The sequence below is a fragment of the Desulfomicrobium salsuginis genome (assembly GCF_054657795.1).
Genome location: NZ_BAAHYA010000001.1, coordinates 767,501 through 824,594, shown reverse-complemented (window position 1 = coordinate 824,594; position 57,094 = coordinate 767,501). Strand labels below are relative to the sequence as shown.

The following is a 57,094-nucleotide window of genomic DNA, read 5'->3' as shown; positions in this document are numbered from 1 at the left end:
TCATCGGCGTGCCGGCGGGTTTTTTGATCGGTATCGCCAGTTTCAGGGGCAAGCAGGCGGTCATCACCTTTTTCAACACCATGCTGGCCCTGCCGACCGTGGTCATCGGCCTGCTGGTCTACTCGCTGCTGTCCCGGCGCGGCGTGCTCGGTCAGCTTGGCTGGCTCTATTCCCAGAAGGCCATGATCGTCGGCCAGATCATTCTCATCACGCCCATTATCGTGGCCTTCACCATCGCGGCCGTCGGTCGAATCGACGACCGCTACCGGCGCACGGCCCTGACTCTGGGCGCGTCCTCGTGGCAGGTGGCCCTGGTGGTCCTGCGCGAGGCGCGATTCAGCATCATGGCCGCCATCGTGGCCGCGTTCGGCAGGGTCATCTCCGAGATCGGCATCTCCATGATGCTCGGCGGCAACGCCAGGGGCTTCACCCGGACCATGACCACGGCCATGGCCCTGGAATACGACAAGGGCGAATTCGTGCTGGCCCTGGGGCTGGGCATCGTGCTTTTGACCATCAGCCTTGTGGTCAACGTGCTGCTCGGGTACGTGCAGGGGAGGACGCAGCGATGAGCCTTTTCGAACTCCACGGCGTGCGCATGGCCTACGACGGACGGGTCGTGCTCGATCTGCCGCGGCTCGGGATCGAGCATGGACTCGCCTATTCCCTGCAAGGGCCAAACGGGGCCGGCAAGTCGACGCTCCTGGGGATACTGTCCTTTCTGACCGCGCCTCACGAGGGGCGGGTCCTTTTTCAGGGCGAGCCAGTGCTCTGGAAAGAATCCAGCTTGCGTCCACTGCGGCGCCAGGTCGCTCTTGTTGAACAGCACCCGGTCATGTTCAGCCGCAGCGTGCGCGAGAATGTGGGATACGGCCTGGCCATCCGGGGAGTGGCCAGGGCGGAGCGCAACAGGCTGGTGGACGGGGCGCTGGAACTGGTGGGGTTGTCCCACTTGTCCGAGGTCTATGCCCCACGCCTATCCGGGGGCGAAACCCAGCGCGTGGCCATCGCCAGGGCCCTGGCCAACAACCCGAAAGTGCTCCTGCTGGACGAACCCACGGCCAGCGTGGACACGCAGAACCGAATCGTCATCGAGCAGGTTGTGGCCGAGCTGCGCGACAGAGGGGACACGACCATCGTGCTCTGCACCCACAACCGCTCACAGGCTTGGGCCCTGTGCCCGCACGTCATCTTCCTGGAGGACGGGAAGCTGGTGCACCGTTCTCGCGCCAATTCTTACGCCGGGATCACGAACGTGACGGACGGACAGGCATGGTGCCGGATCGCAGAGAATTTTCGCGTGCCCGTCAACGGCTGTGAGCCGGGGAGGGTCAGGATATCCATCGACCCCGAAGGGGTGCGCCTGCAGCGGACCCTGGAGACGGGGCTCAACTGCGGCCCTTTGGCCAAGATTCGTCTGGAAGGGGACACAGTGGCCTTGAGCGTCAATCTGGGGCGCCCCCTGGATGTGCAGATGCCACTTGTTGATTTCAGGGCGGCGGGTCTGACCGTCGGGGATATGGTCCTGGCCGAGATTCGACCCGAGGCAGTCGAATGCCATGCCGGGCACTGATCCCGCCGCCACCAGGAAGACAGACCACGATGATGCCCCACGACCTTATCCCCGCGTCCGGTGCGGCCACCCGTCCCCACGTCCGCCCTGGCGAATCCGCCTGGCGGGAACTGTGCTCGACCCTCAACCGTCTCCGCCGCGACGAGGGCGGCTGGTGGTCGAAGATCGAGGCTGATGCCGAGGCCGTCCCCAGGATCGACGCATCAGGGGTCGTGGTGCGGCTGCGCGGGAACGTTTTCGCCGAGATCGGGCTGCGCGGCGGCGAGCCGCAATGCCGTATCGAGCCAGGGCACCTTCTGCTGACCCATCCGGGAGGGCGGACCGTGCTCGGGGACGGCGTGGCCTGCGCCCGCTCGGTCCAGACCCTGTCCGAACTGGCCGAACACTACGATCATGTCCGCCGCCATGCCTGCCGTCATGTGGACCGCCGCCAGGCCATCCTGGATCGCCTCTTCCTCCGCCACGCCTGCGTCCTGGCCCTTGACGCCCCGCTTGAAGCCCCCCTTGACGTGGGCAGGGTCGATCTCGTGGCCCTGTCGCCGCAGGGCGTGGCCGTTTTGTTTCTGCTGCGGCGCTACGCCGACGGGGACCTGCGCCTGAAGGGGCGCGGGGGCATCGTCTGGCGGATGCGGGAAATGGACCGCCGGCTCGCGGGCCAGGCGGCCGCCTCAGCCTGGGTCAGCGGTCTCCTGGAGCGCGGCGCCACCCTCGACACCCGCCATTCCCGGCGCTACCGCCTGCCACCATCCCTGCACGTCCACCCGCATGTCCGCCTGCTCATCGTCGACTTCGACCACGCCCAGCGTCAGGCCGGGCTGCCGTCTCTGCGAGCCGACCTCGAACGCGGGCTTGACCGCAGCGGCGCCCGGAGTGATATTCATTGCCTTGGCGACGCCGGAAACATCTCCTTCGGGACCTTTTTTTCCGGCCTCTGACAGTTTCCACGTTTTGCGGCGGAGGCGATATGTCCGATCTGCATTTGTGGCACCGCACGGAACTCGGAAAGCTCCGGCAGGACATGGAGGAGCTCTTCGACTCCCTCGTGCGGGATTTCTGCAGCCCCCTGGATCTTCGGCTGCTGCGTTGCGAGCCGGACGTGCGCGTGGTCAACGAAGGCGACGCCATCGTTGTCACGGCCCTTGTTCCCAACCTCGACCCGCGTTCCATCAAGGTCTCGGTGTCCGGGAGCAGGCTGTCCATTTCCGGCGAAAGGGTGGAGGAGGACCGGGACGCGGGGAGTCTGTACATTTCCCGGCAGGGGTTCGCCAGTTCCGTGCGGCTCTCCTCGGCCGTGGACGCGGACCAGGTGACCGCCAGCTACGCGGGCGGGATGCTCAGGATCGTCCTGCCCAGGCTCGCGGGCCGCACGCCGGTGCGGACGCGGGCGAACGAGCACAACAACGAGCGAGGTAGGCATGAGTGAATCGTTACGACTGACTCCCGAGGAATTGCGGTGGACCCTCGACACCTCCACCCTGCCTTTCGCCACCACGGACGAACTCGAGCCCCTGGACGAGATCCTCGGCCAGGACCGGGGCGTGGAAGCCCTGCGTTTCGGTATCGGGGTGCGCCGTCCAGGCTACAACATTCTGGTCACGGGTGCTCCGGGCTCCGGCCGCATGGACGCCGTGAAGAAGGTCCTGGCCATGGCCGTGGAGGGCGGGAAGGTGCCCGGCGACCTGTGCTACCTGAACAATTTCAAGGACCCCGAAGCCCCCATTCTGGTGCGCCTGGGCCAGGGGCAGGGCGCGCGTCTGAAGAAGAGCATGCAGGGACTGGTGGACGAACTGAGGAAGGAGGTCCCGAAGCTCTTCGAAAGCCCTGAATATCTTGCCCGCAAGAACGAAATCAACGAGGCCTACGAGAAGAAGACCGCGAGCTTCTTCATGAATCTCGAAAAGCAGGTCAAGGAGGCCGGCTTCGCCCTGGTCACCTTCCAGGGGCGCCAGGGCCAGCCGCCCGAGGTCATGCCCGTCGTCGACGGCGAACCCACCCCGATCCTCAAGCTCGAACAGATGGTCGACAAGGGCCGCTTCCCCCGCGACGAGTTCGAGCGCATCAAGGCCAAGCATTCCGAGATCAAGAGCGAGATCGACTCCATCTTCCTGCAGGTCCGCCAGCTCCAGAAGGAAATTCAGGAGAAGAACCGGCAGGCCGACAAGGCCATGTTCTCGAACCTGGCCGACGACCTCATCGCCCCCTTGCGCGAGGATTTCGCCTGCGAGGAGCTGAACGAGTACTTTCAGCACATGGTCGACAACATGGTCGAGAACATCGCCATCTTCTTCGCCCAGGAACAGCCGCCGCACATGCCCGTGGGCGACCCCTTCGAGCAGTACACGGTCAACGTGATGGTGGACAACTCCGAGCAGCAGGGGCCGCCGGTCATCATCGAGGAATACCCGACCTACCGCAACCTGTTCGGCAGCATCGAGCGCATCGTGGACCGCAGCGGCGTCTGGCGCACGGACTTCTCGCGCATCAAGGCCGGCTCCTTCGTGCGCGCCAACGGCGGCTATCTGGTCCTGAACCTCCTGGACGCCATCATGGAACCGGGCGTCTGGCAGTCCCTCAAGCGGGCCCTGAAGAGCCGCAAGATGGAGATCCAGACCTACGACCCCTTCTATCTGTTCACCACCTCTTCCATGAAGCCCGAGCCCATCGAGATGGACATCAAGGTCATCGTCCTGGCCGACACGTACATGTACCATCTGCTGCAGCACTACGACGATGACGTGCCCAAGATATTCAAGGTCCGGGCGGACTTCGACACGACCATGGACAACACCGGCGAGGCTGTGAGCCAGTTCGCCCGCTTCGTCCGCGCCCGCTGCACCGAACACGACCTGCGCCCCTTCGACCGCACGGCCGTGGCGGCCCTGGTGGAGGAGGCCGTGCGCATGGGCGGGCGGCAGGAGAAGATGGCCGCCACCTTCCCCAAGCTGACGGACCTGCTCATGGAGGCCGAGTATTTCGCCCAACAGGACGGCCGGGACACGGTCATGGGTGACGACGTGGCCCGCGCCGTCGAGGCCCGCATCCATCGTTCCAGCCTTATCGAGGAAAAGATCCAGGACATGATCGACCGCGGGTCCATCATGATCGACACGGACGACGTCAAGGTCGGCCAGATCAACGGCCTGGCCGTGTACAGCATGGGTGACATCATGTTCGGCAAGCCCAGCCGCATCACCGTGGCCACGTCCATGGGCAAGGCCGGCATCATCAACATCGAGCGCGAGGCCGACCTGTCGGGCAGCACCCACAACAAGGGCGTGCTCATCCTCGGCGGCTACCTGCGCAAGATGTTCGCCCAGGACAAGCCCCTGGCCATGAGCGCGTCCATCGCCTTCGAGCAGAGCTATTCCGGGGTCGACGGCGACAGCGCCTCGTCCACGGAGATGTACGCCCTGCTGTCGAGCCTCTCGGGCGTGCCCATCAAGCAGGGCGTCGCAGTGACGGGCTCCGTCAACCAGAACGGCGAGGTGCAGGCCATCGGCGGAGTCAACCACAAGATCGAGGGGTTCTTCGCCTGCTGCAAGGCGCGCGGACTGACCGGCGAGCAGGGCGTCATCATCCCCAGGGCCAACGTCAAGGACCTCATGCTCAAGCCCGAGGTCGTGGACGCCGTGCGCGGGGGTACGTTCCACATCTGGTCCGTGGACACCATTGAGCAGGGCATCGAGATTCTGACCGGCAAGAAGGCCGGTGCGCGCAGGAAGGACGGCACGTACCCCAAGGGCAGCATCTACGCCCTGGCGGACGAGCGCTTGAAGAGCCTGGCCGAAGGCATGGTCCGGTTCGGCAAGGACGAGAACAACACGAAGGACAAGGATTGAACGGGCGACTGCCCATAAGGAGCATATCTTGGAAAAGAACATGTACGATCTGGTCATTGTGGGCGGAGGGCCTGCTGGTCTCTCGGCGGGCATTTACGCCATGCGCGCGGCCATGAACGCCGTGCTGGTCGAGAAGGGCATGCCCGGCGGGCAGGTCGCCCTGACCAAGGACGTGGAGAACTACCCCGGCATCGAGGAGGTCGGGGGCTTCGAGCTGTGCGAGAAGTTCCTGAACCACGCCAAGCGCTATAATCTGGAGATTCGGGAGAATGAGGTGGCCCGAGTGGAGCCCGGCGTTGACTTCCACGAGGTGGTGCTGGCCGACGGCACCCGGCTGGACACCCATGCCGTGATTCTGGCCGCCGGCGGCTCGGCTCGCAAGCTGGGCGTGCCTGGCGAGATGGAGCAGTACGGTAAGGGCGTGTCTTATTGCGCGACGTGCGACGGGTTCTTCTTCCGCGGCAAGACCGTCGTCGTGGTCGGCGGCGGCGACACGGCCCTGGAGGATGCCCTGTATCTCTCCAAGATCTGCAACAAGGTCTATCTCGTGCACCGGCGGGAAGAGTTCCGCGGCAGCCGCATCCTTCAGCAGCGCGTCTTCGCCGAGCCTCGCATCACCCTGGTCCTGAGCTCCGTGCTGACGAACATCGCCGGCAACGACCAGGGCGTGACCGGCGTGACCGTCCAGCACGTCGAGAGCGGCGAAACCCGCGACATCGACACCGACGGCGTGTTCATCTTCGTCGGGTTCAGGCCGAACAACATGCTCGTGCCGGCCGGAGTGAAGATGAACGCCGCGGGATACGTCGTCACCGACGAAAAGTGCGAAACGAGTCTGCCCGGCATCTTCGCCGTGGGCGACCTGCGGCAGAAATACGCCAACCAGATCGTCCTGGCTGCGGCCGACGGCTGTGTCGCGGCCCTGGCCGCGGCGCACTTCGTGGAGGCCCGCAAGGCCCAGGCCGGCCGCAAGTAGGGCGGCTGGCGGACGCATGGCGCCGGACGCGGTCCGCGCCATGCGCCGGTTTCGCGCGGTGGTCGTGAAAACAAAAAACCCCTTGAATTTCAAGGGGTTTTTTGTCGCCTGTGGCGGGAAATCTGCTGGCTCCCCGGGACAGATTTGAACTGCCGACAGGGTGGTTAACAGCCACCTGCTCTGCCAACTGAGCTACCGGGGAACGTCGGCCAGAAGGCGCTTTTAGGGAAAGGGGGCTCGGCTGTCAACCGGGAAAGCCCCCTTCTTTTCGGCCTGCTCAGCTGATTTCCGGCCGGCTTAGCGGAAATCGCGAAAGAGCGGATCGAGACGCTCCTGAGGATAAAGTTTCCCGTAGGGCGGCAAGGACGATGTGATCGTGCCCGGAGTCAGTTCCATGGCGCGTATCATGACCGTGTCCACCGGCAGCCTGTCCAAAACCTTCACCTGATAGATCGGCGCCAGCTCGACTCCCGCGGCGGCAGCCTTTGCAAGATAGCGGCGATATTCGGGGTCCGTTGTTTCCGAGGGGAGCCCGTACAGGCTTTCGCGGAATGTTCGCCCGTTCACTTCGGTCTTGTACCCGCCGAGAAAGACGAAGACCTCCAGATCGCCCGTTTTGACGACCCGCGACAGCAGCAGGATCGAGGCCGGCCCCTCTCCCTCCCGCACAAAAACCAGAGTCTGGATCAGATCGATGGGCGGCAGGGACGTGTCCCTGGTTTCGCCCCTGACGTTGAACTGTTCCGCACCGATATAGCGCCAACCGGGTTCGACGGGGATGGTTTCGGAGCCCCACAGGGCAACCTCCGCGTCGCCGGGCTGGTAAAGGTCCGCAAAACGGTTGCCCGCGCATCCGGCCAACACGGCCACGATGGCCAGCGCTACCAAATTAAGAACGCCTATTCCTGGAATTCGCTTGCACATGTCGTCCTCCTCGGCTGAATTCGACAGCATCATACGCCATCGGGGCCCGAAGTCCATGCCGCGGCAGGTGCGCGCCTGTCCGTATGCGGACCGAAGATTCTAGTCGACGCGCAGGATGGTGGAATACGCGCCGAACACGGCCCAGGCCGCCGCTCCTTCGCACAGCCCGAGCCGGTCCAGGCTCCGGTTCGTCGCGATGGAGCACAGTTCCGTTTCCGGATCGATGCTCAGCACGCACTCGGTGTTGATCCGTCCGCGGGTCATGCGGACGATGCGGCCGAGGAATCGGTTTTCGGCCGAGCAGAGGGGCTCCGCTTCGGATCGGTACAGATGCACCCAGGGCGCCTTGACCTCGATGGTCGCCAGACGGCCCGCCTTGAGGCCCATGCGCTTCAGGCTGTCCAGGGTGATGATGGACGAAAGCGTGTGTCCGCCGGGGGTGACCAGCTCCACCACGGCCTGCAGGTCGGCCGGCAGGATGCGGTCGACCCGGCCGAAGAAGGCGTTGCGGGCGCTGGTCTTGCGCGCGCTTTCGCGCTGCAGGAATGTGGAGGTCACGGCCCGGATGTCCTCTTCGGAGAACGATACGTAGGAAGACGTCAGATTGGGGGTGGAGTGCCCCAAGTACTTCTGTACCGCCGGCAGAGGCATGTTGGACTGCATCAGCTCAACCCCGCGGGACTTGCGGATGGCCTCCGGGCTGCCCATTTGCTTGGGGAAACCGCAGGCCTGGGCGCGTTCGTAGAATTTGCGGCGCACGAAGGCAGGGTCCACGCTGAGGGTCTGCCCCGCGCTGCGAAGGAAGGCCTCGTCGTCCAGCAGCGCCCTGATTTCCCGCGACACGTTTTCGGCCAGCGGCACCGTCCGCGCCTCGGCGTCCTGGGCGTCGCGGCCGAAGGCAACGGTCAGGGCCCCGTGATCGACGTCGCGGACTGGGTTCAGCGTCAGCACCTCGTGCAGTTTGGCCCCGGTATGGCGGATGAGCAGGAAGATGAGCAGGATGCGCCTGCGGGACAGGGCCACGTCTGCGCGCGGCGTTCCGTCGGCCCATGTCCTGAACTCCCGTTCCAGGCGTTCGAGCTGCAGCGTGTCCAGACACGAGGACGGCTCGGCCACGATGCGGCCGTGGTCGGACGGGCGGGAGGCTGGTCGGGGCTTCTTGCTGGTGGGAGGGTTCATAAAATTTATTTTGGACTGGTCGGAGGGGAAAAGGCAAGAGGAGAATGCAGATTGGGGGGAGGCGGCTCGGAGGGGTCTTCGGCCGGGTGCCGTCCGTGCGGCGTCGGAACTCCTTTGCCGGCCTCGTAGGGGATAACCGTTGCGTGCACGACCGGAAACCGCGCTTCGGGCGAGGGCAACGGTTCTCCCGACGATGCCTGGCGCAGTCGGACAGCCGACGCCGCACGGACGGCACCCGGCCGAAGACCTGCGCCTTGGCGTCGAGAGGTGTCGAAGATTGGGGATACCGCAGGCCGTCGGGAAAAAGAAAAGGCCCTTCGATGTGAAGGGCCTTGGAAATTCTGGCTCCCCGGGACAGATTTGAACTGCCGACAGGGTGGTTAACAGCCACCTGCTCTGCCAACTGAGCTACCGGGGATCGCTCGTGAGAAGCCCCTTTAGGGCAAAGAGGGATGCGCTGTCAACCGGTTTGGGCCGCGGCGCGAATTTTTGTCTGTCCGGCTTCCTCGGCCTTGCCCTGCTGCTCCAGGGCCGAGATGAGGACTTCCCAGAAGGCCGGCGCGTCGGGCTTGAGGTGTACGCTCTGGCGGGCCAGGGATTCGGCGATCTCCGGGTCGTCCCCGCGCTCCAGGTAAATCTTGGCCAGCAGGTGGAAGGAGTGGGCGTCCTGGGGGTTGGAAGTGATGGCCTGGTGGAGCAGTTCGCGAGCCGTGTCGCGGTCGTCGCGGCGGAAGGCCAGACGGGCCAGGTAGCGGTGGGCCAGGCTGCTCGCCGGCGTTTGCCCGTCGCCTGCGGGTGCGGCCCCGACCTGCTCGTAGAGGGCCCAGGCCCGTTCGAAATCCCCTTCCTCCTCGGCCATGAGGCCCAGGCGGATGAGGGCGTAGATGTGGTCGGGCTTCACGGCCAGAACCTGTTCGAAGGCCTGCCGCGCCGCTTCGGGGTCGCCGTCCTTGAGGCAGGCGCAGCCGAAATTGTAGAGGGGCATGATCTGGTCCGGGTGGCTCGCCGCGAGATCCTGGAAGATGGCCCTGGCCGAGTTGTACTTGTTCAGGCGGGCGTAGCAGACGCCGAGGGAGTTGCGGGCCAGGAGGTTGCCTTCGTCGGCCGTGAGGGCCTTCTTGTACTCGGCGATGGCGTCGTAGACTTCGCCCTGGGCGAAGAGCCGGTCGGCGCTGATGTTCAGGGAGATGGAATCGAAGCAGGCGATTTTTTCGTCCTGCAGCAGCGCGGCGTGGTCCATGGCCTTGCGGGCGTTGTCCAGGATGTCCGAGCGGGTGAAGTCCAGGAAGGGGTAGCCCGCGATGCCTACGGACTTGTCCAGCCCGGCGAAGCGGTCGTCCTCGAAGAGTTCGCGCACCGCCCGCGCGCATTCGGACGGCTCCATGTCCGGCACGTGGTAGACGACGCAGTTCATGCTGTAGCGGCCGCCCAGGGCCGACGGGCCGAACAGGGTTTCGGCGCGGTTGGTCAGTGCCTGAAAGAACTGTTCCTCCTTCATCTGGTCCATGGGCGTGCGTTCGGAGTGGGGCGACTCCAGGCGCATGAGCAGCACGGAGAAGGTCTTGGACTGGCTGCGCGCGGTCTGCCACGTCTGCAGGAAATCGCGGTAGGGGTAGAGGCCGGTCAGCAGGTCCTTTTGCGGCGAGCGGGCGCCGGGCTGGGCTTCGCGCTGCTCCATCAGACCCGAATGCTCGTCCAGGAGCGTCAGCTTGTCCCCTTTCTCCACCACCCAGTCCGGGTCATTCTGGACCAGGATCTCGGCGATGGCCATCTCGTCCTGGACCTCCACCAGGGAGACCTCGGCCTTGTACATGGGCGGGTAGTGCCCGAAGACCACGTCCCCACTGGCGCCGACGATGGTCTCGCGGCCGTTGAACTTGCGCGACCAGACCAGGAAGCGCTGGCCCTCGTGGGCGTCCACGCTGCGGCCGAGGTTGATGATCAGCCGGTTCATGGGCATGACCTCGAGCACGACGCCGCCCTGGGCCAGGATCTGGTTGAAGGAGTAGACCTGCCCACGGCCGCAGGCCTTGGCCGTGTTCAGGGCCTTTTCGGCTTTCTCCAGCACCAGCCAGGCCTGTTCGGCCGGGGCCTTCTGGAACTGCGCGCCCTGAAGGTCCTGGGGATAGTTGACGAAGCCGATGCTGGCCGACACGGACACGTCCTCGCGCAAGGGGGCGAAGCGGGCCGTGACCTTGGACATCTCGATGCCGAGGTTCGACGCCAGATCGCGCAGCTTGGACCTTGATGCCTGGGGCCAGAGCACGCCGAAGGAGTCGCCGTCCAGGCGGCAGACCAGTGCCTGCTTGGGGCAGGCGTCGCGCAGCACCTCGGCCGCGAGGTTCAGGATGCGGTCGCCGAAGAGGTGCCCATAGCTCTCGTTGACCTGGCGGAAGCGGTCCAGGTCGATCATGATCAGCCCGAAGCAGGCGCTGTGCCCCTGCAGGGAATCGTCGGCCACGGCCTCGGGGCCGGGCATGATGGAGCCGAGGATGCCCGAGATCTCACGCATCAGCGCCCCGTGCAGGCAGTGGCGGTTGGCGAGGCTCGTCAGGGGGTCGGTGATGGCCAGTTTCCTGAGCCCGATCTGCTCCAGGCACAGGGAGGCCATGACTGGCAGGTAGGGCAGGGCCTGGGCCGTCTTGGCGGCGTCCACCCCGCGGGCCTCGAAGATTGCCAGCAGCCTGTCGCCGCGGATGAGGGGCAGCTGAAGACGGTCGTCCTCCAGTACGGCCCTGCCGTAGGGGTGCTCGGCGTCGGGCTCGAGTTCCTCCGGACTGACGGCCGGGAACATGAGGCTGTAGGAGGAAAAGGACAGGAGTTCCTTGAAGGAGCTTTTGAGCAGAGGCTCGTATTCGACGATGTCCTGCCGGCGCAGGGGAGAGATGGGACTGGCCGTGTTCATGATTGACCCCAGGGTGTTTCCGAAGCCTTTGCCTCATGCCGCACCCCTTGTCCAGAAAGGAGAATTGTGTTTTGGGTCGAAGGTGGCTACAGCCCGGGAAGACACCATTTCCGAGGGAGGAATCGATGCTTCACGTGACCGCCATGCCCCTGGGGCCTCTGGATACCAACTGCTATGTCCTGCACTCCGACCACGAGGCCGTGGTCATCGACCCCGGCGGGGACGCCGACGAGATCCTGTCCTTTCTTTCCTCCAGAAAGCTCGTTCTTCACAGCGTGCTCAACACGCACCTGCACTTCGATCACATCCAGGGCAACGCCGACCTGGTGGCGGCCGCTGGCGTGACGGTCATGGCCAATCCAAAGGACGCCTACCTCATGCAGACGGAGCTCGGCGGGGGCGGCATGATGGGGTTTCCCCGCACGCCTGCCTTCGAGATCACCCCCCTGGAGGAGGGCGAACTGCCCCTCCTGGGCACGACGTGCCGCGTTTTGGCCACCCCCGGCCACAGCCCGGGCAGCCTGTCCTTCTACTTCGAGACGATCAGGGCCGTCTTCGTCGGCGACCTGATCTTCTATCGCTCCGTGGGGCGCACCGATTTTCCCGGCAGCTCCGAGCGGGAACTCATGCGCTCCGTGCGCACCAAGATATTCACCCTGCCCGAGGACACCGTCATCTATCCCGGCCACGGGCCCGAGACCACGGTGCGGCAGGAACGGCTCAACAACCCCTTTTTCACCGAGTTCACCCGCTAGGGAGGACCGCATGATTCCCGAAGGTGAACACGATTTCCGGGACAAGTGCTGACACGTGGGTTCCGATGCCAGTTGGTATCTGCGTTTCAGCCGGACGGACCGGCAGGTTTTCTGGGTCAGCCCGGGCGTCGTTCCCCAGCTTGAGAACGCGCTCTACGTCGAAACCGACTGGACCCTGACCATGCAGCCGGTCGGGGAATACGTGCGGGCGGAATTCGTCCGCAAGCGCCGCCCATGAGACAGCCCGTCGTCATGTCCCTGAGCCCCCGTGGGGGCGGCAACAGCGATCAGGCCGCGGACCTTTTCGCGCGCTGCCTGCATGGCGAAAGCCATGCCCTGCGCCTGCGGGACCACCATGTGGAGCCCTGCACGGGCTGCGGCGCCTGCGCCGCCGCAGGCGTCTGCCGCATGAGCGGCGAGGACGCGGCGGATGACCTCTTCACGCGGCTTGATCAGGCTTCAGGGCTCGTCCTGACCGCGCCCGTCTATTTCTATCATCTCCCGAGCCAGGCCAAGGCCTGGATCGACCGCGCCCAATCCCGGTACCTGGCCAGGCAGGCCGGGCTGGCCGCGGCGGGAGCCGTGCGTCCGGCCTATGCCGTGCTCGTCGCCGGTCGCCCGCGCGGCGAGAAGCTTTTCGACGGCATTCTGCCGACCCTGCGCTATTTTCTGGATGTCCTGGATTTCCGCCTGGAAGGAACCGCCCTGTTGCGCGGCATCGACGAGGCCGGCGAGTTCTCGAGATGCCACGAGGCCATGCAGGCGGTGCGCGCCCTGGCCGGGAGGAGCGGATGGTAGGCGGCCTTGCGGTCACGGCCGGGCGCTGCCTGGACGCCCTGGTCTGCCTTGCGGGCCGACGTTGCCAGCTCTGCGCGGCGGTGCTGGACGACCCGCGCGACTATCCCCTGTGCCCGGAATGCGCATCGGAACTGGCGCCGCGCCGGGGCGGGCACTGCCCGCTGTGCGGCACCTGCTTTGCCGATGCCGGTTCGCCGGTCTACCGCTGCCTGGACTGCCGCATGTCCCCGCCGCCCTGGTCCGGGCTGGCCTTTCACGGTCCCTACGACGGCCATCTCAAGGAACTGGTGCACCGCCACAAGTTCGGCCACGAGCTCGGCCTGGGCCGCCTGCTGTCCTTTCTGACCCGCCAGGCCTGGGAGTTGCGGGGGCTGGGCCGGCCGGACGTGATCGTCCCCGTGCCCATGCTGCCGGGTCATGTGCTGCGCCGCGGATTCAACCAGAGCGCGGAGCTGGCCCGGATGCTGGGCCGGGTCATGGCCCTGCGGCCGCTGACGCACGCCCTGGTCAAGACCCGTGAGACGCGCACCCAGTCGAGCCTGGGGCGCGCCGCCCGCCGCGGCAACGTCGCCGGAGCCTTCGCCGCCTCTCCCGAAGTGCGGGGCCGGCATGTCCTCATCGTCGACGACGTCATGACCACCGGGGCCACAATGACGGCCTGCGCCCGCGCCTGTCTCGAGGCCGGCGCCGCGAAGGTGGATGTCTTCGTCCTGGCCAGGGCCCTATGAAGAGCGCTCTCGCCCTCCGCTGGAGGCATCCCGATCAGAAGCGCCTGCTGGTCATGCTGGTCTGCCTGGTGGCAGGGACCGTCGCGCTGATGAGCATCGAGGTGTACCGTTTTTTGAGCATCGACGAGCACCAGCAGCAGCTGCGTATTGACCAGCGCCATCTGGAGCTGGTGCAGAGTCTGCGTTTCGACCTCGGGGCCGCCCGCCTGGCCCTTTCCAGGCTGCCCGGGGAGAGTGACCCCTCCGTGACCAAGGGCCTTTCGGCCGAGGCGGACAGGCGGCTCTTGCGGGCCAAGGGACTGCTGGTCCTGATGCACCAGGGCGGGGAGCTGCGCGTGAAAGGGGAGACCGCCGGGGCCGTCCCCATTTCCCTGCCTGAACCCATGCCCCCCGAGTTCCTGGCAACGGCGGCGCCTCTCGTGCCCATGGTCCAGGGGATTCTGGACGCGAGCACGAATCTGACGGCGAGAACTGCAACGTCGGGAACGTTCGACCCGGCGACGGCGGTGCGGGTGGAGAGCCTTTTCATTCAGGCCGATGCGACGGCGCAGGCCGTTGCGCAGCGTATTGTCGAGAGCATCTCGGGACACATCGACGACCATCAGACGCGGGCCAACCGCGCGCTGGTGGGCCGCCTCGCGCTGGGGGCGCTGTTGCTGGCGGTCATGAGCGGACTGTGCCTGCGCAGCATGGCCGCAGTGGGCGGGCTTCTGGAGGAGCGGGTGCGGGACGCCGAGTCCGTGGTCGAGGCCAACGCCGGCATGGAGCGGATTCTGGAGGCCCTGCCCGTGGGCATCGCCATCCTTGGCCAGGACCGCACCATCCGCCGCGTGAACCTCGCCGCCACCAACCTCCTCGACATCGAGCCCGGCTGGTTCTTCGAGCGCCGCATCCCTTGGGACATGTTCTGTGAGGAGTCGGAGGCATCCGAACACGGGCCCAGGGTCGAGTTCGAGCACGAGGTGCGCATGCACGCCATGCAGGGCCGGACCCTCGATGTCATCAAGAGTTCCATCCCCGTCATCCTCAAGGGCGAGACGCTCATCCTCGAGGTCTTCATGGACGTGACCCAGCGCAAGCAGGCCGAAACCGCTCTGTTGCAGGAGAAGTCGCGCCTGGAATCCCTGCTGGCCGGCATCGACGAAGGCGTGGCCCTGAGCGACGAGGATGGGTCGGTGATCGAGGTCAACGCGAGCCTCAGCCGCATCCTCGGCCTGGACAGGCAGCGGCTGCTCGGGGCCAAGGTCTGGAACCTTTTCCCCGGAGGCGTTCTCGGGGACGAGATCGACGAAGGCCTGCGCAATCTCAGGCATGATCCGCGAACCCGCCTGCGCGAGATCCAGCTCGAATCCTTCCGCGACATGGCCCTGGTGGTGCGGATGCAGCCCGTGCTGGGCAAGGACGCCTTCGGCGGCATGATCGTCAGCGTCATCGAGGTCACGGAGATCGTCGACGCCCGGCGCAGGGCCGAGGCCGCCTCCCAGGCCAAGAGCATGTTCCTGGCCAACATGAGCCACGAGATCCGCACGCCCATGAACGCCATCGTCGGCCACGGCGAGTTGCTCTCCCACACCGCCCTGGACCCGGGGCAGGCCGAGTGCGTGCAGAGTATCCGGGTCTGCGCCGAAAGCCTGCTGGTCATCATCAACGACATCCTCGACTTCTCCAAGATCGAGGCCGGTATGATGCGCATCGTGCCCGAGGACGTGGACCTCGGGGCCATGCTCGAACGCCTGCGGACCATGTTCGGCGAACAGGCCCATCAGAAGGGCCTGGAGCTGCGGCTGACCACGACGGGGCTGCCCGCGACCGTGCGCACGGACCAGGGGCGGCTCGTGCAGGTCCTGGTCAACCTCGTCGGCAACGCCGTCAAGTTCACCGAGACGGGCAGCGTGGAGATCACGGTCAGCGCCGAATCGGTGCGCGGCGGCCGGGCCAGCGTGCACTTTTTCGTGCGCGACACGGGCATCGGCATTTCGGCCGACCGCCAGAAGGACATCTTCACGTCCTTCGAACAGGTCGACGGCTCCCTGACCCGGCAGTACGGCGGGACAGGGCTGGGGCTGACCATCGCCAACAATCTGGTTCGTCTGCTGGGCGGCGCCGGCATCTCCGTGCACAGCCTCCCCGGTCAGGGCAGCACCTTCTCCTTTGTCCTGCCTTTGGACGTGCCCGCCATCGTCATGCCGCGCGTGCAGGGCCTGCCACAGGATGCGGCCGGGGACGGGGCCTACGCCGAAGTCCGGGTGCTGGCCGTGGAGGACAACGCCTTCAACCGCGGGCTGCTCAAGAAGATGCTCGGCACCCTCGGCGTGACGCGTGTGACCATGGCCGAGAACGGGCAGGAGGCCGTGGACGCGCTGGCCGGGGGCCAGAGCTTCGACATCATTCTTATGGATATCCAGATGCCGGTCCTGGACGGGCTTGACGCCACGCGGACCATCCGGGCCATGGGCCTGGAGGTGCCCATCATCGCCCTTACGGCCCACGTCCTGGAGTCGGACCAGCAGAAAAGCCGGGAGGCGGGCATGGACGGGCATCTGCCCAAGCCCTACAGCCTGAAGGACCTGCGGGAAACGCTGGCGAAGTGGTGCGCGTGAGGCTTTTGGCAGATTTCGGTTGACGGCCTCTTTGGTTTCGTTTTATGTGCATCCTCCCTCTCGACGGCTGCTCTGCTCCGGGCGGCCTTGTAACGTGATGAAAGTCTTGACGGGGTTCCTCGGAAAAGGTAGCCACGTCGTTCAATATTTTGGAGGTCGCAAGATGTTTGCAATCGTAGAAACTGGCGGAAAGCAGTTCCGTGTAGAAGAAGGCCGCAGCCTGAAGGTCGCCAAGCTTGATGCGCAGGCCGGTTCGGAGATCACTCTGGACAAGATCCTGCTGGTCGGGACCGGCGCCGACGTGAAGATCGGCCAGCCCTTCGTCGACGGCGCTGCCGTGACGTGCGAGGTGGTTGAGCACGGTCGTGACAAGAAGATCATCATTTTCAAGAAGAAACGCCGCAAGGATTATCGTAGAACACAGGGCCACCGTCAGGATTTCACCACCCTGAAGGTGAAGTCCATTCAGGCCTAGTGTCGTCGGGAGGAAAACATGGCTCATAAAAAAGCAGGTGGTAGTTCACGCAACGGACGCGACAGTGCCGGTCAGCGGCTCGGCGTGAAAAAGTTCGGTGGCCAGGCTGTCCTGGCGGGCAACATCCTCGTGCGTCAGCACGGCACCAAGGTCCATCCCGGCGTCAACGTCGGTGTTGGCAAGGATTTTACGCTGTTCGCCCTGATTGACGGGGTCGTGAAATTTGAAAAATACACCCGCAAGAACAAGGTCCGGACCAGGGTCAATATCGTTCCCGCCGTCTAGACATTGTCGCTGCGACGATTTTTCAAGCCGCTTCAAGAGGGTGCTCTTGGGCGGCTTTTTTTGCTGTCCGGGTCGATCCCGGGCTTGGAGATCACATGAGATTCGTTGACGAGGCCAAGATCATCATCCGTTCCGGCAGCGGCGGCCAGGGCTGCGTGTCGTTCCGCCGCGAGAAGTACGTGCCCCGCGGGGGCCCCGACGGCGGGGACGGGGGCAAGGGCGGCGACGTCGTGTTCCGCGCCGTGGGCAACCTGCTGACCCTCTACGACTATCGCCACGCGCCCATCCAGGAGGCCGAAAGCGGCCGTCCCGGGTCCGGGCGGCTGTGCTATGGCCGGGCCGGGGTGGACAAGGTCATCGAGGTGCCCGTGGGCACCCAGGTTTACGAGGAGACGGATGACGGCGAAGTCCTCATCGCCGACTTGACCAGGGACGGCCAGGAGATCGTCGTGGCCGAAGGCGGGCGCGGCGGCAAGGGCAACGCCCACTTCAAGTCCTCGACCATGCAGGTGCCGCGCTTCGCGCAGCCCGGCGAGCCCGGGGTGGAGAAGTACATCCGCCTGGAGCTCAAGGTTTTCGCGGATGTCGGACTGCTGGGCCTGCCCAACGCGGGCAAGTCCACGTTCATCTCGCGCATTTCCGCGGCCCGGCCCAAGATCGCGGCCTACCCCTTCACCACCCTGTCGCCCAACCTGGGCGTGGTCATCGACGAGAACGACCGCAAGCTGGTCGTTGCCGACATCCCCGGCCTCATCGAGGGCGCGCACACGGGCCTGGGCCTGGGGCACACCTTCCTGCGGCACGTGGAGCGCTCGCGCTTCCTGGTGCACATCCTGAGCATCGAGGACGTGAACCCCGAAGACCCGTTGGCCGGCTTTCACATCCTCGACGACGAGTTGCGACAGTTCGACCCCGAGCTGGCCGAGAAGCCCCAGATGCGCGTCATCAACAAGATCGACCTGGCCGATGCCGAGCGTCTGGCCGAGGTGCGGGCGGCCTTTGACCGTCTGGGCCTTCGGGTGTACTTCATGTCGGCGTTGAATGAGATCGGCGTTGACGAGGTGCTTGCGGCCATGTGGGAGCTGCATCTCGCGACCGTGAAGGACGGGGGCGAAACCGAAGATGGAACAGTCGACTGATTGGCGCGCCCAGCGCCGCAGGATTCTGGAGAAGGCCAGGCGCGTGGTCGTCAAGGTGGGCAGCGCCGTGCTGACCACGGACAAGGGCCTGGACGAGCGGGTGGTCAACCGACTGGCCGACCAGATCGCGGGCCTGCATGACCGGGGCCTGGAGATCGTCCTCGTGACCTCCGGCGCCGTGGCCGCGGGCCGCTGCGTGCTCGGAGCGGACCGGGCCGCCGGGTGCATGGTGCACAAGCAGGCGGCCTCGGCCGTGGGCCAGAGCCGCCTCATGCACAGCTACGACGAGGCCTTTGCCCGCTACGAGAAGATCACGGCCCAGGTCCTCTTGACCAAGGACGACCTGCGCAGTCGCGAGCGCTTCCTGAACGCCCGCAACACCATGACGCGCCTGCTGGACTGGAAGGTCATCCCCATCGTCAACGAAAACGACACCGTGGCCGTGCAGGAGCTTAAGTTCGGCGACAACGACGCCCTGTCCTCCATGGTCGCCAACCTCGTCGGCGCTGACGTCATCGTCAACCTGACCTCGGCCGACGGCGTTTTCGATGACAACCCCCTGGAAAACCCCGAAGCGGCCTTCGTGCCCTGCGTCGAGAACATCGCCGAGCTGAACCTGCAGTCCATGTGCCGGGGCAAGACCGGGGCCGGGACGGGCGGGATGCTCAGCAAGCTCATGGCCGCCCGCCGCGCGGCCAGCATCGGCGTGCCGACCCTCATCGTCTCGGGAAAGGAGAAGTTCGTGCTGGAGCGCGTCTTCAACCTGGAGGAGCTCGGCACGTGGGTCGCGCCGACCCAGAAGATGCTCTCGGGCCGCAAGTTCTGGCTGGCCTACCATCTGGACCCGGCCGGGACCATCGTGGTGGACGACGGTGCCGCCCGCGCCCTGACGTCCAAGGGCAAAAGCCTGCTGGCCGCCGGGGTGAAGGATGTGGAGGGCAACTTCGGCATGGGCGCGCTGGTGCGCATCGCCGGCCTGGACGGCGCCACCGTCGGCGTGGGCCTGACGAACTTCAAGGCCGCGGAGCTGCGCAAGATCCAGGGTTTGAGCAGCGCGGAGATCGAGAAGGTCCTGGGCCCGTGCCCTCATCAGGAGGTCGTGCACCGGGACAATCTGGTGCTGGACAGTTCGCTCTGAAGAGTGCGGCGAGAGGCCGCACCCACTGTGAAATAGGCTTCTGCATTTTCATGCACGAAGCCTTTTTTTGCGCCCGCGCACGCCGAAATTCCCGCGGGCCGTGACGGTCCGTGTCCGCCCCAATGTTCCGGCTTCCTGCGCCGTTTTTTTGCATGCCGAAAGAGACTGCGCGGCAAGAACTGTCTTGATTCTCCCCCTGCCAAGGGGGAGTACCCGAAGGGGGAGGGGGTATTCCGCCTGGACCGACATGTCAGGTCAAAGCAAGAAGCAACCACCCCGCCCTTCGGGCACCCCTCCTTGGCAGGAGGGGAGTTGGAGCGGCAACTGTCGGATCTGTATGCTTTGTGTGTTCGCGACCTCGGATGAGTTTTGGCGGGCCGATTCTCGGTCGCAAACGGATTGAGCTGACCCATCATGCCGTGGAAAATTTGCTGAACGTGAGGCACAAACATTGAAGTGAATGCATGCCGAAAGCGAGTGCGCGGAAAGAACTGTCTTGATTCTCCCCCTGCCAAGGGGGGGTGCCCGAAGGGGGAGGGGGTATTCCGCCTGGACCGCCAGGTCAGGTCAGAGCAAGAAGCAACCACCCCGCCCTTCGGGCACCCCTCCTTGGCAGGAGGGGAGTTGGAGCAGCAGCTGTCGGATCTGCATGCTTTGTGCGTTCGCGACCTCGGATGAGTTTTGGCGGGCCGATTCTCGGTCGCAAACGGCTTGAGGTTACCCATCATGCCGTGGAAAATTTGCTGAACGTGACGCACACAACTGAAAATTTGCTGAACGTGAGGTGCAAACATTGAAATGAATGCCGAAAGCGAGTGCGCGGAAAGAACTGTCTTGATTCTCCCCCTGCCAAGGGGGAGTACCCGAAGGGGGAGGGGGTATTCCGCCTGAACCGCCAGGTCAGGTCAGAGCAAGAGGCAATCACCCCGCCCTTCGGGCACCCCTCCTTGGCAGGAGGGGAGTTGGAGCAGCAGCTGTCGGATCTGCATGCTTTGTGCGTTCGCGACCTCGGATGAGTTTTGGCGGGCCGATTCTCGGTCGCAAACGGCTTGAGGTTACCCATCATGCCGTGGAAAATTTGCTGAACGTGACGCACACAACTGAAAATTTGCTGAACGTGAGGTGCAAACATTGAAATGAATGCCGAAAGCGAGTGCGCGGAAAGAACTGTCTTGATTCTCCCCCTGCCAAGGGGGAGTACCCGAAGGGGGAGGGGGTATTCCGCCTGAACCGCCAGGTCAGGTCAGAGCAAGAGGCAACCACCCCGCCCTTCGGGCACCCCTCCTTGGCAGGAGGGGAGTTGGAGCGGCAACTGTCGGATCTGTATGCTTTGTGCGTTCGCGACCTCGGATGAGTTCTGGCGGGCCGATTCTCGGTCGCAAACGGCTTGAGCTAACCCCTCATGCCGTGAACATTTGCTGAACTTGACGCACACAACTTTTTGGGCGGCCTGTCAGGATCTGAAAAGGTGAAAAACGAAGAGCCGCCCCGAGCGCAGGGCCACGCTGGCGGTGGTTTCGGTGAAGACGTTGCTCATGCCCCAGCTGGTGCCGAAGGTCAGGGTGGCGTCGCGGAGCGGGTATTCCAGGCCGGAGAGCGTCACGCCGTGGACTTCGGCCGTAGCCGGGAGCAGGGACAGGGTGTCGCCGACGCTCCCGGTCAGGGTCAGGGGCTGGTCCGTGAGGTGCACGCACTGGCCCTCGTCCATGACGCAGGCCGGGACGCCTGCGGGCAGGCAGCGCGACAGCAGGAAGAGGTTGCCCAGGGTATGGTCCAGGCGCCCGCCGGTTCCGCCCAGGATGGAGATGCGCGTCGCGCCGCGCTCCAGGGCCAGTTCCAGGGCCAGCTCCAGGTCCGTGGCGTCCTTTTTCGGCGGGTGAAGGTCCATCTCGACCCCAGCGTCCCGGTAGCTGGCGAGGAGGTCCTCCGGAATGGAGTCCATGTCCCCTACGGCCAAGTGGGGGATGATGGACAGCGGCGCAAGGTGGCGGCTGCCCCCGTCCACACCGACGACGCGGTCGGCCGTGGCGATCAGGGTGCGGATGTTGTGGGAGAGGTCGAGGGGGCCGTTGGCCAGGAGAACCCAGTGCATGGAACGTCCTTGGTGTGAAGTGGGGAAATCTTGCTGTTTCGGGGGCATCCCGCTACGTTTCACAGAGTAATCACGCCGGTTGCCCAAGGCAAGGAGAACGGGCCTGGCCTTGGGCCGAACCGGCTTTTCCGGGCGGTCGGCGGACGCGGAAAAGGTCCGGCCCGGCGGCCATGATCCCATCACGGAGGCTTCAATGTTCGATGCGACGATATATGCGGCGAGGCGCGCGCAAGCGATGCGCTCCGTCGGGAAGGGCGTCATTGTGCTCCCCGGCAACGATCTGCTGGGCATGAATTACCGGGCCAATGAATATCCATTCCGCCAAGACGGCTCTTTTCTGTATTTCACCGGCCTGGATACGCCCGGCCTCTGCCTGTGGCTCGACTGCGAGAGCGGCGAGGAGGTGCTGTGCGGGCCCGAGCCGGACCTCATGCACACCATCTGGAGCGGCCCTGCGCCGTCACTGGGGGAATTGGCGGAAAGAACCGGTATCTCACGGCACGGAAGCGCGGCCGGTTTGAAGGAGCTTTGCCGGAAAGCGGTCGGGGACGGCCGCGAGGTGCACTATCTCCCGCCGTACCAGGGCGATGGAGTGCTGCGGCTGGCGGGATTTCTCGGCAGGACCCCCGATGAAATCGAGACGGGATTCTCGCAAAGGCTCATCAAGGCTGTGGTGGAGTTGCGCAGCCTGAAGGACGAGGCGGAGGTCAAGGAAATCCGCCAGGCCGTGGCCGTTTCGGCCGACATGTACGCCGAACTCATGGCCTGCTGCCGTCCCGGCGTGTCGGAAATGGAACTCTACGGACGCCTGCAGGGCCTGATCCTGTCGCGGGGGAGCCGGGAGGCCTTTCCCATGATCCTTTCCCGGCGGGGAGAAGTCCTGCACAACCACACCCATGATCAGATTTTGCGGCAGGGGGACCTGTTGCTTGTGGATTCCGGGGTCTGCTCGCCGCTTGGCTACGCCTCGGACATCACGCGCACCCTGCCCGTGGGCGGTGCGTTCACGCCGCGGCAGCGCGACATCTACGAGATCGTACTCCACGCCCAGGCCGTGGGCATCGCCTGCATGGCCCCCGGCATCCCCTTCCTGGACTGCCATCTGGCAGCGGCCAGGGTCATGGTCGAGGGCCTCTCGGTCCTGGGACTCATGCGCGGCAACCCGGACGTAGCCGTGGCCGCCGGAGCCCACGCGCTCTTCTGCCCGCACGGCCTGGGCCACATGCTCGGCCTCGACGTGCACGACATGGAGAGCCTGGGCGAGGACAACGTGGGCTACGATCAGGAGTTCAACCGCAGCGGCCAGTTCGGCCTGTCCGGCCTGCGCATGGCCCGCAGACTGCGTTCGGGCTTCGTTGTGACCGTAGAGCCTGGCATCTACTTTATCCCGGACCTGATCCGCCTGTGGCGCGAACAGGGCCGACATGCGCAGTTCATCAACTACGACGCTCTGGAACCATATCTGGACTTCGGCGGCATCCGCATCGAGGACGACGTGCTGATCACGGCAGAGGGTGCGGAGGTCCTGAGTTCCGCCATCACCAAAACCGCCGGAGAGCTGGCAGAGCGCACGGGACGGCCCGCATGAAACGCATCAGCCTCCACGGCGGCCACAGCGGCCAGTTCTGCGACCACGCCCGAGACAGCCTGGCGGAAATCGTCGCGGCCTACCACGCCGCGGGGTTTGAATGCGTGGGGCTTACGGAGCACATGTCACCGCTGAGCGATGCGTGGCTCTATCCCGACGAGGTTGAGTTGGGCAGGACGGCGGTGTGGATGCAGGAGCGGTTTGGGCAGTATGTGGCCGAGGCCAGACGGCTGGAGCGGGAATACGCCGGGCGGATGCGTATATTGGTGGGGATGGAGAGCGAGTGGTATCCGGGATGCGGTCCGTGGGTTGCGGAGCTGCGTGAACGGTTCGCGCTGGATTATGTGGTGGGCTCGGTTCACCATGTGGGTGGTGGATGTTTTGATTTTTCGAAAGCGGACTATGAGCGCATTGCGATGAAGTCAGGCGGGATAGTCTCTATGTATGCGGCCTATTTCGACGCGCAGCTCGCAATGATGCAGGAACTCGGACCCGAGTTGGTCGGCCATTTCGATCTGATCCGTCTTCACGACCCGAATTATCCCGAAACGTTGGCTGGACCGGATATTTGGCGGCGCGTGGAGCGCAATCTGGAATGCGTGCGGGATATGGGGGCGATACTGGATGTCAACGCGCGGGCGCTTATGAAGGGGCAGACCGAGCCGTACGTTTGCCGTCTCATTCTTGATGCGGCTGCCGCCATGGATATTGCTGCTGCGTATGGGGACGACGCCCATGGGGTGACTGATGTGGGCTGTCACGTGGACGAGATCGAAACGATGCTTGTGGCCCGCGGGATGAAGGGCGCCGAGCTGCCGAGAGGCTAGAGCGGAAAGGGGAGGGGCTTTTTCCAGGCTTTCCACATGAGAAGGCTGGAGAGCGCCAGGCCGCTGCCGACCATGACATAGATTCCGGTTTTCAACGATGTGTTCATCGAAATGGCACCCAGAGTCCGTCCAAAAAAAGACATGACGAGAATGAGCGCCCAGTTTCGGACGGAAAAGAGGCCGCCGAGACAGACCGGCCTGGGCTTTTTTTCGATGTTGAGGATGATTTTCCGCGCAACCTTGTCAAAGACAAGTCTGCTTTTGACCAATCCCATTCCCAAGCCGGCCGCAATGGCGACCAGGAACAGGTGGGCCGGCTCCTGGCGGGAAATCCACAGGCCTTTGGCGGTCAGCAAGAAACCAACCGCAGACCAGACCAGGGCTGCGGTCAGCAGGCGGGTGCGTGGATAGACGCGGGGCGTCAGACGGTCGAGGAATTTCGGCAGCATGGGAACTCCTTGGGTGACCGTCTGTTAGAGGGCGGTACGGGGAAAGTCAAACCGGCGAGGGCTAGGGATCCAGACGACAAAAAGGCCGCTTCCGGGGGCAAGCGGCCTTTTTGCTGCACTGGTGGTGCGTCATTGGGTTTCTATGGTGTGCCATCCGCCCCTGCCGGACTTGACGTTCGGGATGGGAAGGTTTGGTTGGTGGATTTCGATGATCGTCCCTGTGCTGGTCTGCACAAAGGCGCGGACGCCTTCCTCGCTTCCGAGGTGCAGGCTGGGCGAAACGCCCATGCCCTGGCCCAGGTCCACAACAAAAGGTACGTACTCGCCGGTACTGTCCCCAAAGACGTCCTCCTTCCAGGCAGTTCCTGTCAGATAATAGAGGGCATAGAGTTTGCTCGACCCCTCGGCCGTACAGTAGTCGCTGGAAGGGGTGAACGTGGTGAAGTTGGTCAGGCCGCCGAAGAGAGTCGGCTGGCCGATGACTCGTTCTCCGGTGTTGGTCATGGCCCGTTTCCAACCGTCGATGCTGTTTGAGTTCTTAATGTACTGGGCCAATTCCTCCACTGTCGTGACCCCCGACGGGAGGCAACTTGATCCGTCGGAGCAGACGAGGGTGCCAAGACCGTCGTTCTTGACCAGCATCTTGGTCACGTCGATGAGATTGCCCGCCGGGATCGTGCTGAAGTTGTAGGCGTTGCTGTTGGTGAATTTTGGCTCCTGAATGCCGTACATCCACTGCGTACGGAGATCAGTCTTGTCCGAAACATCCCAGAATTTGCCGGTGCCGAAGTAGACCCATATGTCCTTGTTCTTGAAGCCGACATTGGGGGCTCCGGTCATGGGGCCGGAAGTGTCGGTCATTTCCTTGCGTTCCCATTTGCTGGGGTCAGGTTCCCCTTCAACCTTGAGCCTGTGGATGCCACCGGTCAGCACTCCACTGTTGGGTGTGACGACGGTTCCGTAATACATCATGTCGACAAAGAAATCGAAATTGTAGTCCACGGAAACAAAACCCGTGCCCATGGCACTGTTCGAATCGGACAGGGACAGAACACCCATGGCGGTCGTCTTCGGCTTGGTCTTGTCGTCCGCGAGACGAAGAGGGAACGTCGACTTGGGTTTGTTGTTGGTGTCGATCACCTGATCGATCGGTACGACAATGACCTGCGCCTTTTGAGTGCTCGTTCCTGCAGCGGTCAGCGGGCCGGTGGCGAACAGCATGTACCAGTGCTTGACTTTGGAACTGTCCTTGACCACGACAAGAGTCGGCTGGTTGACGGTGTAGCCGAGGGTGTAGTTGCCGTCGAAGGTGAACTCGCCAAGCAGGACGGGTTCCTTTTCCGGGTTGGTGATGTCGAAGATGAAGAAGCTCGACCCGAAGTATCTCGAATCCTTGGCCAGATCCTGCTGTCCGTCGCCCCCGAAATTGAAGCCGCAGGCCATGAGGGTGCCCCATCCGTTGGGGTGGTCGCCATCGTCCGCAAACACCTGGGCGTCAAATACTCTCGGCTTGAGGTCGACATAGTACTGATGCTGGTATTTGGTGCTCGTCAGGCATGGGAGGTTGGGGAGGAGGTTGTAGGGCACGTATGCCCACATTTCCGTGCCGAGATCGAATCCCTGAGCATTGCTGTATGTGCCGTCCGTAGCCATGTGCTTGAAATACGCTCGGTCTTCCGGGCTGTAAAATCCGCTGTTGACGGCGTGAATCATGCCGTCGTTGCCGCCGAAATAGACCATGATCCTCCGGTTCTTGTACTTCCGGTAAAATTCACCGTACGAGGTGTCGTTCCAATACAGATCGTAGTTTTCAGCGGGCGCGGCTACAACGGTTGGCGAGGAGTTTATGATGTCGCCAAGGCGCCATATCGCGTTAGTGTCGTCAACGCCGTCATAATTCGTGTCTATGAATGTTGCCCGGGAACGCATGCCTGTTTGTTCCTGACCACGAATCCAATTTACCACGGTTGAATTGCAGTAGGAAAGATTAATGTTGGCAGAGTCGAAGGGGACGATTTCGCCCGATTCGATCTTGCCGTCGCCATCGTCTTTCCATGTCGTTATGTATCTGCGTACCAAGTCAACCGTGCTCGTTGAATTGTAACTGGACCGCTGTTCAGTCGGATTGAGCCCACTCTGGTTCAGCCATTTGGAAGCGGACCAGACATGCTTGACGGCTGTAAGTTCCTTTGTGGCACCGCCGACGCACGTCCCGTTGACGACGGTGCCTCCGGAGCAGGCTCGCGAGCGTTTGGGGGTGACGTTCTGGTCGTACCAGATGGTGATTTTGTTGTCGTCGTCGGCAAGTTTTTGTGGTGATGCCCCGCCGTTGTCCTCATGCATGATGCCTTCGTCATCGAGCCAATAGGCGTACACATCGCCGGTCCACGAGGTCTGGTTGCCGTTGGAATCTACACGTTCAGGCCAGAACACGGCCTGGTACAAGAGTCCTTCTCCCTTTCGGGACGTGGAAACGACGGATGCTGCGGAACCGGAGGAAACCCGGTTCAAGATGCTACTGAAGGCGACAATTAGGGCGTTTTCCAGTTCCGTCCCTGAAGACGCCTCGAAATAATTGTCCGGCACTCCGTCGCCGTTGGCGTCGTATTCGCTTGTTTCCGGCAGATTGTTGTTGTTCCTGTCGATGAATCCGCCCCATTTGGCCGCTTCCTGGAGAAGCTGGCTGCCCGAGCCGAAAGCGAACACGGTGTAAAGATTGACCGTCTGATTGCCCTGCAGGGCCGCGGCGCCGGAGGAACGCAGGTCTGTAGTGTGCGCCCAATAGGCGACATTCTCGAGATAGCCGCTGCCTCCGTCCGGATAAGTCAGGCCGTCGTTACCTGCTTTGTCGGCGGATATATCCGTTAAAAAAGATGGCAAGTTCGTGTCTTTTGTCGACTCACCGTCTGTAATGAGGATGACGTTTTGCTGCGTGCAGTGAACATTTTTTTTCAAGTCTGAGAAGTAAAATGGATCTTTTGCTGTGGCAATCCCTGTATCGTATGAATCGTTTTCGTATTTTGGTCCTGATGTTTTTTTTGTTCCGTCTTGCTGGATATACCCGCACACTGTGTAGAATGTTTCGGCTAGAGGCGTCCAACTGTCCATCTTGAGTTCATCGATGTTGTCAATTATCGTGTTAATTTGTGTCGGGTCTGATGTCATATGGTTTACAAGGTATCCACCGTTGTTCATCGTGTCGTCGTCGTCGTAGCGGAAAAGAGCCAGTCGCATACGATATCCAAAGCGATCGAGCATGCCATACTGTTTATCAGATTTTACTTTCAGTATGAATTTTCCAAGTTCAGATCCTCTGACCCATCTGTTTGGAGAGACGGATGTGTCTACTGATGAAATGCTATATACTGTCAAATAGTCATTGTCTTTTGATTGAGTAAGGGCGATGTTTTGCTTATACGGTGTCGAGTAAGCGCTGTTCCCGTTTTCAATTTCTTGTGTGTTAGCGTTGTATACGTGATACATTCCTCGATTTTCGCTGCCTTCGTCGGTGCGTGAAACCTTGTATGTCCCTGATGTGGTGTCATATGGTCCCCCAGTGAGAACCTTTCTGACAACGTCAGTCCTGTGCATGGATGTCCAATTCAGAAAATTGCCGCTCCATGATCCGCTCGCATCAGAATAGAAGTATCCGCCAGTGCTGTTGTAGGAGTAAAAAGATTTGGAGTCGAAAAATCCGTAATAGGCAAACGTTGAATTGTATCCTGTATACGCTCTCTTGTAGGACGATGGAGTCCATAAACGTACTTCGGTTTCTTGATACGCATGCTCATTCATGCTGCCAGAAGAATCAACGATTAAGGTCGTTGAAGGGGCGACGGCGTCTGCCAGAAAGGGGGGGGTGAGCGCGTAGTTGTCGCAGTTGAAAACTTCGACTTGCGGGGGTTTTGGGGCGGCGAAGGCTGGTGTCGCCAACACGGCAATCAATATGGAGCACATTATGGTTCTATGGAAAAAATGCATGTTGTCCTCCTTTATTCCGGCCGGCGCTTCTAGTTGCAAAAGATGAAAACGGACACCACGTCAGGGGTTCCGTTTGGAACTGCGGACGGGGCGCACTCAACTCTAACGGATGCTCCGGAGAGTTCTGGGTCGAGAGAAATGGGGTTCTTGTCGCAACCGTAGATTTTGGTCGAAGCGGAGAGGGGAAGGATGGTCCCTACTTCATTTTGCACGGTCCAGCCATAGGGATTGCCAATAACCCAGTTACCTGGGCATAATGCTTCCGTCGAGTTGGTTTCGCTGTCTGCAGCGAAGCCCGGGACGGCTGCCAGGAAAAGAAGTAGTATGGTTGAGAGAAGTGATTTCATGCGGTAACTCCTTATTTTCCCGAAGACAGCGATCTGTATATTTCGGCAGAGCGCTTTCGGGATTCACCATTGTCGGAAAGGCCGGTTGAGCGAAGGCTGTAAATGCGGGCCATGGCCCCCCCGGCGGCAAGTCCTTTCCCGACGCCTTCGTAGCCAGCGGCAAAGATTATGGATGTGCCGTCAGAGCTGAGCGTGCCGAGAAAGTTGATGTTGATGATCGAAGCGATTTCTCCATCGACGAGAAAATTGATCGTCGAAGTGTTGTTGTTGTTATAAATTGCGTCTCCAGGGTTCACTATTTCGTAAGTTGTTCCGTTGACATTGAGCGGGCCATCCTCTGGGAAGGATGAACTTGCGTCATCTCCGCGAGTGTACTCGGAAAAGCCGATAACTTCCTCTGCAACCTCAAGGCCGCTGTCGCTCCACAGAAAGGCCTGCTTCATTAGACGGACATTACGTCCTATCAAAAGGTCGATCTCCGTGTTTGAGCTCAGTGCGATGATGACCGCGGCAAGAAGGGCCATGACAATGAGCGCGAGAACCAGTGCGCTGCCTTTGTTGTTCTTCATAGTTAATTGCCTACGACTATGCGTTGATACTGGACAGACTTTTGGCCAAAATGGTCCCAAGTGACTTCGACGTTGATTTGCCAGAGGTCGAGTCCGTCGAGAATTTCGCCTTGAGTGATGGCCCAGGTTCGGTCGTACTGTACTCCTTGGGTTGCGACGCTGTCAGCATTCTCACTTTCGGTTGCGTTGCTCTGACATTGCAGGGCCAGTTCTTCGAGTTTGGCCATGCCCAATTCCGATGCCGTCGTGATTCCGTTGCTGATGGCCCTGTTTTTCGTGGTGCCCTGTTGTGCCTTGGCCCAGCCGAGAATGGCCACGGCGATGATGACTGTGGCTATCAGGAGTTCGGTGAGCGTGAAACCATGTTCGTTGTGTTTAGTCGGCATTGCGCAACCAGACCTGAGTTTGGAATTCTTGATAGTGAAAGCCCGCGGGAAGGTCTCCGCCGTTGAAAGTCTGGCCGATGTCCCACGGGAGGCGGAATATGCGTCCTTCCCGATGTCCGGGTTCGATTTGGCGTGTGCGAAGGATCATGTAGATCCATACGGCCTTGATATTTCCAGGGGAGGCCGGGTTGTCTTCCCATGCCGCAGCAGAGAGATTTTCTTCTTCCGTGGTGTATGCGATTTGAAAGTCCTGAACATCATAGGCGATGACCTCGTCTCGCACTCCGTCCGTTTCCTGCATCCGCAATTCGCCGTTGTTGATGTAAAATCTGATCGGGTTGACCCTGAATAAGCGAGAACCTGCCAAAAGTGACGATATACTCCGATTAATTGTGATGGTTGAGCCTGATACAGATGTTATTTCGTAAAACTCATTTGGAGCGAGTGATGGATAAAAGCATATATGCTTAAGATATTCTGTTGTCCCAATATTTGAGATGGTATTAATGTTGACTGTATTTTGTTCCGTTGAATTGATTGATGATGTCGAGTTGGCAACATTTTCATATCCGTAAACTATTGTTATGCTGTCTGGATTGAACCCTGTGAATGTTTTGTTTCCTGCGGTAATGAAATTATTCTCGCCTGCGACATCATTCCCAGCAGATATATTGTCGCTGCATCCAAATCCGGCATGACTGATGGCTTGAATGAGGATCTGCAATGTGGCTCTGCCGCTACTTTGAACTTCCAGTATGCCTTGCTGAGCTTGGTTTATCCTGTTTTGTTCGCGGTACAGATTGTATCCTGCCGTGGCTATAATCCCGGCCATGACGATGACAACGAGAAGTTCCGGCAGGGAAAAGCCTGCTTCAACTCGCGGGATGCGTGAGGAGAGTCTGTCAGTTAACACGAATCGCCCCTGTACGTAAGACTGTGGTCGTTAACATGGTACCCGCACTGTTTCGCAAGGTGACAGTTGCGTTTCCACTCCCCATGCCTTCCGCGCTGAACCGAACGCGGGCGCTCGTTCCTGATCCAAAGCGAATGCTGCCTCCGTATGCAAGGAGATTGACTGTCTTAAATGGGACGTCATCGCCAGTGTCCAGATTTCCATCGGCGCCAGAATCAATAATACTATAGGATTGCGCCCCCGTGTCGAAATCCATGGCCCATGGGCGGAATCTCTTCAGCGCATTCATCTGGGTGGTGCGCAAGTCTTGTGATAAGGTGTTTGCCGCCGCTCTCAGATTGTATTCTGGTAAATATTTGAGGAGGAAGAGGCCGGTCACGGCCCCCAATACTCCCAAGATGCCGACAACAACGAGCAGCTCAACCAAGGTTACGCCTTTTTGATGTTGAAGGTTTGAATCCAAGGTCAGCCTCTCTTGTGCGCTATCGATTTTGGTGGAACGGATTCCTTGCGTTGCGTACGTGGCCGATTGATGCGATGTGAGGCGCAAATTTCCAACTGCGGGAGCGGGAACAAAATTTGCCTCGGTCGAATAAATAATGTCATTGTGGAAGCCCAATCATTTCAGTCAGATCATTGTGTCGTGACAAGAGGCGGAGCCCATTGTCCTCAATTTCTTGTGTGAAGAATTCAATATGCCTGCGTAACAGTTTCAAGTTTATCACGTTTTTGTTAAAGGACGGAATTCGCACTCAGGGCGCAAATTTTGTCCATTTTCATCTGTACTGGTGGCTGTACTGAGTTTTTTTTGTTAATATAAACATGGATTTCTTTGGTGTCAAAAATTCTTGGCTCTTAATATCATGATCGGTTTATTAAGTATAGCATGAAGTATGCCGACGTTCGGGCAGGTGAGTGGAATTTTTCAGGATGTGCGCTCTGAGTAAGAACAAATGAGGACTGTGAGATGCAATCTGCGGGCTTGTGATTTTTCGAAGCGCAGATGGTTGGAACGCTGTGCAACGTTGAAAGAGGGTAAGTCTGGTCGCGCAGTCGAGTTGATTCGAGTTGGGCCGGGGGCCGACTAATTGCGAGGTTCTCAGTCGGGTATGTTGGATGGGTCGAGACGCTTATCCTGCGTACCGGCTCTTTTTTGCACTAGAAAAAATGCAGGCAGCATCGCATTTGTGCTGGAGTTGTACTTGCTCAATCGCCCCTATCTTCCATGGTGGCAAATGATCTGCGATAAGGCATGCAGGGAAGATGCCCTATTTTTTGCGCGGTTTGGGCTTGGGGAGACTTGGGAGAAGGGATTTGTCCACGTGCTGCGGCATGAGTGCCCGCATGTCTTCCGTGGTCTGCGCTGCGGGGAAGCGTTTGATGAGGAATTTCAGGTAGGCCTGGGGCTCGATCTCGTTGGCCTTGGCGGTTTCCACCAGGGGGAAGAGCATGGCGCTGGCGTCAGCGCCCTTGGGGGCGCCGGCAAAGAGCCAGTTCTTCCGGCCCAGGGCCACGGGGCGGATGGCGTTCTCCGCCGCGTTGTTGTCGGGCGTGAGCAGGCCGCAGTCCACGTAGCGCACGGCCCGGCTCCACTGGTTGCGTGCGTAGGTCATGGCCTGTCCGAGCAGGCTTTTGGGCGGGACGAGATCGATGCGCTCATCGAGGATGGCCCGTATCGCGTCGAGGACGGGAGACGTTTTTATTCCTATCCATGGGCATTCGTATTTTCATCCAAAGATGAAATTTTCTTTTCACTAAAAAATTGAGTTTTTTTGCCTTGACTTTGGATGGATATGTTTTTTCTGAAAATTTCCTTTTCAATACAGTCTACAATAAATGAATTTATACTTTTGCCTCGCATTGTCGCAGCGTTTGCGGCTAATTTGTGTAAATTTGTTTCCATGCGGACAGAAATTTTTCCAGAATATGGTTTTTCAGGCGTTTTTCCTATTTCTTTGCAGTGTTCAAGATAGTCATCAACGGCATCTTTCATGGCCTGTTTTAAATTTTCGACGCAGTTGGCATAAAAAGTTATGGTATCGTTAATGTCCAGTACTTCACCTCGGAATGAGTCGCACTCATTGTCAAATTCGATTATAGCCGAATACCCGTTGTAAATCATTGGCGTGTTCATGGTTTTACCCCTATCTTTTCAAAAAAATTGCGTAGGTCTTTAACTGCTGCCTTGCACAATACAGGACTTGGGTGCGGGTCATGCAAGTTTGCATAGTGCTCGCCGATGATAATCCGAATTCGTGACCCACTGGTCCGCCCCTTTGTCGAGATTGAGCCGCCAATGCTTTCGATCAGACTCTTCACATCATCACTTCTAATATTGCTTGATATCGGTTTTTTAAAAATTTCCTCAAGCGTTCGTCGCTGCTTCGAGTTCAGCTGTGGTATCATTTTTTGCCACCATTATTCTTGTTTCGCAATGAGTCAATAAGGATTTGAGCGCGAACCACTTTGGCCTGTTTTGTGAAATCGTTACAAGAACGGGCGCTTTCGATGACTGGCTCGGTCAACGACATTTTCCCGTGTTTATCCTGGCCTGCTGCGGGATCCGCCTGGATATGCGTGTAGATGTGATGGCGCATGCCTGGTCCAAATGGCTTGCTGCCCCAATCAATTCATATTCTTTCGCCAAAACAGGCCCCCGGACTTGAAGGGCTGGGGGCTGGTGACTTGGGTGGCTTTGAGATCGCCAGTGTTGGATTGGGTGATGGCCTTTATGTTGGGATTTTCCCCGATGTGCAGCGTGGGGTGGGCGGCCATGGTTGGGCCGAGGTCGATGAAGGCTGGGAAGTTGCCGCCGGAATGATCCAGCGAGGGCCAGAAGTACGGGGTGCCCGTCTTGTAGTACAGCGACCAGAGGCGGCTTGATCCTCCGGCGGCGCAGACCTCCTGCGCCGGGATGACGCTTGTGAACACCACTGTTCCACCCAGAACCGCCGCTTGGCCCAGAACCCGTTCGCCCGGCGTGCTGAAGGCGTGCTTCCAGCCGGGGGCCTGGTCCAGGGTGCTGGTCAGCCAGGCCCAGTCGCGGGTGGCGTTGGAACTTTCTTCCGCCTGGATGATTCCGACACAATTCTCAGAAAATTTTCCTTCCCCGCAGGTACCCCGTGTCACGGCTACTTTGCTGCTGTCGAAGAGGAATGCTGTGAAGACCGTGTCCCAGTTCCGTGTCCCGGCTGTTTGCGGTTCCCTGATCCCGTAGAAGCCCATGGAAGCGGGTTGGAGGATGTCGTCACGGTTGAAAAATCGCCCCGTGCCAAAATAAACCCAAAGACTGCCTTTTTCGTCGACGGCGACCGCGGGAGCGGCGCTGACCGGCTCCGCCACATCGACGAGAATGGACAGCTGCCAGTCTTCGGGCGGGCCGTTGCCGGTTCGTAGCCGGTAGACCTTGCCCGCCGGGCTGGCCGAATCTCCGGCTACGGTGCCGAAGTAGACGAGGTCGGTGCTGAATTTTTCGGCTTCGCTTTTGGATGGGATGTCCAGATCCACGCACACCGGTTCGGAGACGAACGATCCCGCCTCCGCAAAGGCGAAAGCGTCGCCTTCTGACGAGACCAGGCCCGTACTGTCTATGGTTTTGACGGTTTTTTCCACGTACAGGGCGCTGAGGTCCAGCACGAAGAGCTTGCCGGGCTGGTCGCTCTTTCCGCGCATGAGCGTGCTCCTGTCGGCGCGTCCGGCGGCGTCGGCCGGGCCGGAGCCGAAGACCAGATACCATTTGTTCTCGTTCGCATTTTGGGCATTGGGGCTGCTCATGGGCATGACCGCAGGGAGGCAGGTCGTGAAGCCCTGGCCCGGCAGGGATATTTCAGCCAGCACGTTGGGGGCAGATTCCGGATCGGTCACATCCATGATCACATAGGCCGAGGACACGGTGCGGTCGAGGCCCTTTTTGAAGGCGTCGCCGTCGGTCTTGTTTATGTCCACCTCCATGACCGCCCCGCCCATGCGCATGCCCGCGACCAGGATGGTGCCCCACCCGCCGGGGTATCTGGCTTCGTCAATGGACGTGACCCCGTCGGACATGACGAAAATCCGGGCATCGAAAACCCTGGGCGTCAGGTCCATGTAGGCGACATGCAGATCTTTTTCGTAATCCGGGTGCATGAGCCACCTCAGATGCGGGAGCAGGTTGTAGGGCACGTAGGCCCAGAGTTCCTGGCCGAGGGTGAATTTCGTCATCCCGTCTCGCTCATCTTCGAAAGTGCGGGTTGTGGCGTTCCAGAAGCCGCCATTGAAGGCATGCAGCATGCCATCATTGGCTCCGACGTAGACCACTTGGCGTCGGTCCAGGTATTTTGTCAGGAACCTCTCGTATGTCGTATCATTATATATGAGGTGATAGTTTTCGGCAGGCTTGCCGATCACCGTGGGGGACGAGAAGACAATGTCGCCCAGTCGCCAGGGAGTTCCCTCGTGCGTGCGGCTGCGGGTAACGTCGCCGATTCCTTCGATCGTGGCATTGCCGACTTCCGCGCCGCGGATGAAGTCAACCTGCCTCTTGGCCAGCGCGCTCTGGAAATTGGAGAACGCAGACGAATTGTCTTCCCGGAGTGCGTTGATAGCGCCCTGCATGGGATCGGCAAGATCGAGTCCTAACGTTCCGGAGCCGGATTCGAACAGGGTCAGAAAGTTGTAAAAGAAATCCGGAGAGTTGAGCGTATTTCCGGCAGGGTTGGCCGGAAGCGCAAAGTGCTGGATTTCTCCGTTGGAGGCGACCATGTCCTGGTTTTTGTCCACAAAGGTCAAGATGTAGCGGTTCGGGTCGGCAACCCCGTAACTCGAACGCTGCGTGACCGCCTGCTGGTCGGTCAGGCTGTTGAGCCAGGCGCTGGTGGACCACAGGAAGCGGATGTCGGCGATGCTGTTCAGCGCCGTGGCATTTTTCTCCTCTTCCTCGATGACTCCGCTCCCGTCGGCGTCAACGTGGACGTATATCTCTCCCTTTGCGAATTCGACGATTCTGTCAGCGATCAGGTCCAGGCGTTGGTTGGCGTTGGTGTCCTCGCGAAAGTTGCCCTTGGCGTCCAACAGGAAGGCGTGGACCTGGCCCGACCAGGGCGGCGCGAGGCGGTCTGTTCTGCCCGGTGGGAAGAAAAGCGCCTGATATGCGGCCCCTTCGCCGGTTCGCGAAAGGGTTGTGACGGTCATTGCCGTGCCAGAGGTGATTTTGGGCGCGTCGAGCAGGAGGACTCGGGTGATGGCTTGTTCCAGCCTTCGTCCTGCCTGGGCGGTGTAATAATTGTCCGGCAGACCGTCGCCGTCGGCATCGAACTCTTCGTGCATGTCGGGCAGATTGTTGCCGTTCATGTCCCTGAATTTTCCGTGCCGTGCCGCGTCCAGGAGGAGGTTGCTCGGGCCGTCGTTTACGGAAACGGCGTAGAAGTCCGCGTTCTGCGTCCCCTCCATTCCGTCCTCGGGCCGCAAGTCCGTGGTGTGGCCAAAATATGCCATATCGATCAGATAGGTGCTCCCGCTTGAGTGCAGGGAATACTCTGTTTCCGGCCGTTTTATCGTTGCCAGATTTTTGAATTTGCCAGGAACGCCGTTGTCGCCGGAACTTTCGCCGGCACTGACCAAAATGACGCTTTGTCGCGAGCAGGGCACGGTTTGGCCCTTGGACGGGAAATAAAAAGGATCGTCTGTCTGGGAGGCCTGCCTGCCGCCCTGCCCAAGATATTCATGGACTGCGTACAAGGTTGCCGCGAGGGGCGCCTCTCCCTGTGGGCGCACGGAGTTGACGGTGCTTACGATGCGCGCGAGTTCGACCTCGTCGTCGCTCATGGGGTGGCGGAGATTTCCCCCGTCTTCGATGGTGAAAAGAGCCATGCGAGCTTTTTGCCCTATGGCTTGAAGCAACCCGCTTTCGGCTTCGCCCTTGACACGCAGCACGTATTGTCGCCCGAAATCCTCCCCGGACACGATCATTGCGTTCTCGCCATCCACAAGCCTGCAGGTGACAAGCCCGCGCAGTGGCGTCATGAACGAAAGTTGTCCTCCCTGGTCGCGCTGTGGTGTCGAGTCATCATACTCGAAGCCGTCCGTTCCATGGCCATGTTCCATTTCATAGCAGTTGTCGGTGGGCACGAATTTTCCGCCGCTCAGCAGTTTGCGCGCGACGTCGATGCGCAGCATCGCCGCCCAGTTCAGGAAATTGCCGCTCCATTGTCCTGTGGCGTTGTCTGGGGAAAAGTGGGCGTTGTCGGCTTCGTCAATGTAGGCGTAATACGAGTCGGGATCGAAATATCCGTAGTATTGCCGCGCAGCGTTGAACGGGCCGGAGTATGCCCGTTGGAGCATGCTCGCGGACGTATCCAGAACAACGGTGACGGACGGTTTTTCCTCCATGGTCACAAAGGGCGGGAGACAATGGAAATCGGCGCCTCGGTAGGCGGTGGCACCGGAAACCGAGAGCATGAACACGCAAACGACAGCCACTGCTACAGTTTGGGTATAGTTTTTTTTCTTCATTGATTGATGTGCCTCCAGCCCAGATCCACTTCCGCTACGCTGTTATGGGCACCCTGCCTGTGCGAGCGGATGAGGTAGCTGCTGAAGGTTCCTCCCGAGGAGGCTCCCCGGCCTGCGCTTCCATACCCCGTCCCGCCCTGTATGGCGCTGCCCGAAACAAGCCCTGTTTCGATGAGGCCGGCCCGGACATACGTGCCTTCGGACCCGTGACTGTCCCATTTGATGGGAAAGTCATCGGGGTCGAAGCTGCTCTTGTTTTCCCACGCGGATGCGTTGGTGGCGGGGGTGCCGTCGTCATAGAACGACGAATTGTCCGATGCGATGGCCCTTTCCAGGTATTCGTGGCCTGCGTTTGCGCCCGAGTCCGCGAGAAAGAACGCGTTTTTTGCGTCGTTACCGTTGGCCGCCATGAGGATGTTCAGCAGCGCCGTGTCGTTTGCGGCCAGACCGATCACCCCGAGCAGGGCGAGGATGATGATGGCCACGACAAAGACCATGCCGGAATGGTTCCGGGAGAGTTCCGGGCAGGGTTCAGAATTTTGGCGAGAGAACATAGATGTACCGTGCGCTTGCTTGGAAGCCGCTGGTGTTCCATGAGAGGGTGCAGGTCATTTCCTTGCAGCGCTCCACGGGCATGTTGTCGGTCAGGGCGCAGTTCAGGGAAAATCGTACGCCATCGATGACGGCGGTTGCGTTCGAATCAGCCAGGGCGTTGAATTCCTTGGCGCAATACTGGGCGGGAATGGACTTTTCCAGGAATTCCTCGACCAGATGGCTCCCCTTGGCGATGTGGCCTGAGCGGAACTGCTGCGTCGAGGCCTGGGCGATGAGGGTGGCGACGCCCATCAGTCCGATGCTCAGAACGGCCGCCGCAACGAGGACTTCGATAAGCGTGAAGCCTCGACAGGTCTGTTTTTCGCTTGGCTGAAGGGGGCGGGTTTTGGAGGGTAAAACTGCTTTCAGGGCTTGGTTCAGACGCAAAGGGAGGGAATGGCGTGTCATCGGTCGATCTACTCCGAAACCACACTGCCCGACGACCGAACCGTTACCGTGCGGGACAAGCCGGTGTTGTTGCGGATGGTTATGGACCCGGCCACGGTGGCCCTGCCGAGGCCGTTGAAATGGGTGGTGAAGGATTTGGTGTGGGCTACGCTGTTCCTCAAGCCGTTGAGATCGAAGAGCCGCAACAGGGTATTGTCGTCGCGCACCCTGATTTCACACGTGTTGCGCTGCATGTCGCACTGCAGCCTGATGTGTTCGTTTCGCTTGATGGCTTCGAGTCTGGCGTGTCGGCACATGCTGACAATGGTCCTGGTCGCACGGTCCATTTCGGCCCCAGGCAGGGCGGAGATGAGGGACGTGCCGCAAAGGGTCGTCAGTATGGCCACGACGCCCAGGACCATGAGCGCCTCAAGGAGCGTGAACCCCTTGGTCACGGCATTTTGTCCATGTACGTATTTCGGCACCAGACCATAGTGGACATGGTGCTGTTGCCGATGCCCATCCCCGCGTGGGACGGAGAGGGGATCGCGGTGATTCGCACGCGTACGCCGCGGATGCTTTGCGTGTGCGTTTGCGGGTCTTCGATGATGTCGCCGCGGTCATCAAAATACGTGAAACACAGCTCGCCGATGTTGGTGTTGACCGGCTGCCAGCGAACGGATCCGGTGTCGTATTTGCGCAGCACATTGTCGGGCACCGTCTTTGCGGAACCGTCATTGGCGACGTTGATTCTGAAGCCCGCGTGTTCACGCAGACTGCCGCTGTCGCCTTCATTGACAACCCCGTCGGCGTTCATGTCCTGGGTGCAATAGACTGAGCTTTGCGTCGTGGTTCGTCCGTAATCCGGTGCGCCTGTTCCGGGTCTGTGGGAGAATCCGAAGTCAGGCGCCGCGTGTGCCGAGAATCCGCACATCCGCAGTTCGTCGGAAATGAGCGAGATGGCGGAAAGAAGCTCCTGCTGCATGAGGGAGGCTTGGCTCTGTCTGATGGCCATGCGTTGATGGACCTGGAAAAGGGCGAAGATCGCGCCGAGGATCAGGCCGGACATGGTCATGGCGACAAGCAGTTCGACGAGGGTCATGCCTGATTGACCGCGAAGTTTCTGAAATACGTTGGTCATGGTGCGTGTCTGTGGGTCTGGGGATGGCTTCCAAAATTCACAGAACGCTACGCTTCGCAGCCGAGGATTCCTATAATGGCTGGGTCTGAAATTGGCAGGTCGGATAGTTGGCAGAAGCGGTGGTAAAAAAAAGGCGGCCTGGGCATCCGCTGCCCAGGCCGCCTTTGGAATTGATCCGTGCAATCGTTACTTATCAATAACCTCGCAGTCGGGGTTGGGGCACCACCATTCGTCCTTGTCGCCGGTGATGGCCTTGACCTCGCCCTCTTCGAGCATCGCGGCCGTCTGGCCGTTCAGTTCCTTGCACTTGCGGCCGGAAAGCTTCTTCTTCGTGTCGCCTGATATGGACAGGGGCTTTTCCTGTTCGTTCGTCATGGTAGACCTCCTTGGTTTCTTCTGCCTGGAGTATAGCCGCGGGGGCGCACGCTGACAACATGGTCCGGGTGGGGCCGCCGGGTGCTTTCTTCGTATGAATGCGGATGATGTTCTGCGTGCTGTGGGTATGATACCCTGTTTGAGTCTTCACGGATTTTCATATATCCACGTCTCATGAGCGGAATGCGACTACATATTTTATCGCCCTGCATCCTCTGCGCGCGGACGTCCCTGGACCATGGACGGCGGCAAGGGCCGGGACACGCGTGCATCCCCTGCGCGCGGGCGCCCCTCGTGTTCCGCCGACGTGCTTTGGAGATGGCGTGAATCGCGAGCGGTCCATCCTGGTCGTCGATGACGACGAGGGCGTTCGCCAGGTCCTGCAGGATCTGCTGGCTTCTGTCGGGTACAGGACGGTCTTTGCGGGCGACGGCGAGGAGGCTCTGCTCAGGCTTGAGAATGGGGATGTGGACCTCGTCGTGTCCGACGACAAGATGCCCGGCATGAGCGGGCGCGAACTGCTCTGGGAGTGCGTCCGGCGCTGGCCCGGGCTGCCTGTCGTGCTGCTGACCGGGTACGGCACCGTGCCCGAGGCCGTGGAGGCCATCAAGGCCGGGGCCGTGGACTATCTGCTCAAGCCCTTTGATGGCCGGGAACTGCTCGGCAAGATAGCGGCCATCCTGGCGGTCAGGGACACCCGCGCCTGGACCGGCGGGCGTGGGCTGCTGGCCGAGGAGCTGTGGGGCGGGAAGAGTCCGGCCATGCAGCGCTTGTGCAAGCTCATCGAACGCGTCGCACCGACGGAAGCCACGATCCTCCTGCTTGGCGAATCCGGCACGGGCAAGGAGAAAATCGCGGGCCTCTTGCACCGTCTGAGCCAGCGCGCGTACGGGCCGTTCGTTGTGGTGGACTGCGGTTCCACGCCGTCCACCCTGCTCGAAAGCGAACTCTTCGGGCACGCCAAGGGCGCCTTCACCAACGCCTTCAAGGACAAGAAAGGCCTGGTGGCCGAGGCCCACGGCGGGACCCTTTTCTTGGACGAGATCGGCAACATCTCCTCGGAGATGCAGCTGCGGCTGCTGCGCTTCCTGCAGGAACGCCGCATCCGCCGCGTGGGCGACGTGACCGAGACCCCCGTCAACTGCCGGGTCATCGCCGCCACCAACGCGGACCTGGCTGAACTGGTCCGGCGCGGTGAATTCCGCGAGGACCTTTACTACCGACTGAAGGTCATTGCCATCCAGGTACCCCCCTTGCGCGAGCGCAAGACCGACATTCCCATCCTGGCCGAACGCTTCCTGCAGATGTTCGCCGAGGACGGGCATGTCCGCAGGCTCGACCCCGAGGTGGCCGAGGCCATGCTCGACTATGCCTGGCCCGGCAATGTCCGCGAACTGCGGAACATGCTGGAGGCGGCCGTCATCCTGTCCTCGGACGGCGTCATCCGCATGGAGGACATGCAGTTTGAGGAAACCGACCTGGACGTCCCGCTGCCGGGCACCGTGCTCTCCCTTGAGGACAGCGAGCGGCAGGTCATCGTCAGCGCCTTGGAGAAAAGCAACTGGGTGGTTAAGGATGCCGCCGACCTGCTCGGCATCAGCCGGCGCACCATGCACTACAAGATCAAAAAATTCCGCATCGAAACGGGCAAAAGGGTAGGCTAGCCTTGCCCGAACATCGCGGCACGTAGCCCCGAATGAGCCCGCACGTCATTCCCGCGAAGGCGGGAATCCACTCTCTTCAATGATTTAAAACAGTTCTTGGCCCACTCCTTCTTCAAGGGGGCGTCTTGCTGCCGTGACGTCGTGTTCGGCTTTTCCCGGTTCGCGTCTTTCCTTCTTTCGAATCGTCCGTCGTCGCCAATCATTGTCATCTTCTTCGGAATGATTACCAAATGACAACTCGATTGGAGGGATGATCATGAAAAACATGCAGACTCTGAAACATTTCATGCGCTATTTCGAACCTCATTGCGAGGAGCGGGACGGACGCAAGTATTGTTACGTTTCGGCCCTGGAATACCCCGAGGCCCAGGAAGCCCTGGACCTGTTCGGCGGTTACGGGTTTTTCGAAGGCGCGCCCAATTCCATCACCCTGAAGTACGCACACCTCGTGGAGGAGGGCGGCGATGAGCGGTGGCATCTCGGCGCGGACCAGAAACCCGGCGCGTATCCCGTGTGGGTGGCATGGTAGGAGAGGCCGTCTCCGAGGCGCCTGCCTCGATGGAGGAATCAATGCGAATACTGACCATCATGCTCATGCTCTGCCTGAGCGCTGGAGGAGTCATGGCTGCGGAATACAAGAGCGCTGTTTTTGCCGGCGGGTGTTTCTGGTGCCTCGAAGGCCCTTTTGACGGATTGCCTGGCGTCATTGAAACCGAGTCCGGTTATACGGGCGGGACCGTGCAGAACCCTACGTACGAGCAGGTGTCTGCGGGAACCACGGGGCATATGGAGGCCATGCGCGTGGTCTACGATCCCGCGAAAGTCACCTTTGAAAAGCTGCTGTCCGTGTTCTGGCGGAACATCGATCCCACTGACGGAGGCGGCCAGTTTTGCGACCGCGGCCCGCAGTACCGCTCGGCGATCTTTTTTGCCGACGCCGGGGAGGAGACCGAGGCGCGCAGGCAAAAGGCGCAGCTGGAAGAGGAAAAGGGGCTGCGCATCGCCACGGAGATTCTGCCCCGGGCAGAATTCTTCCCCGCCGAGGAATATCATCAGGACTATTACACCAAGAACCCCCTGCGGTACCATTTCTACCGGCAGGGCTGCGGCCGGGATCAGCGCCTCCGGCAGATCTGGGGCGCGGAGGCCGGGGGCAAGGGATGACGCTTCCGGTGCGAGAAAAAGAAAGGGCCCGGTTTCCGCAACGAGCGGAAGCCGGGTCGACCTATATATAATGATATGAGTTGGGGTTCTTGCCCCCCAATGCTTCGAGGAGGTCGCATTGTCCCTCGCGTGTCATCGCGAGGTGCCTTCGCCGTGGCGATCCATGCCTCGTAAGCCTTTACCCACCGGAATATCTGGATTGCTTCGTCGAAGACTCCTCGCGATGATGGGATAGACCCGCCCCCCATATGCCCATGGCATAACGGCATCGAATGTGCCATAAGTGAGTATCTCCAAACACTTAATCTGGGAGGCGGGTCATGAAACAAGTATGCCGTATTGGGCTTGATATCGCAAAGCATAAATTCCAGGTGCACGGCGTGGACAAGCACGGAAAAGACGTTTTCAACAAGCAGCTGAACAGAAAGGATGTTCTGGCGTTTTTTGCCAACCTTCCCGTTTGCACGGTGGGCTTGGAAGCCTGCGGAGGTGCGCATTACTGGGGGCGGGAGATACAGAAACTGGGACACACTGTAGGTTTGATTTCGCCTCGCCACGTGAAGCCGTTCGTTATCAACAATAAAACTGACGCTGCGGATGCCCGGGCCATCTGTGAAGTCGCAGGACGACCGTCAACACGTTTTGTGTCGGTCAAAACTGAAGAGCAGCAAGACATGTCTGCCTGGCATTGTGTCCGTGAGCGGTTGCTCAAAAGCCGAACCGCCCTTGCGAACCAGATACGCGGTCTTCTGTCCGAAAAAGGAATCATTTTGCCTCAAGGCATCACCCATGTACGCAAGCGCTTACCGGAAATTGTGGAAGATCCTCAGAACGGATTAAGCATCAAGGCTCGTGATTTATTCTCCGACCTCTACACAGAACTCCATGAGGCTGACGAACGTCTTGCCGAATTGGATCACAAGATGGAGGCAATCACAAAAGCCAACGAGCATTGCACTCGACTGATGAAGGTACCTGGTATTGGCCCAGTGACAGCCTCCGCGCTTGTTGCCCATGTGGGCGATGCCAAACAGTTCAAAAACGGCAGAGAGCTTGCTGCATACTTGGGGTTGACGCCCAGAGAGCATTCTTCCGGCGGAAAACAGAAACTTCTTGGCATCACCAAACGAGGCAACACATACATCCGCAAACTGTTGATACAGGGGGCTCGGAATGTTTGCCGGGCTTGGTCCGGCATTGTGGAAACAGCCAATGATAAACGCAAGGCGTGGCTTCAAGGAGTGGTTGCTCGACGAGGGCAATTTGTGGCCTCAGTGGCTCAGGCGAACAAAACCGCTCGAATTGCCTGGGCGGTATTGGCACGAGGCGAGGAATATCAGGCAGCAAAGGCAACGAACTGAGATATGCCGGGGCTGTCACGGCCCTTGCTATGCGACATTTTTTTGGATGTCCCACGCAAGGGCCGCGCCAGCCAACTGTGGATAAACGCGGAAAAACTCATCCTGTGGAGTGCCGCAAAACATGATGCACAAACGGTCGAACCGGCTTTGGGAAATTCCGGAAGCGTCATCGGCAGAAACATGCCGTCGCAATGTTTGGATTCCAAAGCGCGGATTTCATCAGGGCACGGTCTCAGTGACCAGATGCCGGATACATGACTGCATTCCTCTCGTTTGTTGCAAAATGTTTTGACACTGAGGGCGGGTCTATACATGACTGGCTTTCACAACGATCCATCCTGGTTGAGCGGGTCCAGGGTCGACCTTTCGCGACCCATAAGCCCGTGGAGGCGCAATCCGGATGAACCTTTTTTATGCAGGCCTCGTGGGTAAAAATTCCCTCCTTCGCATGAATGGCGTCTGTGCCCCCACCATTCACTCCTCTCTGAGTTCCGCCTCGCTCATGAAGTTGCGCTCATAGCGCTGCCAGATGTCCAGGGCCATGCTCAAGGGCTTGATCATGGGCACCGTGTAGGTATGGAAGCGCTTGGCGTAGAGGTATTCCCTGAATCTCGCGACATGGGTGGACAGGCCGCGCGGGGAGACGATGAAGGGCTTGCCGATGGTGCGCCTGAATTCCACCAGCCGTTCGGGCAGGTACTCGGACAGGTAGGGCACCTGCAGGTAGATGGCGGCCATGATGACGTCGGTGTTCGGGTCCTCGGCGATGATCTCCAGGGCGCGCATGAGCCGCCGGTCGTCGCAGTTGCCGAGGAGGTCCAGCGGGTTGTTGCCGACGTTGACGAGCATCTGTTCCAGATCGTCGGGACTGGCGGCCTTGATGTTCTCGCGCAGCAGGGCCTGCAGGCGCCGCCGGGTTTCGGGGGCGAACTGGGCCAGCTCCATGCCTTCGGCCGTGATCTGGTCCGCCAGGAGCACGGCCGCGCCGCCGCCGACGCTGACCACGGCCGTGCGCTTGCCCTTGGGCCGTGGCTGGGTGGTCAGGATGGAGAGCACGTTGACCATGATCTTCGGGTCCTCGGTCAGCTCCTCGATGAGGTAGAAACCCGCTTGCGAGCAGCAGGCCCGGAAGGCCTCGTGGCTGCCGGCCAGGGAGGCCGTGTGGGACATGGTCGCCTCCTTGCCGCCGCCGGAGCCGCCCTTGATGATGACCACGGGCTTTTCCGCCGCCACCTGCCGGCCGATCTCCATGAGCTTCAGGCCTTCGGACAGGCCTTCGAGGTAGATGGCGACGACATCGATGCGCGGGTCCTGGCCCATGTGCGCCAGGATCTCCGGCACGCCCACGCTGCTTGAATTGCCGCAGGAAACCCACTTGCCCACGCCCACCCGGTCGGCGTCGAGCATCTCCATGAGTTCCATGCCGATGCCGCCGCTCTGGGAGATGATGCCGATGCCGCCGGGTTCGTGGATGATGCCCGTGCGGTGCGGCGGGATGAACATGGTGTTGAGCCCGGAGAAATTGTCGATGACGCCCAGGCAGTTGGGACCGATGTAGCTGACCCCGAATTGCTGGCTCAGGTCCCGCAGGCGGTTTTCCAGCTCCCGTCGGCCGGACTCGGCGAAGCCGTCGCTGATGATGATGGCGCCCTTGCCTCCGGCCCGGCAGAATTTCTCGAACTCCCGCACCACGGTCTCGGAGTTGACCACGAACACGGCCATCTCCGGCACCTCCGGCAGACTCTCCAGACTCGGGTAGCAGCGCATGCCCTGCAGCATGTCCGTGCGCGGGTTGATGGGGTAGACCTTGCCCAGGCGACGCAGGTTCTTGAGCACGATGCCGCCCACGGTGCCGGTGTTGGAGGCGCCATAGATGACGATGGAGGCCGGGTTGAAGATGGTCTGCAGGCTGGACATGGTGGCCGGGGAGACGTCGGTCCGGCAGGGGTAGTGGACGGGTTCGCCGGCGATGAGGCGGGCGTCGACGATGGCGAAACCCTTTTCGTAGACGATGACCGGGTTGAGGTCGAGTTCGTGGATCTCGGGGTGCTCGGCCATGAAGCGTGAGACGCTCATGGCCAGGCGGATGACGGCGGCCTTGTCCAGGGCCGGTCCGCGGAAGCCGTCCAGGATTTTCCCGGCCATGGTCCTGCCCAGCATGGCGCGGACATCCTTTTCTCCCAGAATGCCGATGCCCGGAGCTACGTCCGCGAAGAGTTCCACGAAGCGTCCGCCCGAGCCGATCATTGTCATGGGCCCGAAGCTCGGGTCCTGGGTGGCCCCGATGAGGATTTCCTGGCCGGCCTTGACCATGGGCTGGATCAGGATGCCGTCGACGGCGCTGAACCCGGCTGCGCGGACATTCTCCATGAGTCGGTCGTAGCCGGCTTCCACGGCGCTTTGGTCGGCGAGGTTCAGCAGCACGCAGCCCAGATCCGTCTTGTGGATGATTTCGCTGGAGACCGTCTTCATGGCCACGGGAAAACCGAGTTCCCGCGCCGTGCGCACGGCCTGCTCCCGGCTGCGGACCATGCGCCCCAGGACGGGGATGCCGTAGGCGTCGAGGAGAATACGGCCTTGTTCGAATCCGAGCTGGGATGGTTCCATGTTGGTGTCTCCTTGGTTTGGTGTCCGATGATCATGAAGTTGGCGCAAAGTTTTTGCAAGTGGGGGGACGTCTCCCGGGGCCTGTGCGTTCGTGACCTCAAGCAGAATCCAACCACCCGCTCTTCGGGTACTCCTCCTTGGCAGGAGGGGAGTTGGAGCGGCGAGTGGCGGATCTTGAGTTGTGTGCGCGAGCGACGTCCTATGAGTCCGCACGAAAGTTTTGCGGCAAGAACAATCTTGAATCTCCCCCTGCCAAGGGGGAGTACCCGAAGGGGGAGGGGGTATTCCCCTTTGATGAGCTTTGTGCGTTTGCGACCTCAAGCAGAAGCCAACCACCCCGCCCTTCGGGCACCCCTCCTTGGCAGGAGGGGAGTTGGAGCGGCGAGTGGCGGATCTTGAGTTGTGTGCGCGAGCGACGTCCTATGAGTCCTCACGAAAATTTTGCGGCAAGAACAATCTTGAATCTCCCCCTGCCAAGGGGGAGTACCCGAAGGGGGAGGGGGTATTCCCCTTTGATCCGATGAGCTTTGGGCTGGCCCATTCTCGGTCGCCAGATGCTTGAGGTTGCCCATCATGCCGTGGAAAATTTGCTGAACTTGACACACAACTACGCCCCCCATGACACGCAGAATCGGCGGAAGGAAGGTCCGACGTCCGTTCATCGTTCAATATATAGTCGTTTTGGCAGGAAAAACGCCGAACTCCCTTGACCTGAAGCAAAGTTGGGAGGATACGGACGGCAAGGTTTTTTTCGGTTTTTGAGCTATGGCAGTCTGAACATCAGCCAACCGCGGAGGGCGGACATGAGCATGGAGATTCTGGAACTGGTCAAGCGTCGGGATCCGGGCGAAGTCGAATTTCATCAGGCCGTGAGCGAAGTCATGGAATCCATTGCGCCGGCCCTGGAGCGCAATCCCGAATACCGGCGCGCGGGGATCGTGGAGCGCATGGTCGAGCCGGAGCGGGTCGTCATCTTCAGGGTCCCGTGGATGGACGATCAGGGCGAAGTCCACGTCAACCGAGGGTTCCGGATTCAGATGAACAGCGCCATCGGGCCCTACAAGGGCGGCATCCGCTTCCATCCGTCCGTGAACCTCGGCATCCTCAAGTTCCTGGCCTTCGAGCAGGTCTTCAAGAACTCCCTGACCACCCTGCCCATGGGCGGGGGCAAGGGCGGGGCGGACTTCGACCCCAAGGGCAAGTCCGACGCCGAGGTGCAGCGCTTCTGCCAGAGCTTCATGCTCGAACTCTTCCGCCACATCGGCCCCAACACCGACGTGCCGGCCGGCGACATCGGCGTGGGCGCGCGTGAAATCGGCTTCATGTTCGGCATGTACAAGAAGCTCTGCAACGAATTCACGGGCGTGCTGACGGGCAAGGGCGCATCCTGGGGCGGCAGCCTCATCCGGCCCGAGGCCACGGGCTACGGCGCGGTCTATTTCGCTGCCGAGATGCTCGGGGCCAAGGGGAAAACCCTCGAAGGCACGCGCAGCCTGGTCTCCGGTTCGGGCAACGTGGCCCAGTTCACCATGGAGAAGCTCCTGCAGATGGGCAGCACGCCGATCACGTTTTCGGATTCGTCCGGGTACATCTATGACGAGGCCGGCATCACCACGGAAAAACTGGCTTTCATCAAGCATCTGAAGAATGTCCGCCGGGGCCGGGTCAAGGAGTATGCCGATGCCTATCCCGAGGCCGTGTACACGCCCGTGGATTTCGGCCTGGGTTACAATCCCCTGTGGTCCCACAAGGCGGACTGCGCCTTTCCCTGCGCCACGCAGAACGAAATAGGCGGCACCGACGCCCAGCACATGGTCGACGGCGGGGTGCGGGCCGTGGCCGAGGGCGCGAACATGCCCACCAACCACGACGGCGTGCGCATCCTCCAGGACAACGGCGTGCTCTTCGGGCCGGGCAAGGCGGCCAATGCCGGCGGCGTCTCGGTTTCGGGCCTGGAGATGACCCAGAACAGCATGCGCCTCAAATGGACCAGGGAGGAAGTGGACGACCGCCTGAAGCTCATCATGAAGACCATCCACAAGGTCTGCATGGATACGGCCGAGGCCTACGGCAAGCCCTTCAACTACGTGGCCGGGGCCAACATCGCCGGCTTCGTCAAGGTGGCCGACGCCATGCTGGACCAGGGCGTGGTCTGATCGGACTTCCCCAGCCTCAATTCTGCAAAGCCGGTTCGCCGGCTTTTTTCTTTGCCTCGCCGCGTTGCCCGGAGAACGCGCATTGAGTAGGCTTGCGCCACCCAAGGAGGAGACGACATGCCCTTCACCCCCGCGCTGCAGCTCGTGGCCCAGGATTCGGAGTTCCGCAAATTCCACGACCTCATGGCCCGCAAGGTCCAGAACATCCTCCTTGTTTCCACGGCCTACGACGCCTGGGTCATGGAGGAGGACTGCAAGCTCTCGGAACGCATCGTGTCCGAGTACCAGGGACTCAACCTGAGCCGTCCGCCGCGCCTGACCTGGGCGTCAGGCGCCGACGAGGCCCTGGCCTTCCTGGCCGAGCGGACCTTCGAACTCATTATCCTCATGCCGCAGCTGGCCGAGCGCGAGGCCCTGACCCTGGGGCGGCGCATCAAGGAGCTGAACCTCGGCATCCCCGTCTACCTTTTGACCCATCGCGAGGTCTTCCTGCCCGGCGAGAGCCCGGCCGAGGGCATCGACCGGCAGTTCGTCTGGACCGGCAACGCCGACCTGCTGGTGGCCCTAGTCAAGAACGCCGAGGACGCCATGAACGTGGACTTCGACACGAAGAGCGTGGGCATCCGCGTCATCATCGTCGTCGAGGACTCGCCGCGCTACCAGTCCTGCCTGCTGCCCATCCTGTACCGGGAGCTTGTGGTGCAGACCCAGGAGGTTATCCGGCAGGGCCTCAACCAGGAACACCGTCTGCTGACCATGCGCTGCCGGCCCAAGATCCTCCTGGCCGGCACCTTCGAGGACGGGCTGAACCTGTTCCGGAAATTCGAGCCGTATGTCCTGGGCGTCATCTCCGATGTCCGCTACCCCCGGGCCGGGCGGCTCGATCCGTCCGCGGGCGTCGATCTGCTGTCCGCCATCAAGGCCCAGCGCTTCGACATTCCGCTTCTGCTCATGAGCAACGAGCCGGAGAACGCCAGGAGGGCGCAGGACATCCCGGCCAACTTCGTGGACAAGAACTCGCCGACGCTCTTGGCCGATGTGCGGCGTTTCGTGCTGGATCGTCTGGGGTTCGGGGATTTCGTCTTCCGCGACGCAGATGGCGGCGAAATCGCGCGGGCCGGAAGCATGTTCGCCCTTGAGGAGTGCCTCAAGACGATGCCCGCCGATGTCCTTGTCCACCATTCCCGGCACAACGATTTTTCGCGGTGGTTCTTCGCCCGCACGGAATTCGAGCTCGCCGACCGCCTGCGGCCCATGAGCGAGAAGGATTTCGCCTCGCCGGAGCTTCTGCGGCAGGGCGTGCTGCAGATGGTCCGGATGCGACGGGAGCAGCGGCAGAAGGGCATCGTGGCCAATTTCAACCCCAAGGATTTCGACCCGACCACCGATTTCTTCAAGATCGGCGAGGGCTCCCTGGGCGGCAAGGCCAGGGGGCTGGCGTTCCTGTTTTCGCTTCTGAACCGCATCCCGGCCCTGCAGGACAAGTATCCCGGCGTCGAGTTCGCCATGCCCAAAACCTTGGCCATCGCCACGGAAGGCTTCGACTCCTTTGTCAAGATGAACGACCTCAAGGGGTTGGCCGAAATGGACATCCCGGACGAGGAAGTGCTGCAGGCCGTCGGGAAGGCGCGCTTTCCGAGATGGCTGCGCAATCAGCTCAAGGCCTATCTGGCCCAGGTGCGCCACCCGCTGGCCGTGCGCTCGTCGAGCCTGCTGGAGGACGCGCAGTTCCAGGCCTACGCCGGGCTCTATTCGACCATCATGGTGCCCAACAACCACCCGGACCTCGATACCCGGCTGGAGGAGATGATCCTGGCCATCAGGCAGGTCTGGGCCTCGACCTTCTACCAGGCGCCCAAGGCCTTTTCGCGTCGGGTCAGCCAGCGCACGGACGAGGAGAAGATGGGCGTCCTCGTGCAGCAGGTCATCGGCGAGGACTACGGCGGCTACTTCTACCCGGCCATTTCCGGCGTGGCCCAGTCCTACAACTACTACCCCTTCGGCCGCATGAAGCCCGAGGACGGGGTGGCGACCATCGCCCTGGGCTTCGGCAAGATCGTCGTGGACGGAGGGCAGACCCTGCGCTTCTCGCCGCGCCATCCCAACATTTTGCCCCAGTGCCCGACGGTGGAGCTGGCCCTGCGCACGGCCCAGACCGAATTCTACAGCCTGTCCCTGGAACGATGGCCCTGGCCGCGTACGGATTTTTCCCTGGTGCGGCGCAACATCGTCGAGTCCGAGGCTGCGGGGCCGCTGCCGCTCGTGGCTTCGACGTTTCTGCCCGAGGAGGGGCGTATCCGCGATACGGCCTCCATCCCCGACAGGCCGCGCGTGCTCCTCTTCGCCCCGGTTCTCAAACACAAGGTCCTGCCCCTGGCCGAAATTCTGCAGGACGTCATGGCCGTGGCCGAGTCGGCCATGGGCTGCCCCGTGGAGATGGAGTTCGCCTGCAACCTCTACCCCGGCAAGGAGCGCAAGCCCGTGTTTTCGCTCCTGCAGCTGCGCCCGATGTCGGCGCGGGCCGATCTGAACCGCGTGAGCATCAGCGAGGAAGACCGGGCGCGGGCCTTCTGCCTGTCGACCCACGCCCTGGGCAACGCCGAGAAAGCGGACGTGGAGGATATCGTCTATGTCCGGCCTTCGGGCTTCGAGGTGGAGAAGACGGTGCAGATCGCGGCGGAAATCGGGCGCATCAACGCTCGGCTCATGGACGCGGGGCGCAAGTACCTGCTGGTTGGCCCCGGCCGCTGGGGCACTGCGGACCGCTGGCTCGGCATCCCCGTGGCATGGAACGACATCTGCGGCGTGGCCGCCATCGTCGAGACCGCCTCGGCCCAGCTGCGGGTGGAGCCGTCGCAGGGCTCGCATTTCTTCCACAACATCACGACGCTTGGCATCAACTACATCATGGTTTCAGGCAAGGAGGGGGAGCGCTTCGATTGGGACTGGCTGGAGGCGCAGGAGGTCTCGAGCATGGACGAGCATGTCGTGCATGTCCGGTTGCGGAAGCCCATGCGCATCAAGGTTGACGGTCGGACTTCGCACTGCGCCATCATCCCCGATGACGAAGGCGGCCGGGGGCGGGAGATTACCGTCCCGCCTGCGCCGGGGTGCTGCGCGACGGGGAGCGGGGCGCAAGGTGGGCCCGGGCCGTGCGCACTATGATGTCGCCGACGCGTTCCGAAAGGGCGCTCTGCAGGCTCCAGCACTGGTAGTAGTGGGGCACGCGCAGGGTCTCTCCGGGGGCGAGGTCGACGAGTTCGCCGTTTTTTAGGTGCGGTTCGGCCAGGTTGCGCGAGACCATACCGAAGGCTCCGCCCTGCAGGATGAGGCCCTGGAATCCGATGTTGGACGGCATGACGTGCACGGGCGGGCTGACCTCCCGGCCGAAGCGTTGCTGCAGGAATTCGTGCTGAAGGGCGTCCTTGTGGCTGAACATGACCATGGGCGCCAGGCCTGCGGCCTCGATGCCGAAGCCGTCCGGGCAGTGTTTGGCCCGGAAGTCGGGTGTGGCCACGCAGAGGTATTCCATGTCGCCCAGGTCGCGGGTCGCCAGGCCCTGGAAATTGGCCGGGGTCGAGGTGATGGCGCCCTGCACCTCGCCCGAGCGCAGGTAGGCGTGGGTCACGGACTGGTCGTCGACCAGGAGGTCCAGCAGCACCTTGGCCTCGGCCAGGATTTCCCGTGCGCCCGCCAGGAACCATGTGTCCAGGCTGTCGGCGTTGACGGCCAGGGACACGGTGACGAAGTCTTCCGACCGCTCCGGGGCCAATTCCTCGAAAAGGGACTGCTCCAGCATGGAAAGCTGTCGGAAATGCCGCAGCACGGCCATGCCCGCCGGTGTGGGCCGCACCGGGGCCGACCGGACCACGAGCATCTGGCCCACCCGCTCCTCCAACTGGCGGACTCGTTGGGAAACGGCGGATTGAGTCAGGAAGAGCGCGCGGGCGGCCTTTTCGAAGCTCTGTTCGGTGATGACCGTGGCCAGGGCCTGGAGGTGTTTGGCGTCGAGCATAAGATTTTTTTATGATGAAGAAAAATTATTCGTTTTCCTTATGTCTCGTTCTCCCTTATTTGCCAGGGCAACACAGCGCAAGGAGAACATCATGATCACGACGCCATTTCTGCAGGGCATGGGGACCGGGGCCGGCCTCATCATCGCCATCGGGGCCCAGAACGCCTTTGTGCTGAACCAGGGCCTGCACCGCAACCATCACCTTACGGTGGCGCTCATCTGCGCCATGAGCGATGCGCTGCTCATCACCCTCGGCCTGTCCGGCATGGGCATGGTTTTGGCGCAGAGCGGCGAATCCGCGGCATGGGCCACATGGCTCGGCGCCGTGTTTCTGTTCTGGTACGGCCTGCGTTCCTTCCGCTCGGCGCTCCGCTCGGGCGGCCTGGAACCGGGCGAGCGCGTGCGCATGGGCCTCGGGGCCACCGTGGCCGCCACGCTGGCCGTGACCTACCTCAACCCGCACGTCTACCTGGACACCGTGCTCCTGCTCGGCTCCATCGGCGGCCGTTACCCCGAGGCGGAGCGCTTTTTCTTCGGCGCCGGCGCGGCCACGGCCTCCCTGGCCTGGTTTCTGGCCCTGGGCCTCGGCGCGCGCCTGCTGTTGCCCTTTTTCCGCCATCCGCGCTCTTGGGCCGTGCTCGACGTTCTGGTGGGCCTGACCATGTGGGGTGTGGCCGCGTCCCTGGTCACGGGGGCCCTGGGCGCATAACGCCGCCACGGCCCACTTTACCCCGGAGCCTGCGGCGGCTATCACCTCCCCAACGGAGGAACGATGGCCAAGAACTACGACCCGCGCATGCACACGGCGGAACACATCCTCAACCAGACCATGGACCGGCTCTTCGCCTGCGGCCGCTGCTTTTCGGCCCACGTCAACCCCGACAAGGCCAAGTGCGACTACCATTTCGACCGCGACCTGACCGAGGCCGAGGCCCGCGACGTGGAGGCGAGAGTGAATGCCGTCGTCGCCGCCGATCTGCCGGTCTTCGCCGAAAGCATGGCCAGGTCCGAGGCCGAAGCTCTCTTCAACCTTGAGCGGTTGCCTGATGGCGCGTCAGAAGAGCTGCGCATCATCCGCATCGGCGACTACGACGCCTGCCCATGCATCGGCGAGCACGTTGACCGCACAGGAGCGCTCGGCGCCTTCCGCCTGACCACCCATTCCTTCGAGAACGGGGTGCTCAGGCTGCGCTTCAAGCTGGCCAAACCCGCATGACCGGGGGCGCTCTTCCCGTTCACGGCGGTAACATCATTGCAGCGGCCAGGGCTCTGGGCTGCGGCCCGGAAGAGATTCTGGACTTCTCGGCCAACATCAATCCGCTGGGTCCGCCGCCCTGGCTGCGGCCGGTCGTGGCCAGGGTCCTGTCCGCGGCGGGACATTACCCTGAACCGCGCGCCGACGCCCTGCGGCGGGTGGCCGCGGAGCGTCTGGGGATAGGCCCTGAAAACGTGGTGGCCGGGAACGGCTCCTCGGAGCTGCTGTACGCCCTGCCGCGCGTTTGCCGGTCCATGGGTATACGCCGCGCTGTGCTGCCCGTGCCGTGCTACGGGGACTATGACCGGGCCTGCGCGGTTGCGGACCTTGTCTGCGAGCGTCTGACCCTGCGGCCGGAAACGGACTTCTGCCTGGACTGGGCGGGCGTCGAAGCCTTGCTGGCCGATCCCGCCCTGGTCATTCTCGGCCAGCCATCCAACCCCGCAGGCGTCCTGCTCGAGCCGGCGCGCATTCTCGACATGGCCGACCGGCACCCGGCAAGCTTTTTCCTGGTGGACGAGGCCTTCGCCGACTTCGTGCCCGGGCTCTCCCGGCTGGGAGGGCATATCCGTTCGAATCTTTTCGTGCTCCACTCCCTGACCAAGTTCTTCGCCATCCCCGGCTTGCGGCTGGGGCTCGGGTACGGGGCCGCCGAGGTCTGCGCGGCCGTCGGCCGCCTGCTGCCCGACTGGAGCGTCAACGCCCTGGCTCAGGCTGTCGGCGAGGAAGCGCTACGCGACGCGGATTACGCGGCTCGAACCATGGAGGCGGTTGCCGAGCTGCGGGACCGCCTGTCGGCCGATCTTGCGGAATTGGGACTGACCGTGTTTTCAGGGAGCGCCAACTATCTCCTGTGCCGCAGCCCAGGCCAGGACGCCTCCGACGTGCAGGCCAAACTCCTGTCGCGCCGGATTCTCATCCGCAACTGCGTCAATTACGCGGGCCTGGACGCCGGCTATTTCCGGGTGGCCGTCCGGAGCGCCGAAGAAAACGGGCGGCTGGCCGAAGCCCTGGCGGAAGTTTTCGTGCCCGGCAGGCTTCGGCGCAAAGCCGTCCGCAGGACCCCGGCCATCATGCTGCAGGGCCTGTCCTCCAATGCCGGCAAATCGGTCCTGACGGCCGCCCTGTGCCGCATCTTCCTGCAGGACGGCCTGAGCGTCGCCCCGTTCAAGGCCCAGAACATGTCCCTCAACTCCTTCGTGACCCAGGGCGGCGGCGAGATGGGAAGGGCGCAGGTGCTGCAGGCCCAGGCCTGTAGGCTTGAGCCGGACGTGCGTATGAACCCGGTGCTTCTCAAACCCAATTCCGAGACGGGCTCCCAGGTCATCGTCCTCGGCCGGCCCGTGGGCAACATGAGCGTGGGAGAATATATCCGCTTCAAGCCGTCGATTTTCGAGACGATCACCGCGGCCTACGACGAATTGGCGGCAGCCAGCCAAGTCATGGTCCTCGAAGGGGCGGGCAGCCCGGCCGAGGTCAACCTGAAATCCCACGACGTGGTCAACATGCGCATGGCCCGCCACGCCGGGGCGCGCGTGCTGCTGGCCGGCGACATCGACCGGGGCGGGGTTTTCGCCTCCTTCGTCGGCACCATGGAGGTCATGGAGGAGTGGGAGAGGGCGATGGTGGCGGGCTTCATCGTCAACCGCTTCCGGGGCAAGCGGGAACTCCTGGGTGACGCCGTCGACTACGTCCGCCGCTTCACCGGGGTGGAGACCTTCGGTGTGGTGCCGTACCTGCATGACCTGGGCCTGCCCGAGGAAGATTCGGTCAGCTTCAAGGAAGCTCGGACGGGCTGCGGCAAGGCGGAACTGACGATCGTGGCCGTGGATCTGCCGCATATTTCCAACTTCACGGACCTCGACGCCCTGCGGATGGAACCGGATGTGCACGTGCGCATCGCCCGCGCGCCGCAGGATTTGGAGGGAGCCGACGCCGTCATTCTGCCGGGCTCGCGCAACGTGTTCACGGACCTGGAGTACCTCTGGAGTTCCGGGCTGGCTCAGGCCGTGCTGGCCAGTTCCGCCGAGGTCATCGGCGTCTGCGGGGGCCTGCAGATGCTCGGGGAGCGGATCGACGACCCGCAGGGCGTGGAAAGCGGCGGCCGCTCGGCCCGTCCGCTGGGCCTGCTGCCAGTGGCCACGGAAATGGCGATCGACAAGGTGCTGTGCCAGGCGGACTGCGTCTTCCTGCCCACGGGCGAGGGGGTGCGGGGCTACGAGATCCACCACGGCCGGACGCGAGTTCTCGATGGGGCCGCCCATGCGGTCATGAGCCGCGCCGACGGGGCCGTCATCGGCTGGGGCCGGAAGGACGGCATGGTCTGGGGAACGTACCTGCACGGGGTATTCGATGCAGACGCGTTCCGCCGGTCCTTCCTAGACCGTCTGCGGCTTCGCAAGGGACTGGCGCCGTTGCGAAGCGTCCAGGCGGTCTACGACCTGGAGGCCGCCCTGGACAGACTGGCGGGTGTGGTGCGCGAGAATCTCGACATGGAGAGGATTTACCGTCTTCTCGGGTAGTCCGTTCGTGCGGCAGATCCCCCCGTTTCGCAGTGGTTGCGCCGGCGCGTGGCCAAGGCCGCCTTGACAAATGCCTTCCGCCGTGTTCCCGAAATCGTCCATGACTCCCTCTGCATCCGATGCTTCCGTGCCAGTTCGTGGCCGGCTGGCTCCCAGTCCGACCGGCCATCTGCACTTGGGCAACGCCTGGGCGTTCCTGCTGTGCTGGCTGGCCGTCCGTTCGGCCGGAGGGCAGTTGGTACTGCGCATGGAAGACATCGACCCGGCGCGGTCGAAGGCGCATTTCGCCGATGCCATCATGTGCGATCTGGACTGGCTGGGGCTGGACTGGGACGAGGGACCCGACGTGGGCGGCCCGTTCGGTCCGTACACGCAGAGCGAACGCCTCGGGCGCTATGCAGAGATCATCGAGACGTTGACCCGCCTTGGGCACACCTATCCCTGCTATTGCACGCGCAAGGAACTCAAGACCATGGCCTCGGCCCCCCATGCCGAGGACGTCGGGCCCGTCTATCCAGGAACCTGCCTCGGGCTTTCGGCCGACGAGCGGGCCGAACGCGAAGGGCAGGGGCGCAAGCCGTCCCTGCGTCTGCATGGGAATGCGGAGACGGTCTTTGAGGATCTGGTGCATGGTGAAGTGCGTCTTGGGTGGATGGACTGCGGAGGGGATTTCCCCTTGCGCCGTTCCGACGGCGTGGTGTCCTACCAGCTGGCTGTAGCCGTGGACGACATGGATCAGGGCATAAGCCTCGTGGTCCGTGGGGCGGACATCTTGCCGTGCACGCCGCGCCAGATCCTGCTCTTTCGGCTCCTCGGCCGGCCGGTTCCGCAATACGCCCATGTCCCTCTGTTGCTGGATCATTCGGGGGAACGGCTGGCCAAGCGCCATGCAGGATGC

Annotated in this window: 49 protein-coding genes and 2 tRNA genes (2 of these 51 cut by a window edge); 27 read left to right on the top strand and 24 right to left on the bottom strand. The window is 61.8% G+C overall.

Annotated features, from left to right (window positions below; genetic code table 11):
- The 6 genes in view from ACYQ3G_RS03610 to trxB are tightly spaced (at most 29 nt apart) and all read left to right on the top strand, a layout consistent with a single transcriptional unit that may run on beyond the window.
- Window positions 1-572, top strand: the 3' portion of a protein-coding gene (locus ACYQ3G_RS03610; protein ID WP_459822412.1) for an ABC transporter permease. 121 nt of this gene lie to the left of the window's left edge; 572 of the gene's 693 nt are visible here — the last part of the coding sequence; its start codon lies beyond the left edge, outside the window; it ends in the stop codon at window positions 570-572.
- Complete coding sequence (locus tag ACYQ3G_RS03605) at window positions 569-1,573, top strand: ABC transporter ATP-binding protein (protein ID WP_459822410.1); 1,005 nt, start codon at window positions 569-571, stop codon at window positions 1,571-1,573. The genes ACYQ3G_RS03610 and ACYQ3G_RS03605 overlap by 4 nt, the downstream gene beginning before the upstream one ends.
- Window positions 1,574-1,602: 29 nt before the next feature.
- Entirely contained in the window at window positions 1,603-2,508 is a 906-nt protein-coding gene (locus ACYQ3G_RS03600) for a hypothetical protein (protein ID WP_459822408.1), read from the top strand.
- A 29-nt stretch (window positions 2,509-2,537) separates the two neighbouring features.
- Window positions 2,538-2,996, top strand: coding sequence for an Hsp20/alpha crystallin family protein (locus ACYQ3G_RS03595; RefSeq protein WP_459822406.1), 459 nt, complete (start codon window positions 2,538-2,540; stop codon window positions 2,994-2,996).
- Entirely contained in the window at window positions 2,989-5,412 is a 2,424-nt protein-coding gene (locus ACYQ3G_RS03590; protein ID WP_459822404.1) for a Lon protease family protein, read from the top strand. The genes ACYQ3G_RS03595 and ACYQ3G_RS03590 overlap by 8 nt, the downstream gene beginning before the upstream one ends.
- 28 nt (window positions 5,413-5,440) lie before the next feature.
- Window positions 5,441-6,388, top strand: a complete 948-nt coding sequence (gene trxB / locus ACYQ3G_RS03585; RefSeq protein WP_459822402.1) for a thioredoxin-disulfide reductase — start codon at window positions 5,441-5,443, stop codon at window positions 6,386-6,388.
- Between the two features lie 126 nt (window positions 6,389-6,514).
- Here trxB and ACYQ3G_RS03580 read toward each other — a convergent pair.
- From ACYQ3G_RS03580 to ACYQ3G_RS03560, 5 genes are all read right to left on the bottom strand, one after another.
- Window positions 6,515-6,590: transfer RNA gene (locus tag ACYQ3G_RS03580), tRNA-Asn, on the bottom strand.
- A 95-nt stretch (window positions 6,591-6,685) separates the two neighbouring features.
- Window positions 6,686-7,312: a hypothetical protein gene (locus ACYQ3G_RS03575; RefSeq protein ID WP_459822400.1), complete on the bottom strand. Its 627-nt coding sequence runs from the start codon at window positions 7,310-7,312 to the stop codon at window positions 6,686-6,688.
- 99 nt (window positions 7,313-7,411) lie between these two features.
- Window positions 7,412-8,491, bottom strand: coding sequence for a TOBE domain-containing protein (locus ACYQ3G_RS03570; RefSeq protein WP_459822398.1), 1,080 nt, complete (start codon window positions 8,489-8,491; stop codon window positions 7,412-7,414).
- A 342-nt stretch (window positions 8,492-8,833) separates the two neighbouring features.
- Window positions 8,834-8,909: transfer RNA gene (locus ACYQ3G_RS03565), tRNA-Asn, on the bottom strand.
- A 42-nt stretch (window positions 8,910-8,951) separates the two neighbouring features.
- Window positions 8,952-11,396, bottom strand: coding sequence for a diguanylate cyclase domain-containing protein (locus ACYQ3G_RS03560; protein WP_459822396.1), 2,445 nt, complete (start codon window positions 11,394-11,396; stop codon window positions 8,952-8,954).
- A 125-nt stretch (window positions 11,397-11,521) separates the two neighbouring features.
- Between ACYQ3G_RS03560 and ACYQ3G_RS03555 the strand changes: the two genes are divergently transcribed.
- The 9 genes from ACYQ3G_RS03555 to proB all read left to right on the top strand — a co-directional run bounded on the left by ACYQ3G_RS03555 (window position 11,522) and on the right by proB (window position 19,314).
- Window positions 11,522-12,151, top strand: a complete 630-nt coding sequence (locus ACYQ3G_RS03555; RefSeq protein WP_459822394.1) for an MBL fold metallo-hydrolase — start codon at window positions 11,522-11,524, stop codon at window positions 12,149-12,151.
- Between the two features lie 55 nt (window positions 12,152-12,206).
- Window positions 12,207-12,389 carry a hypothetical protein gene (locus tag ACYQ3G_RS03550; protein WP_459822392.1) on the top strand — a complete coding sequence of 61 codons (183 nt, stop codon included), beginning with the start codon at window positions 12,207-12,209 and terminating at the stop codon, window positions 12,387-12,389.
- On the top strand, window positions 12,386-12,949 hold the full coding sequence (locus tag ACYQ3G_RS03545; RefSeq protein ID WP_459822390.1) for a flavodoxin family protein: 564 nt from the start codon (window positions 12,386-12,388) through the stop codon (window positions 12,947-12,949). Before ACYQ3G_RS03550 ends, ACYQ3G_RS03545 begins: the two co-directional genes overlap by 4 nt.
- Window positions 12,943-13,677 carry a ComFC family protein gene (locus tag ACYQ3G_RS03540; protein ID WP_459822388.1) on the top strand — a complete coding sequence of 245 codons (735 nt, stop codon included), beginning with the start codon at window positions 12,943-12,945 and terminating at the stop codon, window positions 13,675-13,677. Before ACYQ3G_RS03545 ends, ACYQ3G_RS03540 begins: the two co-directional genes overlap by 7 nt.
- Entirely contained in the window at window positions 13,674-16,277 is a 2,604-nt protein-coding gene (locus ACYQ3G_RS03535) for a hybrid sensor histidine kinase/response regulator (protein WP_459822386.1), read from the top strand. The genes ACYQ3G_RS03540 and ACYQ3G_RS03535 overlap by 4 nt, the downstream gene beginning before the upstream one ends.
- Window positions 16,278-16,440: 163 nt before the next feature.
- Complete coding sequence (rplU, locus tag ACYQ3G_RS03530; protein ID WP_459822384.1) at window positions 16,441-16,752, top strand: 50S ribosomal protein L21; 312 nt, start codon at window positions 16,441-16,443, stop codon at window positions 16,750-16,752.
- An 18-nt stretch (window positions 16,753-16,770) separates the two neighbouring features.
- Entirely contained in the window at window positions 16,771-17,037 is a 267-nt protein-coding gene (gene rpmA / locus ACYQ3G_RS03525) for a 50S ribosomal protein L27 (RefSeq protein ID WP_028576977.1), read from the top strand.
- 95 nt (window positions 17,038-17,132) lie between these two features.
- On the top strand, window positions 17,133-18,176 hold the full coding sequence (gene obgE / locus ACYQ3G_RS03520; protein ID WP_459822382.1) for a GTPase ObgE: 1,044 nt from the start codon (window positions 17,133-17,135) through the stop codon (window positions 18,174-18,176).
- The gene (gene proB / locus ACYQ3G_RS03515; RefSeq protein ID WP_459822380.1) at window positions 18,160-19,314 is read left to right on the top strand and encodes a glutamate 5-kinase; all 1,155 of its coding nucleotides are present in this window, start codon (window positions 18,160-18,162) and stop codon (window positions 19,312-19,314) included. The genes obgE and proB overlap by 17 nt, the downstream gene beginning before the upstream one ends.
- 1,453 nt (window positions 19,315-20,767) lie before the next feature.
- Here proB and ACYQ3G_RS03510 read toward each other — a convergent pair.
- Window positions 20,768-21,406, bottom strand: a complete 639-nt coding sequence (locus ACYQ3G_RS03510) for a thiamine diphosphokinase (protein WP_459822378.1) — start codon at window positions 21,404-21,406, stop codon at window positions 20,768-20,770.
- 193 nt (window positions 21,407-21,599) lie between these two features.
- Between ACYQ3G_RS03510 and ACYQ3G_RS03505 the strand changes: the two genes are divergently transcribed.
- Both ACYQ3G_RS03505 and ACYQ3G_RS03500 read left to right on the top strand, forming a co-directional pair.
- On the top strand, window positions 21,600-22,994 hold the full coding sequence (locus ACYQ3G_RS03505; RefSeq protein WP_459822376.1) for an aminopeptidase P family protein: 1,395 nt from the start codon (window positions 21,600-21,602) through the stop codon (window positions 22,992-22,994).
- Complete coding sequence (locus tag ACYQ3G_RS03500) at window positions 22,991-23,821, top strand: histidinol-phosphatase (RefSeq protein WP_459822374.1); 831 nt, start codon at window positions 22,991-22,993, stop codon at window positions 23,819-23,821. Before ACYQ3G_RS03505 ends, ACYQ3G_RS03500 begins: the two co-directional genes overlap by 4 nt.
- Here ACYQ3G_RS03500 and ACYQ3G_RS03495 read toward each other — a convergent pair.
- From ACYQ3G_RS03495 to ACYQ3G_RS03420, 16 genes are all read right to left on the bottom strand, one after another.
- Window positions 23,818-24,270, bottom strand: coding sequence for a hypothetical protein (locus ACYQ3G_RS03495; protein WP_459822372.1), 453 nt, complete (start codon window positions 24,268-24,270; stop codon window positions 23,818-23,820). The two genes, ACYQ3G_RS03500 and ACYQ3G_RS03495, sit on opposite strands and share 4 nt — an antisense overlap.
- Window positions 24,271-24,399: 129 nt before the next feature.
- Window positions 24,400-28,251 carry a pilus assembly protein gene (locus ACYQ3G_RS03490; RefSeq protein ID WP_459822370.1) on the bottom strand — a complete coding sequence of 1,284 codons (3,852 nt, stop codon included), beginning with the start codon at window positions 28,249-28,251 and terminating at the stop codon, window positions 24,400-24,402.
- Between the two features lie 29 nt (window positions 28,252-28,280).
- A complete protein-coding gene (locus ACYQ3G_RS03485) occupies window positions 28,281-28,598 on the bottom strand; it encodes a hypothetical protein (protein ID WP_459822368.1) in 318 nt (105 codons plus the stop codon).
- Between the two features lie 11 nt (window positions 28,599-28,609).
- Entirely contained in the window at window positions 28,610-29,167 is a 558-nt protein-coding gene (locus tag ACYQ3G_RS03480; protein ID WP_459822367.1) for a pilus assembly PilX family protein, read from the bottom strand.
- 2 nt (window positions 29,168-29,169) lie between these two features.
- Entirely contained in the window at window positions 29,170-29,553 is a 384-nt protein-coding gene (locus tag ACYQ3G_RS03475; RefSeq protein WP_459822366.1) for a type IV pilus modification PilV family protein, read from the bottom strand.
- Window positions 29,543-30,466 (bottom strand): PilW family protein, encoded by a 924-nt coding sequence (locus ACYQ3G_RS03470; RefSeq protein ID WP_459822364.1) that lies wholly within the window; start codon window positions 30,464-30,466, stop codon window positions 29,543-29,545. Before ACYQ3G_RS03470 ends, ACYQ3G_RS03475 begins: the two co-directional genes overlap by 11 nt.
- Window positions 30,456-30,929, bottom strand: a complete 474-nt coding sequence (locus ACYQ3G_RS03465; protein WP_459822362.1) for a GspH/FimT family protein — start codon at window positions 30,927-30,929, stop codon at window positions 30,456-30,458. Before ACYQ3G_RS03465 ends, ACYQ3G_RS03470 begins: the two co-directional genes overlap by 11 nt.
- A gap of 805 nt (window positions 30,930-31,734) precedes the next feature.
- Window positions 31,735-32,169, bottom strand: coding sequence for an IS66 family transposase (locus ACYQ3G_RS03460; protein WP_459824172.1), 435 nt, complete (start codon window positions 32,167-32,169; stop codon window positions 31,735-31,737).
- 2 nt (window positions 32,170-32,171) lie between these two features.
- Window positions 32,172-32,600: a type II toxin-antitoxin system HicB family antitoxin gene (locus ACYQ3G_RS03455; RefSeq protein WP_459822360.1), complete on the bottom strand. Its 429-nt coding sequence runs from the start codon at window positions 32,598-32,600 to the stop codon at window positions 32,172-32,174.
- A 268-nt stretch (window positions 32,601-32,868) separates the two neighbouring features.
- Window positions 32,869-33,063 carry a hypothetical protein gene (locus ACYQ3G_RS03450; protein WP_459822358.1) on the bottom strand — a complete coding sequence of 65 codons (195 nt, stop codon included), beginning with the start codon at window positions 33,061-33,063 and terminating at the stop codon, window positions 32,869-32,871.
- Window positions 33,064-33,091: 28 nt separating this feature from the next.
- Window positions 33,092-36,955, bottom strand: a complete 3,864-nt coding sequence (locus ACYQ3G_RS03445; RefSeq protein ID WP_459822356.1) for a pilus assembly protein — start codon at window positions 36,953-36,955, stop codon at window positions 33,092-33,094.
- On the bottom strand, window positions 36,952-37,452 hold the full coding sequence (locus ACYQ3G_RS03440) for a pilus assembly PilX family protein (RefSeq protein WP_459822354.1): 501 nt from the start codon (window positions 37,450-37,452) through the stop codon (window positions 36,952-36,954). The genes ACYQ3G_RS03445 and ACYQ3G_RS03440 overlap by 4 nt, the downstream gene beginning before the upstream one ends.
- Before the next feature lie 34 nt (window positions 37,453-37,486).
- Window positions 37,487-37,957: a type IV pilus modification PilV family protein gene (locus ACYQ3G_RS03435; protein ID WP_459822353.1), complete on the bottom strand. Its 471-nt coding sequence runs from the start codon at window positions 37,955-37,957 to the stop codon at window positions 37,487-37,489.
- 8 nt (window positions 37,958-37,965) lie between these two features.
- Window positions 37,966-38,391, bottom strand: coding sequence for a GspH/FimT family pseudopilin (locus ACYQ3G_RS03430; protein ID WP_459822351.1), 426 nt, complete (start codon window positions 38,389-38,391; stop codon window positions 37,966-37,968).
- The gene (locus ACYQ3G_RS03425) at window positions 38,388-39,077 is read right to left on the bottom strand and encodes a PilW family protein (RefSeq protein WP_459822349.1); all 690 of its coding nucleotides are present in this window, start codon (window positions 39,075-39,077) and stop codon (window positions 38,388-38,390) included. Before ACYQ3G_RS03425 ends, ACYQ3G_RS03430 begins: the two co-directional genes overlap by 4 nt.
- Window positions 39,078-39,263: 186 nt before the next feature.
- Complete coding sequence (locus ACYQ3G_RS03420; RefSeq protein WP_459822347.1) at window positions 39,264-39,452, bottom strand: hypothetical protein; 189 nt, start codon at window positions 39,450-39,452, stop codon at window positions 39,264-39,266.
- Window positions 39,453-39,775: 323 nt separating this feature from the next.
- Here ACYQ3G_RS03420 and ACYQ3G_RS03415 point away from each other — a divergent pair, with 323 nt between their 5' ends.
- The 4 genes from ACYQ3G_RS03415 to ACYQ3G_RS03400 all read left to right on the top strand — a co-directional run bounded on the left by ACYQ3G_RS03415 (window position 39,776) and on the right by ACYQ3G_RS03400 (window position 43,641).
- A complete protein-coding gene (locus ACYQ3G_RS03415; protein WP_459822345.1) occupies window positions 39,776-41,116 on the top strand; it encodes a sigma-54-dependent transcriptional regulator in 1,341 nt (446 codons plus the stop codon).
- 256 nt (window positions 41,117-41,372) lie between these two features.
- Window positions 41,373-41,645, top strand: a complete 273-nt coding sequence (locus tag ACYQ3G_RS03410) for a hypothetical protein (RefSeq protein ID WP_459822343.1) — start codon at window positions 41,373-41,375, stop codon at window positions 41,643-41,645.
- 41 nt (window positions 41,646-41,686) lie between these two features.
- Entirely contained in the window at window positions 41,687-42,280 is a 594-nt protein-coding gene (gene msrA, locus ACYQ3G_RS03405) for a peptide-methionine (S)-S-oxide reductase MsrA (RefSeq protein ID WP_459822341.1), read from the top strand.
- 320 nt (window positions 42,281-42,600) lie between these two features.
- On the top strand, window positions 42,601-43,641 hold the full coding sequence (locus ACYQ3G_RS03400) for an IS110 family RNA-guided transposase (protein WP_459822339.1): 1,041 nt from the start codon (window positions 42,601-42,603) through the stop codon (window positions 43,639-43,641).
- 474 nt (window positions 43,642-44,115) lie between these two features.
- Here the strand turns inward: ACYQ3G_RS03400 and ACYQ3G_RS03395 are convergent, their stop codons facing one another.
- On the bottom strand, window positions 44,116-46,248 hold the full coding sequence (locus tag ACYQ3G_RS03395) for an acetate--CoA ligase family protein (protein WP_459822337.1): 2,133 nt from the start codon (window positions 46,246-46,248) through the stop codon (window positions 44,116-44,118).
- Between the two features lie 809 nt (window positions 46,249-47,057).
- Between ACYQ3G_RS03395 and gdhA the strand changes: the two genes are divergently transcribed.
- Window positions 47,058-48,404, top strand: a complete 1,347-nt coding sequence (gdhA, locus tag ACYQ3G_RS03390; RefSeq protein WP_459824170.1) for an NADP-specific glutamate dehydrogenase — start codon at window positions 47,058-47,060, stop codon at window positions 48,402-48,404.
- A gap of 117 nt (window positions 48,405-48,521) precedes the next feature.
- Window positions 48,522-51,569, top strand: a complete 3,048-nt coding sequence (locus ACYQ3G_RS03385) for a PEP/pyruvate-binding domain-containing protein (protein ID WP_459822335.1) — start codon at window positions 48,522-48,524, stop codon at window positions 51,567-51,569.
- Here ACYQ3G_RS03385 and ACYQ3G_RS03380 read toward each other — a convergent pair.
- Window positions 51,493-52,419, bottom strand: a complete 927-nt coding sequence (locus ACYQ3G_RS03380) for a LysR family transcriptional regulator ArgP (RefSeq protein WP_459822333.1) — start codon at window positions 52,417-52,419, stop codon at window positions 51,493-51,495. The two genes, ACYQ3G_RS03385 and ACYQ3G_RS03380, sit on opposite strands and share 77 nt — an antisense overlap.
- A 91-nt stretch (window positions 52,420-52,510) precedes the next feature.
- On the opposite strand from ACYQ3G_RS03380, the gene ACYQ3G_RS03375 reads away from it, so the two are divergent.
- From ACYQ3G_RS03375 to gluQRS, 4 genes are all read left to right on the top strand, one after another.
- Window positions 52,511-53,128 (top strand): LysE/ArgO family amino acid transporter, encoded by a 618-nt coding sequence (locus ACYQ3G_RS03375; RefSeq protein WP_459822331.1) that lies wholly within the window; start codon window positions 52,511-52,513, stop codon window positions 53,126-53,128.
- A 63-nt stretch (window positions 53,129-53,191) separates the two neighbouring features.
- The gene (locus ACYQ3G_RS03370; RefSeq protein WP_459822329.1) at window positions 53,192-53,635 is read left to right on the top strand and encodes an alanyl-tRNA editing protein; all 444 of its coding nucleotides are present in this window, start codon (window positions 53,192-53,194) and stop codon (window positions 53,633-53,635) included.
- Window positions 53,632-56,196: a cobyric acid synthase gene (locus ACYQ3G_RS03365; RefSeq protein ID WP_459822327.1), complete on the top strand. Its 2,565-nt coding sequence runs from the start codon at window positions 53,632-53,634 to the stop codon at window positions 56,194-56,196. Before ACYQ3G_RS03370 ends, ACYQ3G_RS03365 begins: the two co-directional genes overlap by 4 nt.
- Before the next feature lie 100 nt (window positions 56,197-56,296).
- Window positions 56,297-57,094 carry the 5' portion of a tRNA glutamyl-Q(34) synthetase GluQRS gene (gene gluQRS, locus ACYQ3G_RS03360; RefSeq protein WP_459822325.1) on the top strand. Its footprint extends 192 nt past the window's final position, so only the first 798 of its 990 coding nucleotides appear in the window; the start codon lies at window positions 56,297-56,299; the stop codon falls past the right edge of the window.

What these genes read in the sequence shown, in the direction of transcription:
- ACYQ3G_RS03410 (WP_459822343.1), top strand. Translation starts at nt 41,373, where the DNA reads ATGAAAAACATGCAGACTCTGAAACATTTCATGCGCTATTTCGAACCT.
- ACYQ3G_RS03600 (WP_459822408.1), top strand. Translation starts at nt 1,603, where the DNA reads ATGATGCCCCACGACCTTATCCCCGCGTCCGGTGCGGCCACCCGTCCC.
- ACYQ3G_RS03575 (WP_459822400.1), bottom strand. Translation starts at nt 7,312, where the DNA reads ATGTGCAAGCGAATTCCAGGAATAGGCGTTCTTAATTTGGTAGCGCTG.
- ACYQ3G_RS03570 (WP_459822398.1), bottom strand. Translation starts at nt 8,491, where the DNA reads ATGAACCCTCCCACCAGCAAGAAGCCCCGACCAGCCTCCCGCCCGTCC.
- ACYQ3G_RS03590 (WP_459822404.1), top strand. Translation starts at nt 2,989, where the DNA reads ATGAGTGAATCGTTACGACTGACTCCCGAGGAATTGCGGTGGACCCTC.
- ACYQ3G_RS03555 (WP_459822394.1), top strand. Translation starts at nt 11,522, where the DNA reads ATGCTTCACGTGACCGCCATGCCCCTGGGGCCTCTGGATACCAACTGC.
- ACYQ3G_RS03500 (WP_459822374.1), top strand. Translation starts at nt 22,991, where the DNA reads ATGAAACGCATCAGCCTCCACGGCGGCCACAGCGGCCAGTTCTGCGAC.
- msrA (WP_459822341.1), top strand. Translation starts at nt 41,687, where the DNA reads ATGCGAATACTGACCATCATGCTCATGCTCTGCCTGAGCGCTGGAGGA.
- ACYQ3G_RS03365 (WP_459822327.1), top strand. Translation starts at nt 53,632, where the DNA reads ATGACCGGGGGCGCTCTTCCCGTTCACGGCGGTAACATCATTGCAGCG.
- ACYQ3G_RS03375 (WP_459822331.1), top strand. Translation starts at nt 52,511, where the DNA reads ATGATCACGACGCCATTTCTGCAGGGCATGGGGACCGGGGCCGGCCTC.
- rplU (WP_459822384.1), top strand. Translation starts at nt 16,441, where the DNA reads ATGTTTGCAATCGTAGAAACTGGCGGAAAGCAGTTCCGTGTAGAAGAA.
- ACYQ3G_RS03400 (WP_459822339.1), top strand. Translation starts at nt 42,601, where the DNA reads ATGAAACAAGTATGCCGTATTGGGCTTGATATCGCAAAGCATAAATTC.
- ACYQ3G_RS03450 (WP_459822358.1), bottom strand. Translation starts at nt 33,063, where the DNA reads ATGCGCCATCACATCTACACGCATATCCAGGCGGATCCCGCAGCAGGC.
- ACYQ3G_RS03440 (WP_459822354.1), bottom strand. Translation starts at nt 37,452, where the DNA reads ATGGTCTTTGTCGTGGCCATCATCATCCTCGCCCTGCTCGGGGTGATC.
- ACYQ3G_RS03605 (WP_459822410.1), top strand. Translation starts at nt 569, where the DNA reads ATGAGCCTTTTCGAACTCCACGGCGTGCGCATGGCCTACGACGGACGG.
- ACYQ3G_RS03540 (WP_459822388.1), top strand. Translation starts at nt 12,943, where the DNA reads ATGGTAGGCGGCCTTGCGGTCACGGCCGGGCGCTGCCTGGACGCCCTG.
- ACYQ3G_RS03435 (WP_459822353.1), bottom strand. Translation starts at nt 37,957, where the DNA reads ATGACACGCCATTCCCTCCCTTTGCGTCTGAACCAAGCCCTGAAAGCA.
- ACYQ3G_RS03495 (WP_459822372.1), bottom strand. Translation starts at nt 24,270, where the DNA reads ATGCTGCCGAAATTCCTCGACCGTCTGACGCCCCGCGTCTATCCACGC.
- obgE (WP_459822382.1), top strand. Translation starts at nt 17,133, where the DNA reads ATGAGATTCGTTGACGAGGCCAAGATCATCATCCGTTCCGGCAGCGGC.
- ACYQ3G_RS03380 (WP_459822333.1), bottom strand. Translation starts at nt 52,419, where the DNA reads ATGCTCGACGCCAAACACCTCCAGGCCCTGGCCACGGTCATCACCGAA.
- proB (WP_459822380.1), top strand. Translation starts at nt 18,160, where the DNA reads ATGGAACAGTCGACTGATTGGCGCGCCCAGCGCCGCAGGATTCTGGAG.
- ACYQ3G_RS03545 (WP_459822390.1), top strand. Translation starts at nt 12,386, where the DNA reads ATGAGACAGCCCGTCGTCATGTCCCTGAGCCCCCGTGGGGGCGGCAAC.
- ACYQ3G_RS03505 (WP_459822376.1), top strand. Translation starts at nt 21,600, where the DNA reads ATGTTCGATGCGACGATATATGCGGCGAGGCGCGCGCAAGCGATGCGC.
- ACYQ3G_RS03385 (WP_459822335.1), top strand. Translation starts at nt 48,522, where the DNA reads ATGCCCTTCACCCCCGCGCTGCAGCTCGTGGCCCAGGATTCGGAGTTC.
- ACYQ3G_RS03485 (WP_459822368.1), bottom strand. Translation starts at nt 28,598, where the DNA reads ATGAAATCACTTCTCTCAACCATACTACTTCTTTTCCTGGCAGCCGTC.
- ACYQ3G_RS03420 (WP_459822347.1), bottom strand. Translation starts at nt 39,452, where the DNA reads ATGACGAACGAACAGGAAAAGCCCCTGTCCATATCAGGCGACACGAAG.
- ACYQ3G_RS03475 (WP_459822366.1), bottom strand. Translation starts at nt 29,553, where the DNA reads ATGCCGACTAAACACAACGAACATGGTTTCACGCTCACCGAACTCCTG.
- ACYQ3G_RS03395 (WP_459822337.1), bottom strand. Translation starts at nt 46,248, where the DNA reads ATGGAACCATCCCAGCTCGGATTCGAACAAGGCCGTATTCTCCTCGAC.
- ACYQ3G_RS03455 (WP_459822360.1), bottom strand. Translation starts at nt 32,600, where the DNA reads ATGAACACGCCAATGATTTACAACGGGTATTCGGCTATAATCGAATTT.
- ACYQ3G_RS03490 (WP_459822370.1), bottom strand. Translation starts at nt 28,251, where the DNA reads ATGCATTTTTTCCATAGAACCATAATGTGCTCCATATTGATTGCCGTG.
- gdhA (WP_459824170.1), top strand. Translation starts at nt 47,058, where the DNA reads ATGGAGATTCTGGAACTGGTCAAGCGTCGGGATCCGGGCGAAGTCGAA.
- ACYQ3G_RS03535 (WP_459822386.1), top strand. Translation starts at nt 13,674, where the DNA reads ATGAAGAGCGCTCTCGCCCTCCGCTGGAGGCATCCCGATCAGAAGCGC.
- ACYQ3G_RS03370 (WP_459822329.1), top strand. Translation starts at nt 53,192, where the DNA reads ATGGCCAAGAACTACGACCCGCGCATGCACACGGCGGAACACATCCTC.
- ACYQ3G_RS03445 (WP_459822356.1), bottom strand. Translation starts at nt 36,955, where the DNA reads ATGAAGAAAAAAAACTATACCCAAACTGTAGCAGTGGCTGTCGTTTGC.
- ACYQ3G_RS03595 (WP_459822406.1), top strand. Translation starts at nt 2,538, where the DNA reads ATGTCCGATCTGCATTTGTGGCACCGCACGGAACTCGGAAAGCTCCGG.
- ACYQ3G_RS03425 (WP_459822349.1), bottom strand. Translation starts at nt 39,077, where the DNA reads ATGACCAACGTATTTCAGAAACTTCGCGGTCAATCAGGCATGACCCTC.
- rpmA (WP_028576977.1), top strand. Translation starts at nt 16,771, where the DNA reads ATGGCTCATAAAAAAGCAGGTGGTAGTTCACGCAACGGACGCGACAGT.
- ACYQ3G_RS03480 (WP_459822367.1), bottom strand. Translation starts at nt 29,167, where the DNA reads ATGAAGAACAACAAAGGCAGCGCACTGGTTCTCGCGCTCATTGTCATG.
- ACYQ3G_RS03560 (WP_459822396.1), bottom strand. Translation starts at nt 11,396, where the DNA reads ATGAACACGGCCAGTCCCATCTCTCCCCTGCGCCGGCAGGACATCGTC.
- ACYQ3G_RS03510 (WP_459822378.1), bottom strand. Translation starts at nt 21,406, where the DNA reads ATGCACTGGGTTCTCCTGGCCAACGGCCCCCTCGACCTCTCCCACAAC.